Origin of the sequence: Nocardia testacea NBRC 100365, from assembly GCF_000308775.1 — a bacterium.
In the GTDB taxonomy this organism is placed as follows: Bacteria; Actinomycetota; Actinomycetes; order Mycobacteriales; family Mycobacteriaceae; genus Nocardia; species Nocardia testacea.
Genome location: NZ_BAGJ01000172.1, coordinates 1 through 57,671, shown reverse-complemented (window position 1 = coordinate 57,671; position 57,671 = coordinate 1). Strand labels below are relative to the sequence as shown.

The 57,671-nt window shown below is 68.3% G+C and carries 47 protein-coding genes, 1 tRNA gene and 3 pseudogenes (1 of these 51 running past the window's edge); 29 read left to right on the top strand and 22 right to left on the bottom strand.

Annotated elements, in window-relative coordinates:
- Positions 1 to 638, bottom strand: partial view of a class I SAM-dependent methyltransferase gene (locus ON38_RS24060; protein WP_039827210.1) — the 5' portion only. It extends 178 nt beyond the left edge of the window; the window shows 638 of its 816 coding nt (coding positions 1-638); it begins with the start codon at positions 636 to 638; its stop codon lies off the left edge, out of view.
- Positions 639 to 723: 85 nt separating this feature from the next.
- Between ON38_RS24060 and ON38_RS24055 the strand changes: the two genes are divergently transcribed.
- Positions 724 to 1,269: a GbsR/MarR family transcriptional regulator gene (locus ON38_RS24055; protein WP_157181872.1), complete on the top strand. Its 546-nt coding sequence runs from the start codon at positions 724 to 726 to the stop codon at positions 1,267 to 1,269.
- Positions 1,270 to 1,562: 293 nt separating this feature from the next.
- Positions 1,563 to 2,756: a hypothetical protein gene (locus ON38_RS24045; protein WP_157181871.1), complete on the top strand. Its 1,194-nt coding sequence runs from the start codon at positions 1,563 to 1,565 to the stop codon at positions 2,754 to 2,756.
- 120 nt (positions 2,757 to 2,876) lie between these two features.
- On the opposite strand, the gene ON38_RS24040 is transcribed toward ON38_RS24045, so the two are convergent.
- Positions 2,877 to 2,950 (bottom strand) — tRNA-Gly (locus tag ON38_RS24040).
- 99 nt (positions 2,951 to 3,049) lie between these two features.
- Positions 3,050 to 3,424, bottom strand: a complete 375-nt coding sequence (locus tag ON38_RS24035) for a VOC family protein (protein ID WP_039827207.1) — start codon at positions 3,422 to 3,424, stop codon at positions 3,050 to 3,052.
- A 135-nt stretch (positions 3,425 to 3,559) separates the two neighbouring features.
- On the opposite strand from ON38_RS24035, the gene dcd reads away from it, so the two are divergent.
- Positions 3,560 to 4,135, top strand: coding sequence for a dCTP deaminase (gene dcd / locus ON38_RS24030; protein ID WP_039827206.1), 576 nt, complete (start codon positions 3,560 to 3,562; stop codon positions 4,133 to 4,135).
- A 153-nt stretch (positions 4,136 to 4,288) separates the two neighbouring features.
- On the opposite strand, the gene ON38_RS24025 is transcribed toward dcd, so the two are convergent.
- Complete coding sequence (locus ON38_RS24025; RefSeq protein ID WP_039827205.1) at positions 4,289 to 4,858, bottom strand: TetR/AcrR family transcriptional regulator; 570 nt, start codon at positions 4,856 to 4,858, stop codon at positions 4,289 to 4,291.
- Between the two features lie 93 nt (positions 4,859 to 4,951).
- On the opposite strand from ON38_RS24025, the gene ON38_RS24020 reads away from it, so the two are divergent.
- Positions 4,952 to 5,452: a DUF2867 domain-containing protein gene (locus ON38_RS24020; protein WP_039827204.1), complete on the top strand. Its 501-nt coding sequence runs from the start codon at positions 4,952 to 4,954 to the stop codon at positions 5,450 to 5,452.
- 80 nt (positions 5,453 to 5,532) lie between these two features.
- Here the strand turns inward: ON38_RS24020 and ON38_RS24015 are convergent, their stop codons facing one another.
- The gene (locus tag ON38_RS24015; RefSeq protein ID WP_039827203.1) at positions 5,533 to 5,979 is read right to left on the bottom strand and encodes a hypothetical protein; all 447 of its coding nucleotides are present in this window, start codon (positions 5,977 to 5,979) and stop codon (positions 5,533 to 5,535) included.
- Positions 5,980 to 6,269: 290 nt separating this feature from the next.
- Between ON38_RS24015 and ON38_RS24010 the strand changes: the two genes are divergently transcribed.
- From ON38_RS24010 to ON38_RS24000, 3 genes and pseudogenes are all read left to right on the top strand, one after another.
- Entirely contained in the window at positions 6,270 to 7,592 is a 1,323-nt protein-coding gene (locus ON38_RS24010) for a helix-turn-helix domain-containing protein (protein WP_083873048.1), read from the top strand.
- Positions 7,593 to 7,757: 165 nt separating this feature from the next.
- On the top strand, positions 7,758 to 9,011 hold the full coding sequence (locus tag ON38_RS24005; protein ID WP_039827201.1) for a pyridoxal phosphate-dependent aminotransferase: 1,254 nt from the start codon (positions 7,758 to 7,760) through the stop codon (positions 9,009 to 9,011).
- Positions 9,012 to 9,333: 322 nt separating this feature from the next.
- Positions 9,334 to 10,605 (top strand): annotated as a pseudogene (locus ON38_RS24000) (YibE/F family protein); the annotation flags it as partial.
- Between the two features lie 399 nt (positions 10,606 to 11,004).
- On the opposite strand, the gene ON38_RS37105 reads toward ON38_RS24000, so the two are convergent.
- On the bottom strand, positions 11,005 to 12,699 hold the full coding sequence (locus ON38_RS37105) for a DUF7159 family protein (RefSeq protein WP_218000827.1): 1,695 nt from the start codon (positions 12,697 to 12,699) through the stop codon (positions 11,005 to 11,007).
- Positions 12,700 to 12,854: 155 nt separating this feature from the next.
- Positions 12,855 to 14,177, bottom strand: coding sequence for a UDP-glucose dehydrogenase family protein (locus ON38_RS23990; RefSeq protein WP_039827236.1), 1,323 nt, complete (start codon positions 14,175 to 14,177; stop codon positions 12,855 to 12,857).
- Between the two features lie 267 nt (positions 14,178 to 14,444).
- Between ON38_RS23990 and ON38_RS23985 the strand changes: the two genes are divergently transcribed.
- The 3 genes from ON38_RS23985 to ON38_RS23975 all read left to right on the top strand — a co-directional run bounded on the left by ON38_RS23985 (position 14,445) and on the right by ON38_RS23975 (position 17,754).
- Entirely contained in the window at positions 14,445 to 14,993 is a 549-nt protein-coding gene (locus ON38_RS23985) for a YdcF family protein (protein WP_039827200.1), read from the top strand.
- Between the two features lie 383 nt (positions 14,994 to 15,376).
- Positions 15,377 to 16,609 carry an acyl-CoA dehydrogenase family protein gene (locus ON38_RS23980; protein ID WP_039827199.1) on the top strand — a complete coding sequence of 411 codons (1,233 nt, stop codon included), beginning with the start codon at positions 15,377 to 15,379 and terminating at the stop codon, positions 16,607 to 16,609.
- A complete protein-coding gene (locus ON38_RS23975) occupies positions 16,609 to 17,754 on the top strand; it encodes an acyl-CoA dehydrogenase family protein (RefSeq protein ID WP_039827198.1) in 1,146 nt (381 codons plus the stop codon). The genes ON38_RS23980 and ON38_RS23975 overlap by 1 nt, the downstream gene beginning before the upstream one ends.
- 103 nt (positions 17,755 to 17,857) lie before the next feature.
- On the opposite strand, the gene ON38_RS23970 is transcribed toward ON38_RS23975, so the two are convergent.
- Complete coding sequence (locus ON38_RS23970) at positions 17,858 to 18,511, bottom strand: Uma2 family endonuclease (protein ID WP_039827197.1); 654 nt, start codon at positions 18,509 to 18,511, stop codon at positions 17,858 to 17,860.
- A 54-nt stretch (positions 18,512 to 18,565) separates the two neighbouring features.
- Entirely contained in the window at positions 18,566 to 19,342 is a 777-nt protein-coding gene (locus ON38_RS23965) for a phytanoyl-CoA dioxygenase family protein (protein ID WP_039827235.1), read from the bottom strand.
- 177 nt (positions 19,343 to 19,519) lie between these two features.
- On the opposite strand from ON38_RS23965, the gene ON38_RS23960 reads away from it, so the two are divergent.
- Positions 19,520 to 19,951 (top strand): PPOX class F420-dependent oxidoreductase, encoded by a 432-nt coding sequence (locus tag ON38_RS23960; RefSeq protein ID WP_039827196.1) that lies wholly within the window; start codon positions 19,520 to 19,522, stop codon positions 19,949 to 19,951.
- A 226-nt stretch (positions 19,952 to 20,177) separates the two neighbouring features.
- Here ON38_RS23960 and ON38_RS23955 read toward each other — a convergent pair whose 3' ends face one another.
- Positions 20,178 to 20,597, bottom strand: coding sequence for a MerR family transcriptional regulator (locus ON38_RS23955; protein WP_083873046.1), 420 nt, complete (start codon positions 20,595 to 20,597; stop codon positions 20,178 to 20,180).
- A 53-nt stretch (positions 20,598 to 20,650) separates the two neighbouring features.
- Here ON38_RS23955 and ON38_RS23950 point away from each other — a divergent pair, with 53 nt between their 5' ends.
- The gene (locus ON38_RS23950; RefSeq protein ID WP_039827195.1) at positions 20,651 to 21,499 is read left to right on the top strand and encodes an LLM class F420-dependent oxidoreductase; all 849 of its coding nucleotides are present in this window, start codon (positions 20,651 to 20,653) and stop codon (positions 21,497 to 21,499) included.
- Between the two features lie 286 nt (positions 21,500 to 21,785).
- Here the strand turns inward: ON38_RS23950 and ON38_RS23945 are convergent, their stop codons facing one another.
- Positions 21,786 to 25,163: a (Fe-S)-binding protein gene (locus tag ON38_RS23945; protein WP_039827194.1), complete on the bottom strand. Its 3,378-nt coding sequence runs from the start codon at positions 25,161 to 25,163 to the stop codon at positions 21,786 to 21,788.
- A 469-nt stretch (positions 25,164 to 25,632) separates the two neighbouring features.
- On the opposite strand from ON38_RS23945, the gene ON38_RS23940 reads away from it, so the two are divergent.
- Positions 25,633 to 26,394 (top strand): DUF8020 domain-containing protein, encoded by a 762-nt coding sequence (locus ON38_RS23940; RefSeq protein ID WP_245564172.1) that lies wholly within the window; start codon positions 25,633 to 25,635, stop codon positions 26,392 to 26,394.
- Between the two features lie 395 nt (positions 26,395 to 26,789).
- On the opposite strand, the gene ON38_RS23935 is transcribed toward ON38_RS23940, so the two are convergent.
- From ON38_RS23935 to ON38_RS23925, 3 genes are all read right to left on the bottom strand, one after another.
- A complete protein-coding gene (locus ON38_RS23935) occupies positions 26,790 to 28,055 on the bottom strand; it encodes a S1 family peptidase (RefSeq protein WP_039827193.1) in 1,266 nt (421 codons plus the stop codon).
- A gap of 69 nt (positions 28,056 to 28,124) precedes the next feature.
- Positions 28,125 to 29,480, bottom strand: a complete 1,356-nt coding sequence (locus tag ON38_RS23930) for a S1 family peptidase (protein ID WP_039827192.1) — start codon at positions 29,478 to 29,480, stop codon at positions 28,125 to 28,127.
- A 142-nt stretch (positions 29,481 to 29,622) separates the two neighbouring features.
- Positions 29,623 to 30,951, bottom strand: coding sequence for a hypothetical protein (locus ON38_RS23925; RefSeq protein ID WP_157181869.1), 1,329 nt, complete (start codon positions 30,949 to 30,951; stop codon positions 29,623 to 29,625).
- A 495-nt stretch (positions 30,952 to 31,446) separates the two neighbouring features.
- On the opposite strand from ON38_RS23925, the gene dnaK reads away from it, so the two are divergent.
- The 4 genes from dnaK (at position 31,447) to ON38_RS23905 (ending at position 35,830) form a co-directional block, all read left to right on the top strand.
- On the top strand, positions 31,447 to 33,297 hold the full coding sequence (gene dnaK / locus ON38_RS23920; protein WP_039827191.1) for a molecular chaperone DnaK: 1,851 nt from the start codon (positions 31,447 to 31,449) through the stop codon (positions 33,295 to 33,297).
- Positions 33,294 to 34,004: a nucleotide exchange factor GrpE gene (gene grpE, locus ON38_RS23915; protein ID WP_039827190.1), complete on the top strand. Its 711-nt coding sequence runs from the start codon at positions 33,294 to 33,296 to the stop codon at positions 34,002 to 34,004. Before dnaK ends, grpE begins: the two co-directional genes overlap by 4 nt.
- A 171-nt stretch (positions 34,005 to 34,175) precedes the next feature.
- Positions 34,176 to 35,345 (top strand): molecular chaperone DnaJ, encoded by a 1,170-nt coding sequence (gene dnaJ / locus ON38_RS23910; RefSeq protein ID WP_039827189.1) that lies wholly within the window; start codon positions 34,176 to 34,178, stop codon positions 35,343 to 35,345.
- 50 nt (positions 35,346 to 35,395) lie between these two features.
- Positions 35,396 to 35,830, top strand: a complete 435-nt coding sequence (locus ON38_RS23905; protein WP_039827231.1) for a heat shock protein transcriptional repressor HspR — start codon at positions 35,396 to 35,398, stop codon at positions 35,828 to 35,830.
- Between the two features lie 25 nt (positions 35,831 to 35,855).
- Here the strand turns inward: ON38_RS23905 and ON38_RS23900 are convergent, their stop codons facing one another.
- Both ON38_RS23900 and ON38_RS23895 read right to left on the bottom strand, forming a co-directional pair.
- A complete protein-coding gene (locus tag ON38_RS23900) occupies positions 35,856 to 36,638 on the bottom strand; it encodes an FAD-binding oxidoreductase (RefSeq protein ID WP_051165108.1) in 783 nt (260 codons plus the stop codon).
- A gap of 65 nt (positions 36,639 to 36,703) precedes the next feature.
- Positions 36,704 to 37,861, bottom strand: coding sequence for a globin domain-containing protein (locus ON38_RS23895; protein WP_039827188.1), 1,158 nt, complete (start codon positions 37,859 to 37,861; stop codon positions 36,704 to 36,706).
- A gap of 334 nt (positions 37,862 to 38,195) precedes the next feature.
- Here ON38_RS23895 and clpB point away from each other — a divergent pair, with 334 nt between their 5' ends.
- From clpB to ON38_RS23860, 7 genes are all read left to right on the top strand, one after another.
- Positions 38,196 to 40,787: an ATP-dependent chaperone ClpB gene (gene clpB / locus ON38_RS23890; protein WP_039827187.1), complete on the top strand. Its 2,592-nt coding sequence runs from the start codon at positions 38,196 to 38,198 to the stop codon at positions 40,785 to 40,787.
- Between the two features lie 266 nt (positions 40,788 to 41,053).
- A complete protein-coding gene (locus ON38_RS23885; protein WP_039827186.1) occupies positions 41,054 to 41,827 on the top strand; it encodes a DUF5666 domain-containing protein in 774 nt (257 codons plus the stop codon).
- A 74-nt stretch (positions 41,828 to 41,901) separates the two neighbouring features.
- Positions 41,902 to 42,912, top strand: a complete 1,011-nt coding sequence (locus ON38_RS23880; RefSeq protein ID WP_039827185.1) for a TtfA family protein — start codon at positions 41,902 to 41,904, stop codon at positions 42,910 to 42,912.
- 134 nt (positions 42,913 to 43,046) lie between these two features.
- Positions 43,047 to 43,595, top strand: coding sequence for an orotate phosphoribosyltransferase (gene pyrE, locus ON38_RS23875; protein ID WP_039827184.1), 549 nt, complete (start codon positions 43,047 to 43,049; stop codon positions 43,593 to 43,595).
- Between the two features lie 93 nt (positions 43,596 to 43,688).
- Positions 43,689 to 44,747: a beta-ketoacyl-ACP synthase 3 gene (locus tag ON38_RS23870; protein ID WP_039827183.1), complete on the top strand. Its 1,059-nt coding sequence runs from the start codon at positions 43,689 to 43,691 to the stop codon at positions 44,745 to 44,747.
- 1 nt (position 44,748) lies between these two features.
- Positions 44,749 to 45,483 carry a lysoplasmalogenase family protein gene (locus ON38_RS23865; protein WP_051165107.1) on the top strand — a complete coding sequence of 245 codons (735 nt, stop codon included), beginning with the start codon at positions 44,749 to 44,751 and terminating at the stop codon, positions 45,481 to 45,483.
- A gap of 23 nt (positions 45,484 to 45,506) precedes the next feature.
- The gene (locus ON38_RS23860; protein WP_039827182.1) at positions 45,507 to 45,818 is read left to right on the top strand and encodes a DNA translocase FtsK 4TM domain-containing protein; all 312 of its coding nucleotides are present in this window, start codon (positions 45,507 to 45,509) and stop codon (positions 45,816 to 45,818) included.
- 311 nt (positions 45,819 to 46,129) lie between these two features.
- On the opposite strand, the gene ON38_RS23855 is transcribed toward ON38_RS23860, so the two are convergent.
- Positions 46,130 to 46,909 carry a TrmH family RNA methyltransferase gene (locus ON38_RS23855; RefSeq protein ID WP_083873045.1) on the bottom strand — a complete coding sequence of 260 codons (780 nt, stop codon included), beginning with the start codon at positions 46,907 to 46,909 and terminating at the stop codon, positions 46,130 to 46,132.
- Between the two features lie 301 nt (positions 46,910 to 47,210).
- Here ON38_RS23855 and ON38_RS23850 point away from each other — a divergent pair.
- A pseudogene (locus tag ON38_RS23850) lies at positions 47,211 to 48,399 on the top strand (glycoside hydrolase family 76 protein).
- 102 nt (positions 48,400 to 48,501) lie between these two features.
- Here ON38_RS23850 and ON38_RS23845 read toward each other — a convergent pair.
- Positions 48,502 to 49,137, bottom strand: a pseudogene (locus tag ON38_RS23845) (DedA family protein); the annotation flags it as partial.
- Between the two features lie 30 nt (positions 49,138 to 49,167).
- Positions 49,168 to 49,908: a DedA family protein gene (locus tag ON38_RS23840; RefSeq protein ID WP_245564174.1), complete on the bottom strand. Its 741-nt coding sequence runs from the start codon at positions 49,906 to 49,908 to the stop codon at positions 49,168 to 49,170.
- Positions 49,909 to 50,118: 210 nt separating this feature from the next.
- Between ON38_RS23840 and fbaA the strand changes: the two genes are divergently transcribed.
- Positions 50,119 to 51,153: a class II fructose-bisphosphate aldolase gene (gene fbaA, locus ON38_RS23835; protein ID WP_039827225.1), complete on the top strand. Its 1,035-nt coding sequence runs from the start codon at positions 50,119 to 50,121 to the stop codon at positions 51,151 to 51,153.
- A 24-nt stretch (positions 51,154 to 51,177) separates the two neighbouring features.
- A complete protein-coding gene (locus tag ON38_RS23830; RefSeq protein WP_039827181.1) occupies positions 51,178 to 52,293 on the top strand; it encodes a BTAD domain-containing putative transcriptional regulator in 1,116 nt (371 codons plus the stop codon).
- A 4-nt stretch (positions 52,294 to 52,297) separates the two neighbouring features.
- Here ON38_RS23830 and ON38_RS23825 read toward each other — a convergent pair whose 3' ends face one another.
- A complete protein-coding gene (locus tag ON38_RS23825; protein ID WP_039827180.1) occupies positions 52,298 to 53,587 on the bottom strand; it encodes an adenylosuccinate synthase in 1,290 nt (429 codons plus the stop codon).
- A 199-nt stretch (positions 53,588 to 53,786) separates the two neighbouring features.
- Here ON38_RS23825 and ON38_RS23820 point away from each other — a divergent pair, with 199 nt between their 5' ends.
- Together ON38_RS23820 and ON38_RS23815 are read left to right on the top strand one after the other, a co-directional pair.
- Positions 53,787 to 54,446 carry a hypothetical protein gene (locus tag ON38_RS23820; RefSeq protein ID WP_039827179.1) on the top strand — a complete coding sequence of 220 codons (660 nt, stop codon included), beginning with the start codon at positions 53,787 to 53,789 and terminating at the stop codon, positions 54,444 to 54,446.
- Positions 54,447 to 54,663: 217 nt separating this feature from the next.
- Positions 54,664 to 55,443, top strand: coding sequence for a site-2 protease family protein (locus ON38_RS23815; protein WP_039827178.1), 780 nt, complete (start codon positions 54,664 to 54,666; stop codon positions 55,441 to 55,443).
- A gap of 317 nt (positions 55,444 to 55,760) precedes the next feature.
- Here ON38_RS23815 and ON38_RS23810 read toward each other — a convergent pair whose 3' ends face one another.
- Positions 55,761 to 56,876, bottom strand: a complete 1,116-nt coding sequence (locus ON38_RS23810) for an FUSC family protein (protein ID WP_036515570.1) — start codon at positions 56,874 to 56,876, stop codon at positions 55,761 to 55,763.
- 68 nt (positions 56,877 to 56,944) lie between these two features.
- On the bottom strand, positions 56,945 to 57,388 hold the full coding sequence (locus tag ON38_RS23805; RefSeq protein ID WP_039827177.1) for a DUF3151 domain-containing protein: 444 nt from the start codon (positions 57,386 to 57,388) through the stop codon (positions 56,945 to 56,947).
- Positions 57,389 to 57,671: the final 283 nt, after the last annotated feature.

The following is a 57,671-nucleotide window of genomic DNA, read 5'->3' as shown; positions in this document are numbered from 1 at the left end:
TCGAAGCCGCAGTGGAACCGGGTGTCGTATTTGCGCAGCGTCGGGTCCCACCGCGAGGTGCGCCACGCCAGAACCGACACCGTGTCGAGCTGGATCTGCCCGGTGGGGAAGGCATCGGCTACGTCGGTCAGCAGGCGCCGGACGTCGGTCTCGGTCAGGTAGGGCACCAGTCCCTCGGCGATCACCAGCACCGGCCGGCCGCGCGGTACGCGGTTCAGCCAGGTCGGGTCGGTGACGTCGGCTTCGATCAGGGCGTGGTGTTCGCGCGGCGGCAAGAATTGTTTGCGGACCTCGATCATGGCGGGATAGTCCAGGTCGTACCAGTCGACGGTGGCGGGCGGGTCGATCCGGTACACCCGGGCGTCGAGGCCGCAGCCCAGATGCAGTACCACCGCGTCGGGGTGGCCGGTGAGGAAGCTTCGCGCCCAGTCGTCGTGCGCCTTGGCGCGTACCACGGCGACGAGGCCCAGCTGGCTGGTGCCGAATCTGCGCTTGTCGTAGCCGGGGTCGAGGCGGCGCATGACCTGCTCGGCGTACTCGTCGCCGAGGATCGGGTCCGGCAGCCGGTTGTCCAGGGCCTTGGCCGCGAGAACAGGACGGGCGGTCTGCTGCACTCCGACGAATCCGCTGTCTTTCACGCTCGCCTATACTACTTATACTTCATGAATTTCGTGAAATATATAATGAGATGGCTACGGAACCCACGAAGAGGAGACTGCTCCAGTGACGCGAGCGGACGAGAGCGCTATCGCCGGCTTCCAGGAACGGTTCGCCCAGATCATGGTCGAATCCGGTATGCCGCGGATGGCCGCGCGCGTGTTCGCCGCACTGCTGGTCACCGACTCCGGCAAGCTGTCGGCCGCCGAACTCGGCGAGCGGTTGGGCGCCGGTGCGCCGGCCATCTCGGGGGCGGTCAAATATCTGGTGCAGGTGCGGCTGGTCGAACGTGGACGCGAGCCCGGTAGCCGGCGTGACTTCTGCCGGATCCACGAGCACACCTGGAGCCACTACATCAGCCAGTCCGACCCGGTCCTGGTCCAGGTCCAGACCGGCGCCGCCGAGGGCGCCGCCCTCCTGGGTCCTGGCTCCCCCGCCGGGCAGAGGCTCGACGAGACGCACCGGTTCTTCGCATTCCTGCGCGCGGAGATCGAACAGTCGATGGACAAGTGGCGGCGGCTGCAGGCCGCCGAACATCGGTCCGGCCGAATGTCCGAGAAGCCAGGCCGCCGCGTACATCCCGATCGGACGGCATCACCCGACGCATCGTGAAGAACCTCCTATCCGACAACGGCAACCGCAACGCTGCGAAGTATGGACCTCCGGTCTGCACCGAACTGCCGGACGCCGTGCTGCTCTGGGGCGCCGGGCATACGGCGGCGGCCGCGGGTGTCCGGCACGCGGAGTCTTACCGCCCCCCGAATTGGGGTCCTGCATATGGCAGCGGTGTCGAATAGCCTGCTTCGAGGGCATGTAACCGAAAGGACGCCGCAGAGGTTCGATCGATGTGGGCCAGAAAACTACTCAGCGAGAGCGCCCAGCGGATCGGTCGCAGTTTCGGAAAGTTGACCAGGGGATACGAATCCTTCTCCGATGACACAACCGGCAAACTTCGGTCAGGGCTCGAGAAGATCGAGACAAAGGATGTACAAGGCGGCGATCAGGCTGCTCGGTCGATAGGCGATACGACCGGATTCGATGGTGGGCCGACGAAACCCGGTACCCCGACGCTTGTCCGCCGGGTCTGCCCGTTACCTCCTGACGAACAAACTCTCGCGCGGGCCCGGCAGGACCTGGACCGCAAATTGCGCCGGCGGTTCGGGGATCGCGGCCCGACGGAATTCGAGCTGGAGGACTTACGGGACGAGCCCTGGTCGCGGCTCGAGCAGTACGCTCATATTCATCGGAATATGGAGCAGTTGGCGTCCTCGCTCGGTCGAAGCCTCGACGATCTGCAAACGCAGATGCGAAACGAGTTGCGAACCGCCCTCGAAGGCCAACCGGTGGTGATCCGAGTGCCGACCGAGCGGGACCTGATCTCCATACTCCGTGAGGGGCGCTACAAGCCGGTCTGGAACGACAGGTGGCGCGAACACGACGAAAGCCAGTGGTTCGGCCGGGAATTCGCAGCGGGCCGCTCGCCCATCTACGGTTCCGTCGCCGTCGGTGGCGTGCGCCCTGCCGGACCTCTTCTGAATGGTTCAGGACCGGATTTCCTGACCCGGGAGTACGGCCCTTACCAGCTCTATCTCACACCTGACGTTCGTGAACGCACCGCCTTCGTTGTCGGTGACTCGGGCGTGCACAAGCCATACGCGATTCCGTCCCCGCTCACCGACCCTCTCGAATGGTCCTATCACGCCCGACCCCAATCGGCCGACCCTGTGCTCAGTGGTGTCGGCCGCGACTACGACGGTCAGCCGTTCAGATCGAGGCAACATGTCGAAGCGCTCGTCCTCGGCGAGGTGACCAGGCCGAACTTCGATCTTGTGGCGCTACCCCAAGCACCCGGCCCGCAGCTGCGTGCCGCCTTGCAAGGCGCGGGCGTCGATTGGCGGGTGGTGACCAATGAGACCATCGCCCGGGAAGGCACCCCGCTCGAACGGGCCGCGGCGCTCCTACGGACCACCGAAGATCTGAAATGGGCACGAGAAGCAGCCGGCTCCGCCGTGTCCGCAGACTCCAGGAACGCCTATCTGGGTCTGGAACGGATACTCCGCGCAGACCACGACCGGTTGCTGGCAGCACACACGGCGTGAGCGCAGCAGGACGACGGTTACAGGGTTCCGACTACAGGGGTCGGAAGGAAATGGATCGTATCGCCGACGATGGCCGGCGGATCCACGACAGGCACAGCGAACACGCTCGGCGGAAATCGGTGGAGCCGGTGACGGGAATCGAACCCGCGCCATCTGCTTGGGAAGCAGAGATTCTGCCATTGAACTACACCGGCCTGCGCCCACGGGCGCGAAGGGCAGCTTAGCAGAGGCCGGGCTCGAGCTCTAAATTTCTCCGCTCTTGCTCCGGCCCGCTGCGTGCCGGGTGCCCCGGGTCAGCGTTCGGACCAGACGCCGAGCTGGTTGCCGCTCGGGTCGGTGAAGTGGAAACGGCGCCCGCCCGGGAAGTCGAAGGGGCCTTCGGTGACCGTGCCGCCGGCCGCTCCGACGCCGCGCAGGGTGGTGTCGAGGTCGTCGGAGTACAGCAGGACCAGGGGGCCGGGGCCGGTGCGGACCTCGTCGGTGGCGGCCAGCCCGCCCGCTTCACCGTCGGAGCCGTCGAAGCGGCGGATACCGGCGTAGGCGGGCCCGTAGTCGTTGAACTCCCAGCCGAAGGCCGACCGGTAGAAGGTTTTGGCGGCGTCGAGATCGGTGACGGCGAGTTCGACGTAATCGATGCCGTGATGGGTGTGCGCGCTCGTCTCGGACATGGGGATACCTCCTGATTCGCTGCGGCCGTGGACGGGCTCCGCCCGACGGGTGAAGTATGCCCGGGAGCGGTGACAGAAATCTGGACCGCGCGGACCGGGGGCTTCGCCTCGCGGGGCGGTCGCTACGCTCGTGGCGTGCTGCTTTCCGATCGTGACATCCGGGCGGAGTTCGCCGCCGGACGGCTCGGGCTCGAACCGTTCGAGGACAACCTGGTTCAGCCGTCCAGCATCGATGTGCGGCTGGACCGGATGTTCCGGGTCTTCAACAACACTCGCTATACCCATATCGACCCGGCCCAGCGCCAGGACGAGCTGACGAGCCTGGTGGAGCCCGCCGAGGGGGAGCCGTTCGTACTGCATCCGGGTGAGTTCGTGCTCGGGTCCACCCTGGAGGTGTGCACCCTGCCCGACGATCTTGCGGGGCGGCTCGAGGGCAAATCGAGTCTGGGCCGGCTGGGGCTGCTCACACATTCGACGGCCGGGTTCATCGACCCCGGGTTCAGCGGGCACATCACCCTGGAACTGTCGAATGTGGCGAATCTGCCGATCACCCTGTGGCCGGGTATGAAGATCGGGCAGCTGTGCCTGTTCCGGTTGACCAGTCCGGCCGAGAACCCGTACGGCAGCGCGGGCGCCGGATCGAAGTATCAGGGCCAGCGCGGACCGACCCCGTCGCGCGCGTACCTGAACTTCCCGACACCGAGCCGCTGAGCGTGATTCGGTTCCGTCCGTGAGGTCGGCGTTGCCGTGACCGAGTCCGGGGCGATCGGTGACGGTGTCACGGGGCCGTCCGATGCGGTGCCGGACACTCGGAACCGGGGATGTGGCCGAACAGCTCGCGCGGCCGGTCGCCGCGCCGATGCCCTACGGGTGGTCCGTGGCGCGGGGTCCGAGCACGAGGTCGGCGGTGCGGGCCAGTACCTGCGCGCGGTCGGTGCCGTCGAGCGGGTCGGCGGCCAGGAAGTGCATACCGATCCGGGCGCAGAAGGCGAGCAGGCTGCGGGCCTCGACTTCCACGGGGTCGGTGAAATAGGTGCCGATCATTTCGCGCAGCAATGCCATGCGCTGGTTGTCCACCCGGCGCAGGCGGGCCGCGACCTCGTCGTCGCGCCGGGCCCAGTCGCGTACTGCGAGGTCGATGGGCAGCAGTTCGGCGGAGAGGGTGAGTGCGCCGGCCCGCTCGATCTTGGCCCGGGCGTCGCCGCCTTCGCGGGTGACGTTTTCCAGGACATCGTCGATACTGCGCCGCTCCCAGGTGTCCAGCATCGCCTCGAGCAGGGCGTTGCGGTCGGCGAAGTACCCGTAGAAGCCGCCCTTGGTGACGCCGAGCGATTTCGCGAGCGCTTCGACGCGGACGGCGTCGGGGCCGCCGCGGGCCAGGGCGCGTAGCCCTTCGTCGATCCAGCCGGCACTGGTGGTCCGTACCGCGCCCATGTGTCTCCCTTCACCATCCGCGGTATATACGCCACCGTATATTCGCGCTACCGTTTATATACGCCAGCGTATAACAGGAAGTGGGTGTCGAAGATGACCGAGAATTCCGAGCTTCGCCCGACCGTCGAGCCGGTCGCCCGCCGGCAGCACGAGATCGGCGAATCGATCCGGGCGCACAGTGGTATGGCGGTTTACGACTACGCCGACAAGTTCACGATCGCCACGCCGCCCGGCGCGGCCGCGACGCCGGAAGAATGGGCGCGCACCGCGCTCGGCGAGGTGGCCGGTGCGCGGGGGCAGTTCGTCTGGCGGGTCGTGCTGGGCCTGCGGCTGCGGCGCCGATCGTCGGCGGGGCAGGTGGCCGGATGGCCGATCGTCGAACGCGGGGCCACCTGGCTCACCCTGGGAGCCCGGTCGTGGCTGATCAGCGGGCGTCTGGTGATCGAGCTCGCGGACGATACCGCTTCGGTGGCCACCTTCGTCCATTACGAACGCCGGCTGGGTGAACGGGTCTGGGCGGCCGTCTCGCCAGGGCATCGACGTTTCGCGCCGGTGCTGCTCACCGAAGCCGCCCGGATCCTGTCCGGCCGGTAGGAGAGCGGCCCCCGCGCGCCGTGGCGCCCGGGCGGGTTACGTCCGGCGGACCCGGCTGCCGGACGTAACCCCATCCCCGGTCATTCCGCGGCGCCGCCGGCCAGCAACGCGGCGTTGATCACCGAGGACAGTGGCGGCAGCAGGCCGTCGCGTTCCGGCGGTACCACCCAGTTGCAGCCCTCGCGGTTCCAGCGGCCCAGCCCGGTGGGCAGCATGACCGCGCTACCCACCCCCGGGATGTCGATATCGATGCGCTGCAACATCTCGACCACTTCCGGATCCGGCCGGCGGTCCGGGTAGGCCAGGAAGCTCCAGCGGATCTGACGGGCGAGCATGGGAACTCGGATCTCCCGTGAATCCAGCAGGTCGCGTACGGCTTTCGCGCGCTCGATCGGCAGGTGGACGACGCAGGCCCGGCTGGTGATCGGCAGCATGACGAAACCGCCGCGTTCGATGGCCGGTAACCCGAACGCGTGGCGATAATAAGCGGCCCAGTCGTCGACCGTTCTGAGCTTTTCCACGTTCACGGTGAACCCCTTGCCTCCTGCTGCCGAGCCTCCCTGGCGTGCCGAGCCACGGCCTGTGCCGGCCTCGCCGACCTGTCCTTCCAGGATCTCGTCCGCACCGGCGCGCCGGAAGCGCCTACACGCTCCCGTTCCACTGCCCTTGCGCTGCCATTGCCCGTAGTGGCGGGATTCCTTGTGGTTGCAGTCACATTCGGCTCGTACCCTGGAGAAGGCAATCGTTCGGAAAGGGTGACAACGTGGTCGGCCAGTGGTCTGGAAGGGAGGCCCGGGCGCTTCGCGAGGCCAAACGGATGAGTATCCGGGAGTTCGCGGCACATCTGGGTGTGCACGAACGACTGGTGTCCAAATGGGAGGCCGGGGGCGACCGGGTGCATCCGCGTCCGGTCAACCAGGCTGCCCTGGATACCTGTCTCGCCCGCTCCGACGATGTCGAACGGACCCGGTTCGCGGCGATGACCGTCCCCGGACCCGGTCCCGGTCCGCTCCCGGACGCCGGCCGGAACGCCGCGCCCGGCGGATATTCCAATGACGCCGAACTCCTGGCCCTCATCGATACCGGTGCGGCCCGCGGGGAAGGGCTGGCGGCGATTTCGGAGAGGGATCTGATCATGGCGGCAGCGCACGAGGCGAGCGAACACGCGGGCCGGGCCGAGAGTACGAATATCGGTCCGAGCACGCTGGACCAGCTCGACGCCGATGTCACGCGGATCGCGAACGACTACGTGCACACCCCGCCCATGCCGATGATGGTGGAGATGCTGCGAGTGCGGCGCCGGGTGTACCGGCTGCTGGAGGGCCACCAGCGGCCCGCGGATACCGGCCATCTATATCTGCTGGCGGGTTCGCTGTCGGGGCTGCTCGCCAATGCGAGTACCGATCTGGGCTACCTCGATGCCGCCGGGGAACAGATCCGGGCCGCGTGGGCGTACGCGGAACTCTGCGGCCACAACGGGTTACGGGCCTGGGCGCGGGGGATGCACGCGCTGATCGAATACTGGTCCGAGCGGCCGCACCGGGCGCTGCAACTGGCACAGCACGGCCAGGAGTACGCGGATTCGGCCACCGCCGCGGTGCGCCTGCACAATATCGAGGCACGGATCTGGTCCAAGATCGGCAGCGCCGCCGACACCGAGCGCTGTATCCGCGCCGCCGCCGACGCGAGCGCCGGCCCCGGGGCCGACAGCCTGCACGACGAGGTGGGCGGGGTCTTCGGTTTCTCCGACGCCAAGGCCAGCTATTACGCGGGCGCCACCTATATCCATCTCGGCCTGGCCGAACCCGCCCTGGCGGCCACCGAGCGCACGATCGAGCTCTATCGGACCGGCCCGGCGCGGCAGCGGTCATACGGCGCCGAATCCCTGGCACGCGTCGATTCGGCCGCCGCTCATCTGATCAACGGCAGCCTCGACGGCGCCGCGGCGGCACTGCTGCCGGTACTGGCGCTCGACGAGGACAAACGGATCGCCCAGTTGGAGGAACGCCTCACCGGCCTGCGGCGGCGGATCTGCGCGCCGGCCTTCCGCGGGGTCGCCGAGGCGCGGGCGCTCGACGAACGGATCGAGGAGTTCTGCGGGTCGACGGCATCGCGCAGCCTGCCCCCGGGTAGCGGGTAGCCGGCCTTCTCACGTCGGCGAGCGGGGTGTGCTCGCGCGGGCGCGGCGGCGGTGGGATTCCGACCGGTTTCCCGGCCCGGTGCAGGCCGGCGGCCCGGTGCGTGGGGTCGGTGCGGCGGTACCGGGCCGGGGCGGACCGGATATCCGCTTGCCCCTGGTGGCACCATGGATCGGGTGAGTACTGGCCATTCGCACCCCGCGCCCCGGATTCTGGAGCAGTCGAAGAAGCTGCAGAATGTCGTCTACGAGATCCGTGGACCGGTACACGCACACGCGGCACGGCTGGAATCCGAGGGTCACCGGATCCTGAAGCTCAATATCGGTAACCCCGCGCCCTTCGGCTTCGAGGCCCCCGATGTGATCATGCGGGATATGATCGCCGCCCTGCCGACCGCGCAGGGCTACTCCGAGTCCAAGGGCATACTGCCCGCTCGCCGGGCGATCGTGACCCGCTACGAGCTGGTCCCCGGTTTCCCGGAGCTCGACGTCGACGACGTCTACCTCGGCAACGGCGTCTCCGAGCTGATCACCATCACCATGCAGGCGCTGCTGGACAACGGGGACGAGGTGCTGATCCCGGCCCCCGACTATCCGCTGTGGACCGCGATGACCAGCCTGGCCGGCGGCACCCCGGTGCACTATCTGTGCGACGAGGCCAGCGGCTGGCAGCCCGATATCGCCGATATCGAATCGAAGATCACCGAACGCACCAAGGCGCTACTGGTGATCAATCCCAACAACCCGACCGGCGCCGTGTACTCGGCGGAGGTGCTACAGCAACTCGTCGACCTGGCGCGTAAGCACCGGCTGCTGCTGCTGGCGGACGAGATCTACGACAAGATCCTCTACGACGACGCCAAACACATCTCGCTCGCGACGCTGGCGCCCGATCTGCTGTGCCTCACCTTCAACGGCCTGTCCAAGGCCTACCGGGTGGCCGGTTACCGGTCCGGCTGGCTGGCCATCACCGGGCCCAAGGAGCACGCGGCCGGGTTCCTGGAGGGGGTGGATCTGCTCGCGTCGTCGCGGCTGTGCCCGAATGTGCCCGCCCAGCACGCCATTCAGGTCGCGCTCGGCGGCTATCAGAGCATCGAGGACTTGATCCTGCCGGGCGGACGGTTGCTGGAACAGCGTGATGTGGCCTGGGAGCGGTTGAACGCGATTCCCGGCGTGTCGTGCGTGAAACCCAAAGGCGCGCTGTATGCGTTCCCTAGGCTGGACCCCGAGGTACACGAGATCCACGACGACGAGAAGTTGGTTCAGGACCTGCTGCTACAGGAGAAGATCCTGATGGTGCAGGGGACCGGTTTCAACTGGCCGCACCATGATCATCTGCGGATCGTAACCCTGCCCTGGGCACGCGATCTGGCCGTTGCCATCGAGCGTTTCGGCAATTTCCTCGCGGGCTATCGACAGTAGCGGGGCGGGTTACTCCGGGTAAAAACCGACCTTCCATCCGGAATAAACCCAATTTTCCGAACCTACTGGCACAAAAGAGGATCCTGTGTGTACAGTGGTCCTCGGCACTTCAAGTGCCCGGCCAGGTTGTCTACCCCCCCTGGGCAACCTGGTCCTCGGGTTAGGCCGCCTACCCCCCTGGGCCGCCTGCCCGCGGGCGGCGGAGACATCCCCCTGCTCTCCGCCGCCCCTTCCCGAGGTCCTCGGAATCACAGCGAAATCGCAGCGTAAGCCGTATCTGCCGGTAACATGAGCCGTTTGCGAATCCTCTAGGCTGACCGGGGTGAGCGACCACCATCACCATCACGACCACTCCCGGCCGATCGCCATCGGCGCGACCGCGGCCCGCGTCGTGGTAGGTCTGCTGGTCGCCATCGGGATCGTCGTCGTCGTCGCCACCATCGCCCTGTGGCCCGACCGCCAGCAGGTCGAGATCCCGCTCCCCATGCAGAATGCCGACGGGACCGCGGTGGTCACCGAAGCCGGAAAGGTGATCCGGCAGGATATCGGCGCCTGCGGCAGTCCGTCCATCGGCCGGGTCTTCGACGGGGAACCCAAGCCGCCCACCATGCAGGTCTACGACTGCCAGCGCAGTCTGATCGCCATCGAATCGGGGCCGCACGAGGGCAAGCACACCCTGCTGGAAATCGCGCCGGGCCCCGGGCAACCCGATCTGGCCGCCGGTGACGACCTGCGGATCGTGCGGCAGACCGGGCCGGACGGTACGCCGCTGTACTCGTTCGACGATTACGCGCGGGGTATGCCACTGAGCCTGATCGTGCTGGCCTTCGTCGTGGTGATCGTGGTGGTCGCCCGCTGGCGCGGGGTCCGGGCGCTGCTGGGCCTGGTGTTCGCCTTCGCGGTGCTGGTGATCTTCCTGCTCCCCGCGCTGCTCGACGGTAAGCCCGCGATACCGGTCGCGCTGGTTGCCGGGTCACTGATCTTGTACGCGGTCCTGTACCTGGCGCACGGTGTGAATCTGCGCACGAGTTCCGCGCTGCTGGGCACCCTCACCTCCATGGTGGTGGCGGCGGTGCTGTCCTGGCTGACCATCGAGGCGACGACGCTGACCGGGCTGTCCGAGGAACAGAACACCAACGTCGCGACCTATATCGAGCATGTCAGCATTACCGGTCTGCTACTGGCCGGGTTCATCATCGGCTCGCTCGGTGTACTCAACGATGTGACCATCACCCAGGCGTCCGCGGCATTCGAACTGGCGGAACTGGACAAGAAGGCGAGCCGCCGCGAAGTGTTCGCCGCCGCCATGCGGGTGGGCCGCGACCATATCGCCAGTACCGTGTACACCCTGGTCCTGGCCTATGCCGGTGGGGCGTTGCCGCTGCTGCTGCTGTTCAGCGTCGCGGGCCGGCCGATCCGGGATGTGCTGGTGGGCGACGCGGTGGCCATCGAGATCGCGCGGTCGGCCGTCGGCGGTATTTGCCTGGCGCTGTCGGTACCCCTGACGACCGGCATCGCGGTCATGCTGGCCCGCCCCTTCGGCAATAAATCCGCCGGCCCGGCCGCCCCGGCCCGGCGGGCCCGCGCGGCCCGCCGCACGGATACCGGTACCCACCGGAAGGTCGCCCGCCCGGGTGGTTCCGAAGGCGGCGGGCAGCGGAAGCGGTCCGGCCGGGGTTATCAGCCGTGGCCGACGACCGGTGAACAGCCACGTGTACCGCGCGGCGGCGCCGGCGATCAGCGCTCCGGTCCGCGTACCGGCGAGACACCGGTCGGGCGGGGCGGTCAGTACGGGCCGCCCCGGTCGGCGCAGCGGTATCCCGGCCCGCCGGAACCGGGGGACCGGCAACCCGGGCCGGCCCGTCCGGACAACCAGTGGCCGCACAGCGGTGAGCAACGTGAGGTGCGCCGGCCGCGTCCGGGCCGGCCCCGCCCTGGCTACGGCGAAGGCTGACCTGCCGGCGCGCCCCGGCGGATAGGCGGGTTCGGCCGGTCAGCGGTTCGGTGGTGGCGGCGGGAACAGCGGGGGAATCGTCGGGACGACGATGGGCGGCAGACCCGGCACCTGGATCGTGTTCGGGCCGTTGGTGGTCGTGGGCGCCTCGGTCTCCCGGGGCGCGGCCACCGGAGGCGGCTCGGCCAGCGATTCGTGCTCGGGCGCGGTGGTCAGCGAGGCGCCCGCCAAACCGGGCCGTGCCGTGGGTGAGGTCGCCGAGGTCGCCGGCGGTGGGGTCGTCCCTTCGACGGTGGTCGATTCCTGGCGGAACATGTGCTGGCCGTAGCCGAGACCGATACCGATCGCGGCTACCACCACCAGTGCGCTCACGGCCACAGCGGCGGCGCCGAGTTCACGGCGCCGCCGCTGCGGGGGTTCGCGGAACGACCGCCGCGGCAGCAGTTTCTGCGGAATCCGCAGCGCGACGGTCGGCGGATCCTCCTCGGGCGTCAGCTGCGGCGCCGCGGATCCGACCGGGCGCGCCACCACCGTCTGCGGTGCCGCCGCGGCGCCGCTCGGGTACTTCTCGGAGCCGGGCCGTTCGGGGCCGGTAGCGGTATGCGCGACCGAGCCGGCCGGCAGGTCGACCGCGGTACCGGCGGGGGGACCGAAGATACCGGGTTGTGGTTGTGGCATCGGCGCATTCGGTCGCGAGACCGCCGGAGCGGCAACGGTCGCTTTCGTGGCCGCGTCGTCCGGTGCCACCGGGGGAGTGTCGAGTTCGGCCCCGAAAATGCCGACCTGCGCTGCCGGGTTGTCGGCCGGTCGCGCGGCGGCGGTCGCGAACGACGGTGCCGGACTGTTCGAGCGCGGCGCAACGCCGGCCGGTCGCGACTCCGGGGCCCGCCGCGCCAGTAGGGCCGCCCCGCGCGCTGTGGCCGCCTCCGGCTCCGGCGGCACCAGCACCGGCATCTCCATGATCTCCCGGAGCGTGCGGCTGACCAACGGGATACGGACGCCGCCGCCCACCGCGAGAACAGCCTGCACCGCACGGCCCGAACGGGCGATGATCTCGCGGGTGGTGTGGACCGAGGTCTCGACGGCCCGGCCGATCAGGGCGGTGAAATTCTCCTGGGTGAGCAGTACCGGTCCGTAATCGCTGGGCAGCGCTACCGCGGAAGTCCCCGAAAGCTTTTCCTTCGCCGAGCGGCACAGGGCATCCAGCCGGGCCAGACCGTCCGGGTCCGGTGGATGGGCGATCCGGCCGGAGTTGATCTGCTGTTCGCGGATGAGTGAGTCGAAATACTCGCCGCTGATATCGCCGGTGCGTTCGGCGTGCACTATCTGCCCGCCGGCGACCTCCACGACGGTGACCGACAGACCGGACGCACCCAGGTCGTAGACGCCGAGCGTGCTGACCCCGGCCAGTGCGCCGGAGGCGGTGGCGAATTCGAGGGTGGCCTCGATATCGGGCACGATGTCGTAATCGTCGAGCCCGTGCTCGGCCATCGCCACGTGCATGGCCTCGGCCTGCAGTTCGTCGCGGCAGGCCAGCACGGTCCGGGCTATCCCGGGGTCGGAGTTCAACGCGGCGGCCACCGAGAGCGCGGCCCGCTCGGCGCTGGGGGTTTCGGGCGGGACGACGAAGGTCCGCAGCTCGAACGACTGCGGGTCGGACGTCGCGGCGCCCGCCGGTGGGCGCGCCAAGCGGATCGCGCCGGTTCCCACCGACACTCCCAGTGCTGAACTCATCGGCAGCCCATCCGTACTTCCCGCTTCACGATCTGCGAGCGTCGCCCGGTCGATGGTGACGGCTCATCCCCCGAACCACTCTTGCGACACTACCGCCCGGTCCCGTCGCCGCGGGAGGCAGCAGCCACCGGCGTGAGCCGACCGGCCCCACGATGCTACGGGGTGCCCAGCCCCGCGTACACCCATCCGCCCGCGCGCCAGGCGGCCCGATCGAGACAATTGCGGCCGTCGATGATCGAGCGGGTGCGCACCACGGCGTCCAGATCCTGCGGCCGCAACCGCACGAATTCGTTCCATTCGGTGAGTACCAGCACCACATCGGCGCGGTCGCAGGCTTCCACCACCGAGGTGGCGTAGTTCAGTGTGGGGAATACGCGCCGGGAGTTCTCCAGGGCTTTCGGGTCGTAGACGGTGACGACCGCGCCGTGCAGCTGGATCATGCCGGCCACGTTGAGCGCGGGAGAGTCGCGCACATCGTCGGATTCGGGTTTGAAAGCCGCGCCGAGCACCGCCACGTTCGCCCCGAGCAGCGACCCGCCGCAGGCACGTGCCGCCATATCCACCATCTTGGTGCGGCGGCGCATATTGATGTTGTCGACCTCCCGCAGGAAGGCCAGCGCGTGGTCGGCGCCGAGTTCCCCGGCCCGGGCCATGAAAGCGCGAATATCCTTGGGCAGGCAGCCGCCGCCGAACCCGACCCCCGCGTTGAGGAAGCGGCGGCCGATGCGGGCGTCGTAACCGAGGGCGTCGGCCAGGACCGTGACATCTGCGCCGGTGGCCTCACACACCTCGGAGACCGCGTTGATGAAGGAGATCTTGGTCGCCAGGAACGCGTTGGCGGACACCTTGACCAGTTCCGCGGTGGCCGGATCGGTGAGCAGGAAGGGGACCTCGGCGGCCAGTAGCTCCGCGTACAGCTCTTCGACCACCTCACGCACCCAGGCCGACCGCTCCCGTTGTTCGTCCACGCCGAGCACCAGCCGGTCCGGCCGCAGGGTGTCCTCGACCGCGAAACCCTCGCGCAGGAATTCGGGATTCCACGCGACCTCCACCTCCACCGAGGTGAGAGCGCGGGCGCGGCGACCGAGTTCGGCGGCGGTGCCCACCGGCACGGTGGATTTGCCGATGATCACCGAGGGGCGGGTGATGAGCGGCGCGAGCGTATCCACGACCGCGTGCACATATTTCAGGTCGGCGGCGTACTCGCCCTTCTTCTGCGGGGTGCCGACCCCGAGGAAATGGACGTCGGCGTGGTCGGCCGCTTCGGCGTAGGAGGTGGTGAACCTGAGCCGGCCCGCGTCGAGATTGCGACGCAGGACCGCCTCGAGGCCGGGTTCGTAGAAGGGAGTGACACCGTCGGAGAGTTTCGCGACCTTGCCCGGGTCGATATCGACCCCGATCACATCGTGTCCGAGCTCGGCCATACACGCTGCGTGCGTGGCCCCCAGGTACCCGGTTCCGAAGACTGTGCATCGCATGATCGATTGGTAATCCCCGCCGGTGCACACACCAGAAAACCGAGGCGAGGTGGCGGGCAACAGCAGATGTACACCGGGCGACGCGGTCCATCGAGCACTGCTGACCAGGCCGTAGGCTCCGCCCGAGGCGGCGTGCGCCCCCGCGAGCGCGTTGTGCGCGTACTGCCCGTGCCGCCCGGCGGGTCCGGGCCGCGTGCCGTGTTCCCGAGTGGGCACACGCGGCCTGTGAATCTCTGTGGACCGACCGTGCCCGTTAGGATCGCGGCAGTGCGCCGCCGACTCGTCCTCGCCGCGGGGGTGGTCTCTGTCGTCGTGGTGGTGCTCGGCCTGTGGCCGGTCTATGTGAGCCCGCAGCGCGAGGATCCCGCGCCCGCCGATGCGATTCTGGTGCTCGGCGGGGCCCACGACGGACGGGAAGAACTGGGGCTCCGGCTGGCCCGCGCGGGATACGCGCCGCGAGTGCTGATCTCCAACCCGTACGAGGACAGTCCGCTGGTGAACCGGATCTGTCACGGCGGGTACAGCTTCGAGGTGGTGTGCTTCGATCCGTCGCCACGGACGACGCGGGGAGAGGGGCGTTATCTCGCCGACCGGGCGCGGGAGCACGGTTGGCAGCGGGTCATCGTGGTCACCTTCACCCCGCACATATCCCGAGCCAGATTCGTTCTCGGGAAGTGCTGGGATGGGCAGCTGCTGTTCGTGGACACCCGCCCGAGGCTGTCGGTCCCGCGCTGGGCCTACGACTATGTCTATCAATCGGTGGGTTATGCCAAGGCGATCTTCGAGGACTGTGATGTGCGGTCGGCCGGTCCATAGAGAGGCGACTTTCGAGCGCTTGCAGTGTCGTACTCCCCCCGCGGGTGTTCGAGGCGGAAGTCCGGGCGGATCTCGGGTCTGCTCCACCTGGCGGTCATATTCGCAGGGGAGGCCGGCAGCTCCGCCCCACGTCGCCGAGAGAGGGGGCGAAGGGACCCGGCTGCGGGTAATTCTCCGGACTCCTCCGTGTTTGTTCGATCCGGAACCGGGTCCGGCCCCGACGTTGGAAACCGGTCCTCCGGTGGTGCGGAACACGGGAACTGCGCAGATATGAGGGCAGATGCCGTCAGTTTGACGCGGGGCCGGTGACCTGGCTACATTCCCACTGGTGCCGGTAGTCGCCGGAGCCGCCGCGACGACGCATGAAGCCTTCGGGAGCGTGTATGGATTACGACTGGTCGGAGGCCGAGCGGGCCTTCCGAGACGAGGTACGAGCGTTCCTGGCCGAGAAGCTGACACCCGAGGTGAGTACCGCGGGCCGGCTGATGACCAGTGTCTACTCCGACCACGAGGCGAGCCTGGAATGGCAGCGCATCCTGCACGAGCGGGGATGGGCGGCGCCGCACTGGCCGGTCGAGTACGGCGGCTGCGACTGGTCGCTCACCCAGCACTACATCTTCAGCCGGGAACTCACGCTGGCCGGTGCCCCCGCGCTGTCACCGATGGGTATCCGGATGGTGGCCCCGGCCCTGATCGCGTTCGGCACCGACGAGCAGAAGAACTACTTCCTGCCCCGCATCCTCACCGGTGAGGTCTTCTTCTGCCAGGGTTACTCCGAGCCCGAAGCCGGATCCGACCTCGCCGCGCTGAATATGTCCGCGGTGTCCGACGGCGACGACTTCCTCGTCTCGGGCAGCAAGATCTGGACCACCCACGCCACCGAGGCGAATTGGATCTTCGCGCTGGTGCGCACCTCACGCGAGGGCAGGAAACAGCAGGGCATCACCTTCCTGCTGATGGATATGACCGCGCCGGGAATCGAGATCCGGCCGCTGGTGATGAGCTCGGGCGAGCAGGTCCAGAACCAGATCTTCTTCGACAATGTGCGGGTGCCCAAGAGCAATGTGCTCGGGCGCATCGACGACGGCTGGACCGTCGCCAAGTACCTGCTCGTCCACGAGCGCGGTGGCGGTGCCATGGCACCGGCGCTGCAGGCCATGGCCGAGAACATCGCCACCGCCGCGGCCGGGCAACCCGGCCGGGACGGCAACCCGCTCAGTGAGGACCCGCATTTCGCGGCACAACTGGCCGACGCCCGGATCCGCACCGAGGTGCTGGAAGTGCTGGAGTTCCGGACCCTGGCCGCCATGGCCCAGGGCAAGGATCTGGGCACCTCCTCGTCCATGCTGAAGATTCTGTCCACCGAGCTCAGCCAGCAGCTCACCGAACTCGCGCTCACCGCCGCCGGACCGCGCGGCCGGGTCTACCAGCCGCACGCCACCGCGCCCGGCGGGCCGATCGCCGAATACACCCCGCCCGCGGACGGTTACCTCAGCGGCGCCGATTGGCAGGCCGTCGCGCCGCTGCGCTATTTCAACGATCGCGCCGGCTCGATCTACGCGGGCAGTAACGAAATCCAGCGAAATATCCTCGCCAAGGCAGCATTGGGGCTCTGATGGACTTCACCTTCACCGACGAACAGCAGATGCTGCGCGACGCGGTCTCCGGTTTTCTCGCCGCCCGATACGACCTGGTGAAAAGCCGTACCGCGGTCAAATCCGGCCCCGGCTGGCAGCCCGAGATCTGGCGCGGGCTCGCCGAACTGGATGTCCTGGGCCTGACCCTGCCGGAGGAAACCGGCGGTTCGGGTGGCGGCCCGATCGAGAGCATGATCATCGCCGAGGAGTTGGGCCGCGCCCTGGTGGTGGAGCCCTATGTCGACACCGTGGTGGTCGGCGGCGGGCTGCTTCGGCGTTCGGGTGGCGAACGGGCCGGTGAGCTGCTGCGGGGCATTGCGGACGGTACCGTGCGGCTGGCCTTCGCCGCGCTCGAACCGCAGTCCGGCGAAGTGCGCCACGATGTGGCGACGACCGCACGCCGCGACGGCGACGACTGGGTGATCGACGGGTCGAAGATCGTGGTCACCGGCGTGCCCGTCGCGACGCATCTGATCATCTCCGCGCGCACTGCCGGCGAGCGTCGTGATCAGGACGGGATCTCGCTGTTCCTGGTCGACTTCGACCCCGCCGGCCCGCCGGCCGGTGTCGAGGCGCACCAGTACCGCACCATCGACGACCGCGCCGCCGCCGACCTCACCTTCAGCGAGTTCCGGGTGCCCGCGAACGCCTTGCTGGGCGAGGAGGGTCAGGCGTGGCCCGTCATCGACGCCACCATCGACGAGGCGATCGCCGCGGTCGCCTCCGAAGCCGTCGGACTGATGCGCAAGGTGCTCGACGATACCGTCGAATACACCCGGCAGCGGCAACAGTTCGGGGTTCCGATCAGCAGTTTCCAGGCGCTACAGCACCGGATGGTCGATATGCTGATCGAACTCGAGCAGAGCATCGCCGCCGCCTATCTGGCCGCCTACGCGGTGGAAGCCGAACCCGCCGAAAGAGCTCGCGCGGTCTCGGCCGCCAAGGTGACCATCGGCCGGGCGACCCGTTTCATCGGCCAGAATTCGGTCCAGCTGCACGGTGCGATGGGTATGACCGAGGAATTGGCCATCGGTCACTACTTCAAGCGGCTCACCGCCATCGAATACGAATTCGGCTCCAGCTCCGATCATCTCGCGCGCTATATCGCGGCGACGAAACCCTGATCGGACCGCACCGCGCTCACCGGTGCGCCCGGGCGCGGTGCGGAAGGTCCGGTCGCGTGGTGGTTCGTCCAGAGGGGGATCACCGCGCGACCGGGGACCGGAATCAGTACTCGAGTTCCGTCCACGGGATTGTTATGGGGAAGGGGAATTCGATGCGTATGCCGTCCGGGTCCCCTGGACTCCATTCGCCGGCGAGGAGATAGTTGGCCGACCGGAGCGGGCGCACGCCGCCGGGCAGCCGCCCGGGCCCGGTCTCCAGCCCGTAGGCGCGAACCGTCGCTATCGCGCTTACTTCGCGGGCCAAGGTGACCTCCCAGTACCAAGGGATGCCTGCGCTCGCGTACCGGCCTTTCTTCGCCTCCATGTCGGTTTGAGTATTCGATGGTGACAGAACCTCGCCGACCAACAGGGTGGTATTGGCCCGGATATCCTCGAATGGCGTCTTCGGGCACCGGCACACCAGGAAGTCCGGGGTCAGAAAATCGGACTTACCATGACTGCCCAGAAAGACGTTGGTCTCGGATTCGACTCGCCAGCAATGTTGCGGGTCTGCTGCCATGGTCTTCCGAGCACAGCTTTCGAGAGCATTCGTCAGGCGGCGGCTGAAAGCTTGGTGTTCCATGGGCCCCCGGCGTAGCCAGACCACGCGCCCGTCCCACAGCTCGATCTGCTCGGCGATCTCTTCCGGTAGTTGCTCGAGCTCCTCCCAGGTCATGTACTCGGGAAGCTCGGGCCGTTCGGTGTGCGGCAGGGACATGGCACCATCGTATGCCTGGTCAGCCTCGTATTCGCCGCATCGATCCGGACCGGCTCAGCCGATCGCCGCCCGTATCGCCGTCTCGACCGCCGAGAACGGCCCGGGCCCGGTGATCCGCAGCGGTTGCGCAGGGTTCAGGTTCGGCTGGGCCAGGAATCGAGGGTGGGCGCCGCGGTTCGGCTGGCCCGCGTGGACCAGGAACGGGTGGCAGAGGTAGACGTCGCCGGCGCTGCCGATGGCATGCGCGGTCGGGAGATGGGCGGTGGCCGGGTCGGCCCGGGCGGCGAGTTCGCGGGCATCGAGACCGCCTTCGCCTTCCGGCTCGAGTATCCGGGCGACCTCGCGGTGCGACCCCACGCGCAGCCGGGTCGGTGCTTCCTGCTCGCCGGTATCGGAGAACAGGAACAGCATCAGCAGCGCCCGATCCTTCGAATGGATATTGATCCGCCAGCTCAGATAATCGGTGGGCGACGAATCGGGGCCGGGGAAACTGGCGTCTACATGCCAGCCGTCGAGGACCGCTGTCTCCTGGCCCGGGAAGCGGATCACGAAACCGCCGAGGCTGCGGCGCGGCACCCAGCGTCCGGGGCCGACGAGCGCGTCGTAGGCCGCGCGCAGCCGCGGGGTGGCTGCGGCGGACACGAAGGGCTCGCTCACATAATCCGGCCGGAAGGCTGCCGGAACGGGCCAGCTGCCGGGGTCCTCGGGGGAGGCATCCAGGTCCTGCCAGATGATGTCGCGGCACTCTTCGGCGAGTTCGCGGGGGAACGCGCCGGGGATATGGACATAGCCGTTTTCGATGAACGAGGCCACCTGTACGTCGTCGAGCACGGGTTCATTGCAATCGGTGCCGACGTCGCGCGCCAGCGATTTTCCGCGCGGAGGCGGATATGCCCGGTACGACAGCGCTCGCGCCATCTCGTCCGTCGAACACCCCGGCCGATCTGTCCTGCCTCCTGTTCTCGCGGTTTCGGAATACCATTCCGCCCACCCGACTTGGACCCGGATATGACGAGTACGCAGTTCGATCCGCGCACCCTGCTCAGCGAGAGCCGGCTCGGCGTCCTGGCCACCATCAAATCCAACGGTCTGCCGCAGCTGTCCCCGGTAACCCCCTACTACGACCGTGCGGCCGAGGTCATCTATGTCTCGATGACCGAGGGCCGGGCCAAAACCGTGAACCTGCGCCGTGATCCGCGGGCCGCGCTGGAGGTCACCCGGGCCGACGGCTGGGCCTGGGCGACCGCGGAGGGCACGGTCACCCTCACCGGCCCGGGTACCGACCCGCACGGACCGGAGGTGGAAGCGCTGGTCGACTACTACCGCAAGGCGGCGGGCGAACATCCGGACTGGGAGGAGTACCGGACGGTCATGGTCTCCGACCGCCGGGTCCTCATGGAACTCGCGGTGGAGAACGTGTACGGCGCGGCCCTGCGCTGAGCCGCACCTTTCCGCGGCTTCGCACGGCGCTCGTACCGCTCGTGTATCGGTCGGTGCGCGTGGGCGAGTGGCGGTCGGCGCCGCGTGCTGTTCCCGTCTGATCGCCGAGGCCCGCCGGTCGGCGTCGGTCCCGAACCGAAGGCGTGCGACCACTGATTCTGTACCCGGACGGCGTTCGCCCGCGACGCGACGACGGACGGCGCCTGCGGAGTCCACAATGACGGAATCAACGGCCGGGAGTCGACTCCTCGACGGTGGCGGCGCCCGCGGGTGCCCGGGCGTCCCGGCCGGACAACGGCACACCCGAGTCGAGCAGGATCGAGGCGAGCAGCTCGCGGGAGCGGGCCAGATCCGACGCCAGCGCGTCCATTCGGTCGATCTCGGTCCGCAGGACCGCGACGACTTCCGCGCACGGCTCGATCCTTCCGACCGCGTCGCGGGTGCACGGCAATACCCGGCGGATCACCTCGGTGGTGAGTCCCGCTGACAGCAGAGCCCGGATACGGAGCACGGTGTCGACCGCGGAATCGTCGAAGCTGCGGTAGCCGTTGCCGCGCCGCACCGCTGTCAGCAGGCCTTGTCGTTCGTAATACCGCAGGGCTCGCGTGCTGCTGCCGGTGCGTTGTGCCAGCTCGCCGATCCGCATAACGCTCACCTCGACTTGACATTGACGCTGATGTCAATGTTTACCGTAGCCGCATGCAGATCGGAATCTTCACCGGCGTGACCGACGAAAGTATCGGCCCGGCCGACCTCGCCCGGGCTGTCGAGGACCGTGGCTTCGAATCGCTGTTCGTGGCCGAGCACACGCATATCCCGGTCACCGTCGACACGCCGTATCCCGCCGGAGGGGATATCCCGCGGGACTACTACCGGAATTTCGATCCGTTCATCTCGCTGGCCTTCGCCGCCGCTTCGACACAGCGGCTGCGGATCGGCACCGCTGTCGCCCTGCTCGTCCAGCGTGATCCGATCATCACGGCCAAAGAGGTGGCGAGCCTGGACGCGGCGTCGGGCGGGCGGTTCGAACTGGGCGTGGGCGCCGGGTGGCTGCGGGAGGAGATGCGCAATCACGGGACCGATCCGCGCAGCCGGCTCGCCCTGCAGCGCGAACGGCTGCTCGCCATGACGGATATCTGGACCCGGGAGGAAGCCGAATTCCACGGTGAGTACGTCGACTTCGATCCGCTGTATTCCTGGCCGAAACCGGTGCAGCGGCCGCGTCCGCCCGTCTGGCTGGGCGGCTGGGGGCCGTCCACGCACGAGCGGATTCTCGATCATGCCGACGGCTGGCTGGCTCCGGTGGGCCTTCCCTTCGCCGAACTGGAACGGGGGGTTCACGAACTGCGGGTGCTCGCCGAGAGCCGCGGCCGGGCCCCGGTTCCGGTGATCGCCACGGTCTTCGAACCCGGTCGCGACGAGCTGGAACGTCTGGCGGAACTGGGCATTCACCGGACATTGCTCGGTATCGTCCCGGTGCTGGCACACGATGCGGCGCTGCGTCGATTGGACCACTTCGCCGACGTGGTGGGCGAGTTGCGCAGCTGAAGCCTGAGGGGGCCCACCGGAGGACGTAACTTCTCCTCCATCGCTCATGGCGATACCGTGAGCGGCCGGCCGGAGCGCAGCGAAGCCGTACGTCGAGCCGCCGGACGTCACCCGGGTGACGTCCGGCGAACGGGCCCCCAGCGCCCGGCTTTCCGGCGCCGGCCGGGGCATACGCACGGCACCACCCGGCTCCGTCGCCCGCATCCCCGGCGAGGGGCGGGGCCTGCGAACGCGAGCAGGGCCCGGCGGAACTCCGCCGGGCCCTGCTGTGTGTTTCCTGCTTCGGTCAGCCCTTACGGCCCGGTGCCTTGGCTCCGGACTTGAAGCCGAGCGCACCCGGCTTGGCCTGCGGCGGGGTCGCCCCCGAACCGTTGCCTCCGCTGCCGTTACCGGCCGCTCCGCCGGTCTCGGTCGCGGCTTCGCCCGTGCTCTCCGGTGCCGCTTCGGCTGCGGTTTCCGAGGACGAATCCGCACTGGCCTCCGCGCCCGTTCCCGCGGTGACCTCGGCAGCCGGATCGGCGGTGGCCGTCGGTGCCGATTCCCGGGGGGACTCGTCCGGAGCAGGCCCGGATGCCGCGGTGGCCTCCGACTCCGGTGCGGGTGCCGGCGCCTTCGCGCCGGGCGCCTTGGCACCCGGACGCTTGAATCCGGACTTCATCGCCAGGCCCTTGGCCGGTTTCGACGGCTTGCTCTCGGCGGGAGCCGCCGCGGTGGCCGGTTCGGCGTTCGCCGCCTCCGATTCCGCGGCCGGGGCCTCTGTCGAAGCCGTCTCGGCCTTCGGTGCCGTCGCCGGGGCCTTCGCGCCGGGTGCTTTGGCGCCGGGGCGTTTGAATCCGGACTTCATGGCCAGGCCCTTGGCCGCGACCGTGGGTTTGGTTTCGGTCGGTGCCGAGCTCGCAGTGGATTCCGCGGGCGCCTCGGTCGCCGGTTCGGCGGCCGGGGCGGAGGCCTCGGCGGGTGCCTTCGCGCCCGGCGCTTTCGCACCGGGTGCCTGGGCCGCGCCCTTCATGGCCAGGCCCTTGCCGCCGGGTGCCTTGGCAGCGCCCTTCATCCCCAGGCCCTTCACCGGAGGCGCGGCGGGAGTCTCGGTGGTCTCCGACTCCGCCGGAGCGGATTCGGCCTTGGCGCCGGGTGCTTTGGCCGCGCCCTTCATGGCCAGGCCCTTGCCGCCGGGCGCCTTCGCGGCGCCTTTCATCCCGAGGCCCTTCGCGGCCGGTGCCGCTTTCTCCTCGGCCTCGGCCGCGGGGGCGGCCGCTGTGGCACCAGGGGCCTTGGCGGCCCCCTTCATGCCGAGACCCTTACCGGGTGCCTTGGCCGGGCCCTTCATGGCGAGGCCGCCACCCTTGGGTGCCGCCTTCTCGGCCGCGGGCGCGGCCTCGGCTTCGGCGGCCACCGGCGCGGGTTCGGGTTCCGGCTCGGGTTCGGCCTTGGGCTCCTGAACCACCGTGAGATTGGCGGTCAGCTGGTCCGGCTGCTGCCGCTCGATCGACTCGAGCATCAGCTGCGCGACGTCCACGACCTCTACGCCCTCGCCCTGGCCGGACTCCTGGCGGGCGGTCACGCCGTCGGTGAGCATCACCCGGCAGAACGGGCAGCCGGTGGCGATCTTGGCCGGGGAGGTGGTGAGCGCCTCGTCCACGCGGTCGATATTGATCCGCTTACCCAGCTGCTCTTCCATCCACATACGGGCGCCGCCGGCACCACAGCACATGGACCGTTCGCCGTGCCGGGGCATTTCCACCAGGGTGGATCCGGAGGCGGCCATCAGTTCACGCGGGGCGTTGTAGACCTTGTTGTGGCGGCCGAGGTAGCAGGGGTCGTGATAGGTGACATTCTGCGAGACCGGGGCCACCGGGACCAGCTGCTTACCACGCACCAGCCGGTTCAGCAGCTGGGTGTGGTGCACGACCTCATAGGTGCCGCCCACCTGCGGGTATTCGTTGTTGAGCGCATTGAAGCAGTGCGCGCAGGTGACGACGATCTTCTTCTTTTTCTGCTCGACGCCCTCGAACACCGAGTTCAGCAGCTCGATGTTCTGCATCGCCAGCTGCTGGAACAGGAACTCGTTACCCGCGCGCCGGGCCGAATCGCCGGTGCAGGTCTCCTCCTGGCCGAGGACCATGAATTTCACTCCGGCGGTCGCCAGCAGTTCGGCGACGGCCTTGGTGGTCTTCTTGGCGCGGTCCTCGTAGGCGCCGGCGCAGCCGACCCAGAACAGGTACTCGTAGCCGTCGAAGCTGTCGGCGTCCTGGCCGAAGACCGGGATATCGAAGTCCAGCTCGTTGATCCAGTTGAGCCGGTCCTTGGCGTTCTGGCCCCAGGGGTTGCCCTTGTTCTCGAGATTCTTGAACAGGCCCGCGAGTTCGGACGGGAAATCCGATTCTATGAGCACCTGGTAGCGACGCATATCGATGATGTGATCGACGTGTTCGATATCGACCGGGCACTGCTCCACGCAGGCGCCGCAGGTGGTGCAGCTCCACAGCACCTCCGGGTCGATGATCCCGTTCACCTCGTGGTCGCCGACGAGCGGGCGCTCGGCCTCGGCGCGTGCGGCTTCGGAGACCCGGGCCAGCTTCTTCTCGTCCGGGTTGCCCTCGCCGTCGACCAGACCGACCTCGTCGCCGCCCATATCCTTGCTGCCACCGGCCAGCAGATACGGGGCCTTGGTCCGGCCGTGGTCGCGCAGCGACATGATGAGCAGTTTGGGGGACAACGGCTTACCGGTGTTCCACGCCGGGCACTGCGACTGGCAGCGGCCGCATTCGGTGCAGGTGGTGAAGTCCAGCCAGCCCTTCCACGAGAAATCCTCGATCCGTCCGGCGCCGAGAGTGTCGGTGTCTGGGTCGACGTTCTCCATGTCCAATGCACGGCCTTTGGACATCATCGGCTTCGCCGCGCCGAGAGCGACATCACCGTCGTCCTCACGCTTGAAATAGATGTTGAAGAAGGCCGAGAACCGGTGCCAGGCCACGCCCCAGGTGATGTTGCGGCCGACGAAGTAGAGGAAGGCCATACCGGACATCAGCTTGATGAAGGCGAAGATCGACACCAGGGTCGGGCTCGCCGGCAGCAGCTTGGCCACCTGCATGGTGAAGAAGTCGGTGCCGGCGTGCGCGTGCCCGTAGGTGGCGAGCTTGCCCGCCTTCACGAAGATCATGCCCAGGCCTTCGAGCAGGACGATGGCCTCGATCACATAGGCGGGGCCGAACGCGGAGCCGCTGAAGCGGGAGAGCCGCTCCGGTACCCGCGGATGGTTCAGCTGGCGGATGACGATCAGCGTCACGATGCCGACGACGGTTCCGATGCCGAGGATCTCGTCCCACAGGTGATAGATCGCGGTGTTGCCGATCAGCGGCCAGTGGAAGGCCGGATCGAAGGTCTGACCGTAGGCCTCGAACCAGAGGATCGCGCCACCCAGGAAGCCGATCATCACCAGCCAGTGCGCCCAGCCCACCGTCCGGAATTTGTTCATCCGGGTATGCGCCAGAAACTCCACCAGCATCTGCTTGAAACGCGGGAAGAACGGTCGCCAGCGGTCCGGGGCGGGCTGGCCCAGCATGATGGCGCGGACGATATCCCGGACGCCGCCGAAGAACGACGCCCAACACAGCAGGCTGAGCGCCGCTCCCAGGGTGCCCAGCGTCACTGTCAGGGCATTCATGTCGCGACCTTTCTTTCGAAGCAACACGAGGTATGGGGAACTGAGCAGTACCCCGTCCGGCTCGTATCGTAACCGCCAGTAAGTTACCCGCCAGTAACTAACGGTGTCCACTGTACGATCCGCGTCGGGCCCCCGGCGTGTCTGCCTGGGCTTATCCGCATGAATCGCAGCGTGATCAATATCACTCTTTTCGGTTTACTGTCCAAAGTGCATAAGGGCTGATTAACACCGTAAAGGGCCAGCTGCCGCGAGTGGTGATAAGGCCAGGCTTACCCGTGGGATTCTTACGCTTGGGAAACGAATCTCGCCTTTTGACAGTGCATTCGACTACGCTCAGCCCGATCTATCAGGAAGCGTGACATCTCATAACGCTCGGGGAGGAATCAGGGTTCGATCACATCGACCCCCTCGCGTTGAGATGGGACGCCCCACACCCGATTGGAAATGGATGACACTCCCGAGATCCACCGTGATCGCCGCACTGGTCACCGGCTCGCTCGCTATGGGATTCGGCACAGCGCAGGCCGACCCGGCAGCCGAGGCCGCGAAGACCATCAACTACGCGGTGCAGTTGAAAGACAAGACCGTGGTGGCGACCATCAACGGCGGAACGTTCGCGGTCGTCGAGAAGGAACTCTCGCCTGAGGAGCTGGGCGCCACCGCGCCGGACCCCAGCGCCCCCGCCGGGGAGCCCATCGCGGCCGAGGCCGAGAAGACCAAGGTCATCGAGATCAAGGACGGCAACAACAACCTGGTTGCCTCGCTGCCGCTGGAATTCACCGCCGGAGGCACCGAGATTCCGGTCGTCTCGGAGATCAAACAGGACGGCGCCGTCCTCGAGATCACGCCCGAACAGCCGGCGGTTCAGGACCCCGCGCGGAGCAAAGAGGTTGTGCATCCGGTCGCGAAGCCGATTGCCTCGGTCGCGGAAAACCAGATGGCGATCAATGAGTTCTCCAGCAACTTCGGGCTTGCCACCGCTATCGGCGGCTTCATCGGTACCGCGGTCGGCTTCGTCGTGGGTTGTATCGTGATCCCCGCGATCGGGTGCCTGCCGGGCGCCGGGCTCGGCGGCATCATCGGCACCATCGCGGTGGGCGGCCCGACCCTGGTCGCCGCCGGTGTCGAACTCTTCAACACCATTCAGGCTCCGGCCGGCACAAGCAAATGGGCCAACGACGGCAAGCCCGTCACCGAAGAGCCCGCTCCTGCTCCCGCTCCCGCCCCGTAACCTCTCTCAACGGGCACAACCGAAAGGGCCGACAGCGTCACGCTGTCGGCCCTTTTCGTTTGCCGCGTGGATATGTGTAGCCCGAAGGCCCACTGCCGCCGACGCGGCAACGAGAGCCGCGGACGGGGTGCGTCCGTCCGGTCCGGCCGGCGTTGCGCTGGGTCGGGCTACCGCGTGTTCTTGCCTGGCCGGAAGTTCGGGAGGGACGCATGCCGTGGAGGGCCGGGATGGCGTCGAGCGGCAGCTCGGAAGGTCAGGCCCCGGGCAGGCGAGAGGGCCGGCAGCGTGACGCTGCCGGCCCTCTCGTTGCTCGATGCTCGGTGCGAGTCGCACCCGGAGGTGCGGCGCCGATCCTGCTCACCGCGTTCCACCGGGAGCGGAGAGCAGGACGACCTCTAGCTCGTGCGGATGCGCAGGCCCGGGTTGTCGGAGAGCACCACGCTCACCGGCTGCGCGAACAGCTGCGGGGCGTTACCGGTGAGCACACCCAGGATGTTGGGGATCTCGCAGATCGGGTAGTCGGCCACCGAGGAGGCGCTGGAGATACCCAGGGCCTGGCGCCCGGTGACGATCGGGCCGCCGCTATCGCCGGGGAGGGCGCAGATATTGGCGGAGAAGCTCTGGGTGAGCTGCCGGTCGCCGACCTGCACGGTCTGGTCCACCGCGTTCACCACACCGCAGCTGAAGCCGGTCCGCGAACCCGACTTGCAGACCGGCGCGCCGACCACCGGGGTGGCGACGCCGTCGATCGCGATCGGTGCGGCACCGGGCACCTTCACCTGGTTGTTCTGGAAGCGGCCCGCGGCCCCGTCCGCGATGCTCATGATCGAGTAGTCCTGGGCGCCGAGTACCGATTTCTGGTAGGTGGCGATCTGCGGGCCCACCTTGTTGCCACCGAGGGATTCGTGCACGGTGGCGGCGCCGATATCGTCGAGGTTCGGGTTGCAGTGCCCGGCGGTGATATTGACGGTGTTACCCGCCGGGCCGGTGCCGTTGAAGCCGAAGGAACAGCGCAGCGAGCTGTCCCCCGCGATGGCGGCGAAACCGTCGCCGCCGCCCACCGCGGTGGTGGCCGCCTCGGCGATCGCGGACGCCTGGGGCAGCGTTTCCGCCGCGACCGGCGGAGCCATGACGATGACCCGGGCCGGATCGATGAAGTTCGGCATGGGCAGGCCGACCTTGTCGACCCGCACCGCGATGCTGTTGTTGACGGTATCGATCACGACACCGCGCACCAGTGCGGACACCGCTTCGGGCTGACCGTCGAGCCAGCGTTCGAAGGCGCTCTTCTCGCCGCGCAGCGTCGTTTCGCTCTTGGCGACATTGCGGACCACGAATCCACTCGATTCGGCCGCACCGCGCGCCTCGTCGGCACCCGGGCCGTTGGCCAGGGCCACCACTCCGCGGCCCTGCTCGTCGAGCCAGGCGCCACCGAACACCTGGGGGAACTGACGCTGGGCCGTGGTGGCGAACGCCGCCACCTGCTGCGCGGTATCGGCGCGCGCCAGGTACTCCTCGGGGGAGATGTGCAGATCCCGGTTCAGTGCCGCGACGAGGTCGGCGGGGAGGCCGATACCCGGGTCGGGGGCAGCCGAGGAGACCGCTGCGATCGGGCCGAACAGCAGGGCGGCCGCCGAGGCGGCGACCGCGGCACGTTGCATGCGTTTTCTGGTCGGCGCCGACCTTCGTTTACCTATGCGTGGCATGAGCATGGAGAGACTATATCGGGCTCAGCCGGCATTCGGCCTGGTTCGTACCGCGATGCCGCTGCCGACGCCGCCACCGGCGGCCGCATCCACGTGCGCGAGTATGCCGCGGATGGGAATGCCCAGCGTAGCGGTGCCGCCGTACTGTGCGAGGGCGATATTGGCCTTCTCGCAATCGGGCGCGTCGGCGGCATTGGAGCCGCTGGTGATTCCCAGCGCCAGGGTGCCGCTGACGATGGCGCCGCCGCTGTCACCGCCCAGGGTGCAGGCCGAGCTGGCGAAGCCCCGGATGATCTTCGCGTCGCCCTCGGTGGTGAACAGCTGGGTCTCGACCCGGTCGGCGACGACGAAACCGCAGGTGAAGGTCGAGGACTGTCCGGATTTGCACACCGGAGCGCCGACCACCGGGTCTGCGGTGCCGGTGATGGTCAGGGTGGTGCCGTTGGCGCCGCGCACCGACGGCTGGTCCATCCCCGCGCCGACCGCGCGCTCGTTCAGCTGGATCACCGAATAGTCCAGCGTGCTGGGGCCGCCCAGTTCCGACTGGACGAAGGTGCCCAGCTCCGGGCTCGCCGGGATATTCCGGACATTCGGTCCGTATACGGCGGCCCGTTCGTCGCCTTTGTCGATATTCGGATTGCAGTGTCCGGCACTGATATTCAGCGCGTTACCGGCCGAATCGACACTGTTGAAGCCGAACGAGCAGACATCGACGCTCTTGAGTTCCGCGTCGTCGAGTGGGCCGGGGGCGCTGATATAGGTGTCCCCGCCCATCGGCCGGTGCTCCACCGGGCCGCCGCCGTCCGGGGAAAGGACGACCTTGATGTTGGCGATCAGGGTCGGCAGGTTGATCATATGCGCCAGTGGCGTATTCGCGACGTTGACGACCAGTTGGCTGTTGAGGAAGTCGATGGCGATGGAATTGATCAGCTGCGAGATATCCCGGGGCTGCGCGGCGACCCATTGATTCATCTGCGTGAGCGAGGTTTCCAGCGCGGCCGCCGAGACCGGGGCCAGGCGCGTGGAATATCCGTCGTCGCTGGCCACCTTGGCGGCGTCCGGCGAGGTCACGGCGACAGTGGGCTTACCCTCCGGGGTCATCCACGCGCCGGCGAAGACGTCCGGCCGTTCGGCGCGGAATTCGGCCGCGTAGGTCTGCAACTGCTGGGCGCGCGCGGCGCGGTCCAGATATTCGGTCGGGGTCATATTCAGATCGCGGGACAGCGCTTGGACCAGTTCGGCCGGCAGGTCCTCGGCTTTGAGTTGTTCCGGTTCCGGCGCGGCGATCGCCGCGGTCGCGCCGAACAGGGGAGCCAGGAGAACGGTCGAGCCGATAACGGCAGCTTTGACCGCGGCGTGACGCGCCACCGACTTGCGCATGAAGTCCCTTCGTCGGCACTGGGTGCCAGATAATCCGTGGCCGGATCGAATCCGTTGGCGCACAGGTTTGCTCGAGCTTCGACCGGGTTGCCGGGGTGGCCGGAATAACACCGGTCAGCGGATCACTCTAAGGCACAAATCGCTATCTGGCCTCTTCTTGGCGACCTTCCTTGGATCCGGTGTCGGGAAGGTCCATTTCCGGGTCCTCGGTGCGGAACGGAACTGGGAACGGGAAGATCCTCGGCCGGGTCCGGGTGGTCGTCGTTTCGGTCTCGGTGGTCGGCTCGATGAGGGTCGGACCGCTGGGTTCGGTGGTGGTCGCCGAGGGGGCCGTGGTGGGCGCCGGAGTCGTCTCGGTGACGGTGACCGGCGGCGGAGGAGGTAGCGGTTCCTCGGTGAAGGTCGGTTCCGGCTCGTAGGTCGGCTCGGGTGTGTAGGACGGGATCTCGGGGGCCGGGGCGACCGGCTGCGGCAGTACCGGCGGCGGCGGAGGCGTCTCGGTCACCGAGGTGGTGGCCGGTTCACCCGGCTCCGCCGCACCCGGTCGCAGAATCGCGGTGACACCGAGGGCGCCGATCAACAGGCCACCGAACGCCGCCGCCGCCACCAGCGCGGCCGTCCGCCGAGGGCTGTGATCACGATTGCCGCCGGTCGCCGTCACTCCGGCCGCGGATTTCTTCCCCTTGGTGGCGGTGGAAACCGCTGCCGCGGTGCCGGTCGCGGGCCGGGGAGCGGCCGCGGGGCCGGTGGCCGGACGCGGTCCGGTGGCGGGGGCCAGTCCGGCGGCTATGGCCGCCAGACTCGGGCCGCCGTAGGTGGCTTCGGGATCCAGGGCGGGAACGAGCGCGGAGTACGCCTTGGCCGGGGTGTCGCCATCGCGCAGTTTCGGCATGACGACGGTGTCCAGGGCGGAGTTCTGGGCGGTGGATGGATCGGGCGGCGTGGCGCCGGCCGGGGTCTCCAGGACGACCGCCAGCGCCGCCCGGCCCGCGCTCTCGGCGAAGTATCGGCTCGTGTCCGCGGGGGTGAGATGGGCGGGACCCGCCGGTAGTTCGTCCTCACCGACGAGGGCCACCGATTTCAGGCCCAGGTAGTCGAGTGCGCCGCGCAGGGCCAGCACCTGCCCGGGCGTCCATCCGGCGGGATGGGCGGCATAGAACTCGGCGGGGCCGTTGAGATGTTCGGCGGTGAGGTTGATCAGGCAGAACAGCGCGGTGGCGAGCAGGTCCTCACCGCGGTAGGCCTCGCCGTCGTCCACGACGACGCCCGCCGGATCGCCCACGGCCGCCACGAAGCCGGTGATCGTATGGGTGTGCCCGGGTGGGGCGACGGCGCCGCCGAGGACCGCGTCCCCGTCCTCGGACATGTGCAGCACCGGATCACGGAGGATGAAGTGCGGGTCTCCGTCGTCGTCGACGACCGCCGCGGTGCACGCGTACTCGGCGATGTGCAGGCCCACCCCAGTGGCCATTCTCGGATCCTCGCTTCGACTTCCTCATCCAGAAACAACGGTACGGTTCACCCGCACGTCGCCGTACCGTGACGCGGGGCGCCGCGGTCACCATGGGCGGAGCTTCGACAATAGCGCCGGCGAGCGGGTTGTGGGGATCGGGGAGCGACCCGCGGCCCGGGTGCCGGCGCGATACAGCTGGGTCACGATGTCGCGTCGACCCGGTCGCCGCGGCCGGGCGCGGGAAGAATGGGGCGGGGCCCGGTACGAGGGGGCGGGAATACATCGCCGGCGCCGGGGGTTGAGCTGATCGACAATGTTGAGTGACACTGGCTCAAGTTTGACTTGACGGCCTCTCGGAGGAGGGGCAGGATTGAGCCGACCACGCTCAGTATTGCTGGGACCGTGCTCTATGTTCTGCCTGGGGCTGGTCCACGCGGCGGGTCCGACCGGGCCCGCAGCGTCATGGGCACCTGCCCGGACAGACACAAGCAGTCGAAAATGAGGAGGAAACAAATGGCTCGTGCGGTCGGAATCGACCTCGGGACCACGAACTCGGTCGTCGCCGTTCTCGAAGGTGGTGAGCCGGTCGTCGTCGCCAACTCCGAGGGTTCGCGCACTACACCCTCTGTCGTCGCGTTCGCGAAGAACGGTGAAGTACTGGTCGGTCAGCCGGCCAAGAACCAGGCCGTGACCAACGTCGACCGCACGATCCGCTCGGTGAAACGCCATATCGGCACCGACTGGACCGTGGAGATCGACGGTAAGAAGTACACCTCGCAGGAGATCAGCGCGCGCACGCTGATGAAACTGAAGCGCGACGCCGAGGCCTACCTGGGTGAGGAGATCACCGACGCGGTGATCACCGTCCCCGCCTACTTCGAGGACGCGCAGCGTCAGGCCACCAAGGAAGCCGGTCAGATCGCCGGTCTCAATGTGCTGCGCATCGTCAACGAGCCCACGGCTGCGGCCCTGGCCTACGGCCTGGACAAGGGCGACAAGGAACAGACCATCCTGGTCTTCGACCTCGGTGGCGGTACCTTCGACGTCTCGCTGCTGGAAATCGGCGAGGGTGTCGTCGAGGTCCGCGCGACCTCCGGTGACAACCACCTCGGTGGTGACGACTGGGACGAGCGGGTCGTGAAGTGGCTGGTCGACAAGTTCAAGTCCAGCTCGGGCATCGATCTGACCAAGGACAAGATGGCCATGCAGCGGCTGCGTGAGGCCGCCGAGAAGGCCAAGATCGAACTGAGCTCCTCGCAGAGCACCTCGATCAATCTGCCCTACATCACCGTCGACGCGGACAAGAACCCGCTGTTCCTCGACGAGCAGCTGACCCGCGCCGAGTTCCAGAAGATCACCTCGGACCTGCTCGACCGCACCCGCGCGCCGTTCCAGTCCGTGGTCAAGGACGCCGGCATCAAGGTCTCCGATATCGACCACGTCGTGCTCGTCGGTGGCTCCACCCGCATGCCCGCGGTCTCCGAACTGGTCAAGGAACTGACCGGTGGCAAGGAGCCCAACAAGGGCGTGAACCCGGACGAGGTCGTCGCCGTCGGCGCCGCCCTGCAGGCCGGTGTGCTCAAGGGCGAGGTCAAGGACGTCCTGCTGCTCGATGTGACCCCGCTGTCGCTGGGTATCGAGACCAAGGGCGGCGTGATGACCAACCTCATCGAGCGCAACACCACCATCCCGACCAAGCGTTCGGAAACCTTCACCACGGCCAACGACAACCAGCCGTCGGTGCAGATCCAGGTGTTCCAGGGTGAGCGCGAGATCGCCGCGCACAACAAGCTGCTCGGCTCCTTCGAGCTGACCGGTATTCCGCCGGCTCCGCGCGGGGTGCCGCAGATCGAGGTCACCTTCGATATCGACGCCAACGGCATCGTGCACGTGACCGCGAAGGACAAGGGCACCGGTAAAGAGAACACGATCAAGATCCAGGACGGCTCCGGTCTGTCCAAGGAAGAGATCGACCGGATGGTCAAGGACGCCGAGGCGCACGCCGCCGAGGACAAGGCGCGCCGGGAGGAAGCGGAGACCCGCAACCAGGCCGAATCGCTGGTACACCAGACCGAGAAGTTCATCAAGGACAACGAGGACAAGGTTCCGGCGGATGTGAAGTCCAAGGTCGAGGCGGCGATCGCGGAGGCCAACGAAGCGCTCAAGGGCACCGACACCGCCGCGGTGAAGGCCGCGGTGGAGAAGCTGGCCACCGAATCGCAGGCGCTGGGTCAGGCGATCTACGAGGCGCAGGCCTCCGAGAGCGCGGCCTCCGGTAACGGCGCCGCGGGTGCGGACGCCGGCGACGACCAGGTGGTCGACGCCGAGGTCGTGGACGAGCCGGTCGACACGGAGAAGAAGTGACGAATTCGGGAAACAAAGGAAATTCCGAGGAGCCGGTCAGCTTCGTCGACAAGCGCAAGATCGATCCGGAGACCGGTGAGGTCCGCGAACAGGCCGGGGCGGCCAACGGCGCCGCCCCGGCCGGGGCCGAGGGGGGCGTAGCCCCCCAAGCGCCCCAGGCCGGCCTCGAAGGTGACGGTGTCGACGCGGCGCCCGCCGAGGCCCCGGCATCGGACGAACTCGCCGAGCGGACCGCCGATCTGCAGCGGCTCACGGCCGAGTACACCAACTACCGGCGCCGGGTCGAACGCGATCGCAAGACCGCGATCGATTCCGCCAAGGCCGCCGTGGTCACCGAACTGCTCGGTGTCCTCGACGACCTGGACCGCGCCAAGGCGCACGGCGACCTGGAGTCCGGCCCGCTGCGCTCGGTGGCCGACAAGCTGATCGAGGCCCTGCGCAAACAGGGGCTCGAGGAGTTCGGGTCCGAGGGCGAGCCCTTCGATCCGAACCTGCACGAGGCCGTGCAGCACGAGGGTTCCGGGCACGATCCGGTGATCGGCGTGGTGATGCGCAAGGGGTATCGCTTCGGGGAGCGGGTGCTGCGGCACGCGCTGGTCGGCGTCACCGACGGTGTCGGCGATCTCGGAGCGGACCAGGGTGCCGCGGATACCGCGGAACCCGCTCGGGCGGAGGCATCGGATGCTGATGCCGGCTCGGACAAGTAACGACTCCGCGGCGAAAGCCACGGACCGGGTGGCGCGGCGTGCGCACGGAGCGATCCGTGCGCACCGCGCCCCCGGTACGCCGCGCGCGACGGGCCCGGAGGCGGTAGGAAAGTACGACCACGCGGGGCCCCGGACGGTCCGCGGAACAGTATCGAGAGGAGGAGATGCCCGGTGAGCCAGCGGGAGTGGATCGAGAAGGACTTCTACAAGGAGCTGGGTGTCTCCGCCGACGCCTCCACCGAGGAGATCAAGAAGGCCTACCGCAAACTGGCCCGTGATCTGCATCCGGACGCCAATCCCGGCGATGCCAAGGCCGAGGAGCGGTTCAAGGCGGTCAGCGAGGCGCACACCGTCCTGTCGGATCCCGCCAAACGCGCGGAGTACGACGAGACCCGGCGGCTGTTCTCCGGCGGCGGGTACGGGCGGGGCGGCGGTTTCACCCCGGGTGCCGGTGGCGGGTTCTCCCAGAGCTTCGATCTGGGCGATATCTTCGGCCAGGCCGCCGGTGGCGCCGACGGGGGGCTCGGTGACCTGTTCGGCGGCCTGTTCAACCGGGGCGGCGGTGCCACACGCGGCGGCGGCCGGCCCCGCCGGGGCGCCGATGTGGAGGCCGAGACGACCCTCGGGTTCCGGGAGGCGGCCAGGGGCGTCACGGTGCCGCTGCACCTGACCAGCCCGTCACCCTGCACCACCTGTCATGGCAGCGGGGCCAAACCGGGCACCAGCCCGCGGGTGTGCCCGATCTGCAACGGCAGCGGTGTGGTGAGCCGCAATCAGGGCGCGTTCGGTTTCAGCGAACCGTGCGACGAGTGCCGCGGCACCGGGTCGATCATCGATGACCCGTGCGTGGACTGCCACGGCAGCGGTATCCAGAACCGCACCCGCTCCATCAACGTCCGCATTCCTCCGGGTATCGCGGACGGACAACGGATCCGGCTCGCCGGACAGGGCGAGGCGGGCCTGCGGGGCGCGCCCTCGGGCGACCTGTTCGTCACGGTCCACGTCGGCCAGGACAAGGTCTTCGGCCGGGCCGGCGACGACCTGACCCTGGCCCTACCGGTCAGCTACAGTGAATTGGTGCTCGGTACGACCGTATCGGTGCCCACTCTGGAGGGCCGGGTCGGCGTGAAGGTGCCGCCGGGTACCGCGGACGGGCGCATCCTGCGGGTGCGTGGCCGCGGAGTGCCCAAACGTGGTGGTGGAGCCGGTGATCTGCTGGTCACCGTGAAGGTCGCCGTGCCGCCGAAGCTGGACGACGATGCCGTAGCGGCGCTGCGCGCGCTGCAGGAGGCGGAGAAGGCCAGCGGCTTCGATCCGAGAGCGGGATGGGCAGGTGCGTGATGGATTCGAAACGGGCATCGGAGGGCTCGGCTCGCTCGGCGGCCCGAGCGATGGGCCCGGAGGCGGCCGCGCAGCGTGACGAGGTAGGGCCCCGGGAGGGGCGTCAATCGGCCACCGAATATTTCGTGATCTCGGTGGCCGCCCAGCTGGCCGGAATGCATGCGCAGACCCTGCGCACCTACGACCGGCTGGGTCTGGTGACACCGCAGCGCACGTCGGGTGGCGGCCGGCGCTATTCGGAACGGGACGTGGAACTGCTGCGCGAAGTGCAGCGGCTTTCCCAGGACGAAGGCGTCAATCTCGCCGGCATCAAACGGATCATCGAACTCACCAATCAGGTGACCGAACTCCAACAGCGGGTGATCGAACTGTCCGCGCAGCTGGAACGGGAACGGGCCCGGCCGGATTACCGGCCGGAACTGATTCCGCCGCAGCGCAATACCGCGCTGGTGGTGTGGCAGCCGCGGAACCGGCGGCAGCGTTGACGGCGGCGCCTCCGGCGCCGCCGGGTCAGGCTCCTTCGAACTGGATACGTTCGGCCGGGGTGCCCGCGTCGAGCAGGCGTTCCACGGTGGACCTGGTCATCGCGGGCGATCCGCAGACCAGCACCTGGTGCCGGTCGAACGAACCGTAGGAGCCGACCACTTCGGCGAGGGTGCCCTGGAGCAGGTCGTCCTCGTCGAAACCTATGTCCACCCGGTGACTTTCGTGCCACCTGTCCGGCCAGGACGGATCCTCCAGCCGTTCCACCACCGGCACCACGGTGAGCCAGGGCAGGTCGGCGGCGAGCAGGACGAGCATATCGGCGGCGTACAGGTCGCGTGGAGCGGAGCCGCCGAAGAACAGGTAGGTGGTGGGCGGGTCCGGGTGCCGGGCCAGTTCCAGGATCTGGGCGCGCAACGGGGCCAGGCCGGTGCCGCCCGCGATCATCACCACCTCGTCGCCGTCGGGATCGACGGTGAACAGGCCCTCGGGCGCGGACAGCTTCCACCGGTCCCCGACCGCGGTATCGGCGACGATACCGCCGCTGCACCAGCCGCCCGGCACGGTTTTCACATGGAATTCGAGCTTGCCGTCCAGCGAGGGCGGCAGCGCGGGGGAGAACCGGCGGCGCATACCCGGGAACTGCGGGACCTCGACCTGCACCGACTGCCCGGCATGGAACGGTACGTATTCGCCGATCAACCGGACGACCGCCATATCGTGGCGCAACCGGTGATGTTCGACGACATCGGCCAGCCAGTACGACCGCTGGGACGAATGGGCGGGGGACGCGCTCGGATCGTTCGTCATACCTCACTCCGCTGACAGGCCGGACCGGACGCCGATGCGCCCGGTGGTCGATGTGCCGATACCGATCAGACCGGATCGGTACTGATGATCTCTTCCGGGGTGCCGACCGCGAGCAGCGCCCGCCGGGTGTCGGCGATCATCTTCGCCGAACCGGCGATCTGGATCTGCCGATCCTCCCATGCGCCGAAACTGGCCACCACGGCGCCGAGGTTGCCGACCAGGCGCCGGTGCATTCCGTAGGGCGCGTCCTCGGTGGGATGCGGATACCACCACGGGTTGGTCTTGTGCTCGCAGACCGGGACGATGGTGAGCCACGGGTTGCTCTGCGAGAGCTGCCACATGTTCTCCACGTCGTACAGGTCGCAGGGGTAGACCCCGCCGATGAAGAAGTGCACGCGGGGGTTGATCCCGCGCCGGCCCATCTCGATCAGCTGGGCGCGCAGCGGTGCGACACCGGTGCCCGACCCGATCATCAGCACATCGCGGCCGCTGTCCTGGTCGACCTGCAGGCCGCCGAGTGGTCCGCCGATGAGCCAGCGGTCGCCGACCTTGGTCTCGTTGACGATGGAGGGGCTCACCCACCCGCCGCGGACCTTGCGGACGTGGAATTCGATCTCGCCGTAGGGGTTCGACGGGATGGCGGGCGAGAGGTAACGCCACATCCGGGGCCGTTGCGGGACGGAAACCGGGACGTACTGGCCGGCGAGGTAGGGAATCGGGTCGTCGGACTGCAGGCGCACGATGGCGAGATCTTCGAGGACGTGCCGGTGGCCGACGACGGTGGCCTCCCAATAGGGCGGCGAATCGTCGGAATTGGCTCCGATGGCCATGGCGGCGGAGATGAGCAGGCAGACATCGCGCCAGCCCTCGGCGAGTTCCCGGGTCCAGTAGGGGCCGTTGTAGGTCTGGAAGGCGGCGTAGAGGGCGGGGCCGGCCTGGTCGTAGTGCGCGGCCTCGACACCGTACTTGCGGTGATCGCGAGCCAGTTGCTCGAGGAACTTCTGGGCGCGATCCCAGTCCTCGAGATGATCGAGCATGTACTGGACCGCGGTGACGATTCTCTTCGCCTGCATATCCATGGCGGGCGGGAACAGCTCCCGCAGCCGCGGGTTCTCCGCGAACAGGTGACCGTAAAACGCGCTGACCAACCGCTCGGGACCACTCGGCGCATCGATCACCGACTGGAAATTGGCGCGGACCAGCGCTGCCGAACGCGCATCCACGGCGTGGAGCTTCCTTTCCCTGGATTCCGACCCGGAGGGACGTAGCCGTTACCGGCGGTCCTTCACCCGACCAGTATCCCCGAAAAAAGAGATGATGGTGGGTGTGAAATACGGTTACCGGGTTTGGCCGATCTTGTTCGCGGGTAAGGACGCGTCGTTATGAGCCGTGACCCAGCACTTTTCTGGCTACCCGGTGGGCGGCGACAGTCGCAGAAAATTTTAAAGTTGAGCGGAACAGACTCAACCTTTCGAACGTTGAAGCGGGCAGGACGGCACGAGGCACCGGGATCGGTGCGGATGCCGGATGAGATATCGACTAGCAGGAAGGTGCTTCGTGGACTCGTTCAATCCCACCACCAAGACCCAGGCCGCGCTGACCGCCGCGCTGCAGGCGGCCTCGTCCGCCGGTAACCCGGAGATCCGGCCGGCCCATCTGCTGGTGGCGCTGCTGGACCAGACCGACGGTATCGCCGCGCCCCTGCTGAAAGCGGTGGGCACCGACCCCGCGACAGTGCGGCGCGAGGCCCAGGACATCGTCGACCGGCTCCCGCGCGCCACCGGCGCCACCACGACTCCGCAACTGGGCCGCGAAGCGCTCGCCGCGATCACCGCGGCCCAGCATCTGGCCACCGAACTCGGCGACGAGTACGTCTCCACCGAGCATGTGATGGTCGGCCTGGCCTCCGGCGACTCCGATGTGACAATGCTGCTCGACAAATACGGCGCCACCGCCTCGGCACTGCGCGAGGCATTCACCACCGTGCGTGGCAACACCCGGGTGAGTAGCCCGGATCCGGAAGGCAGCTACCAGGCGCTGGAGAAGTACTCCACCGATCTCACCGACGCCGCGCGCGCCGGAAAGCTGGACCCGGTGATCGGTCGCGATACCGAGATCCGCCGGGTGGTGCAGGTGCTGTCCCGGCGCACCAAGAACAACCCGGTACTCATCGGCGAGCCGGGCGTCGGCAAAACCGCGATAGTGGAGGGCCTGGCCCAGCGCATCGTCGCCGGTGACGTCCCGGAATCGTTGCGCGGCAAGACCGTCATCTCCCTCGATCTGGGTGCGATGGTCGCGGGCGCGAAGTACCGCGGCGAATTCGAGGAGCGGCTCAAGGCCGTCCTCGAGGAGATCAAATCCAGTGCCGGGCAGATCATCACCTTCATCGACGAACTGCACACCATCGTCGGTGCCGGCGCGACCGGTGAATCCGCGATGGACGCCGGAAACATGATCAAGCCGATGCTGGCCCGCGGCGAGCTGCGGCTCGTCGGCGCGACCACCCTCGACGAGTACCGGCAGCACATCGAGAAGGACGCCGCGCTCGAGCGCCGCTTCCAGCAGGTGATGGTCGGCGAACCCTCGGTGGAGGACACCGTCGGCATCCTGCGCGGCATCAAGGAACGCTACGAGGTGCACCACGGGGTGCGGATCACCGACTCCGCCCTGGTGTCGGCGGCCGCGCTGTCGGACCGCTACATCACCTCCCGCTTCCTGCCCGACAAGGCCATCGACCTGGTGGACGAGGCGGCGTCGCGGCTGCGGATGGAGATCGATTCCCGCCCGGTGGAGATCGACGAGGTCGAACGCGCGGTGCGACGGCTCGAGATCGAAGAGGTGGCGCTGACGAAGGAGACCGACGAGGCGTCCAAGCAGCGACTGGAGCGGTTGCGCGCCGAACTCGCCGACGATCGCGAGAAACTCAACCAGCTCACCACCCGCTGGCAGAACGAGAAAACCGCCATCGACCAGGTCCGCGTGCTCAAAGAGCAGCTCGAGAACCTGCGCGGCGAATCCGAGCGCGCCGAACGCGACGGCGACCTGGGTAAAGCCGCCGAACTGCGATACGGCCGGATCCCGACGCTGGAGAAGGAACTCGCCGAAGCCGAGAAGACCTCCGGTGCGGCGGCCGACGGTGAGGTCATGCTCAAGGAAGAGGTCGGGCCCGACGATATCGCCGAGGTGATCTCGGCGTGGACCGGTATCCCGGTGGGCCGCCTGCTCGAGGGCGAGACCGAGAAGCTGCTCCGGATGGAAGCCGAACTCGGCCGGCGCGTGGTCGGGCAGCACGACGCGGTGCGCGCGGTGTCCGACGCGGTGCGGCGGGCGCGGGCCGGTGTCGCCGACCCGAACCGGCCGACCGGATCGTTCCTCTTCGTCGGCCCCACCGGTGTCGGTAAGACCGAGCTGGCCAAGGCGCTGGCGGACTTCCTGTTCGACGACGAACGCGCGATGGTCCGCATCGATATGAGCGAGTACAGCGAGAAGCACGCGGTCGCCCGCCTGGTCGGCGCCCCACCCGGATACGTCGGCTACGACCAGGGCGGCCAGCTCACCGAAGCGGTGCGCCGGCGGCCGTACACGGTGGTGCTGTTCGACGAGATCGAGAAGGCGCATCCGGATGTCTTCGACATCCTGCTCGCCGTACTCGACGAGGGCCGCCTCACCGATGGGCAGGGCCGGACGGTGGACTTCCGCAACACCATCCTGATCCTGACCTCCAACCTGGGCGCCGGAGCCGACGCGGAATTCGTGATGAACGCGGTGCGAGCCGCCTTCAAACCGGAGTTCCTGAACCGGCTCGACGATGTGGTCATGTTCCAGGCCCTCGACGAGGACCAGCTCGCCCATGTCGTGGACATCCAGCTCGATCAGTTGCAGCGGCGGCTCGCACAACGGCGGCTGACCCTCGAGGTGAGCGATTCGGCCAGGTTCTGGCTGGCGGTGCGTGGATACGACCCGGTCTACGGCGCACGCCCGCTGCGGCGCCTCATCCAGCAGTCGATCGGCGACACCCTGGCCAAGGAACTGCTGGCCGGGAAGGTCACCGACGGCGACACGGTCGAGGTGGGCGTGAGCCCGGACGGTGACGGCCTCGTGGTCGGGCCGCGCGATCGCGACCCCGCCGCGGTCAGCGCCGGTTCCTGACCCGGCCCCTCGCACCGCGCGTGTGGCACCGGCCTCGCCGCCGGTGCCACACGCGCCGTCTCCGGACGACTGCGTTCGCCGGGGACTCGGTGTTTGTGGTCGGCGTGGGTGGGTGTTGTGAGCGGATGGTGGGCATGTCGACGCGCATGGCCGAAGCGGAGGCGGAGGTACGCCGAGGTGGGCGTGGGTGGGTGTTGTGAGCGGATGGTGGGCATGTCGACGCGCATGGCCGGAGCGGAGGCGGAGGTACGCCTAGTCTGGGTGGTATGACCAACCCGAACGATCCCTGGGCGAGGCGGCCGGACGACGATCCGACCCAGCACCTGGGTCAGCCGGGGGAATCGGCCACCGAGAAGCTGTCCACGGGTTACGGCCCGGCGGGTTACGGGGAGTCGACCACGGCCTATCCGGGCAACGATCCCTACGGCGGCTGGGGGGCGGGCCCCAACCCGACCCGGGAGATGCCGCTCTATCCGGAGCCTTATCAGAATCAGTGGGGTGGGTATGGTCCGCCGGGCCAGGTGCCGCCGGGGCAGCTGCCGCCCGAACCGCCGCGGCGACCGAAGAAGACCGGTATGTGGGTCGGTATCGCGGTCGCGGTCATCGTGCTGATCGGGCTCGCCGGTATCGCCGCCGGGGCGCTCTTCGGTGGCGATTCCGGCACCACGGCGAGCGACACCACGACCACCGCCCGGCCGACGCCTCGTGGACTACCGGCCGATCCGGGCGATTCGGGTCCCGCGCTCCCCAGCCTGCCCGGACTACCGGATATGCCCGATACCGGTGATGCCGAATCGGGCGGTACCACCATGGGCACCATCAGCACCAATTCCGGCGGTACGCTCACCATCAGTACACTCACCGGCGCCGAGGTCACGGTGCACACCAGCCCGTCCACTCAGGTGATATCGCTGGCCGGGGCCACCGTCGACGCGCTGCCGACCGGTGACCTGGTGATCGTGCAGGGTCAGAAGAGTCCGGACGGATCCATTCAGGCCGATGTCATCATCAGCACCGCCCTCGAAGGGGGCGGGCGATGAGAAAACCGCGGCGCGCAGTGTGGGTGCCCGGCAATACGCCGGGCGGGTCGATAGGCTAGGCGACGATGACGGCAATGTGGTTCGGGCTGGCGGCAATCACCCTCACGGGTGCGATAGTGCTGCTCTACTTCGACCGGCGCCAGCGGCAGCGGACCGGTCACGCGCGCCAGGTGTGGGCGAAAGCCCAGGGATACACCTATGTGTCGGTGGAACCGGCGCTCGCTTCGACGTGGCGGCGCGGTGCGCTGGCCAAGCTCGGGTATCTGACCGCGGTGGACGTGGTGACAGGTATCCGTAAAGGCGAGAAATTCGTCCTGCTGGATCTCGAGGATTCCGCGACCCTGGTCGCGGTCCGCCGGCAGATCGGCTCGGATATCGATGTCGATATGCGGTTGAAGACGATGAATCCGCCCAAGGACGCCGATCTCGAACTGCTCGGCGCCATCGGCGACCGCGTCGTTTTCGCGACCAACCCCGAGATCGCGCGGCATGCGGTCGATCAGCGGATGGTCGCGTTCATCGAATCGCTGGCCGATACCGTGCAGATGCTGTGGAGCGAGGGCAACTGGACTCTCGGCATGCTTCCGGTCGGGACCGCGGCCAAGGACTGGGAGACCGGTATCGACGCCGTCCTGCGGCTGTCGGGTCTGCTGCACGTGCTGCCGCCGGTCACCGAACCCCGGTCCGACGATCCCGAAGGCGGGGCTCCGCACCCGCGCGCCAGGATCCGTTCGGCGGAATACGACGACCGCGACGAGGACTTCGACGATTTCGCCGACGACCGCGAAGACGGTCGGTACGGGCGGCCGGCGCCCAATGTCCGGTACCGCCAGGACGACCCGGAGGATCTCGGCGAGCCGGGCCGGCGCGACTCCGATACCGGCGACGCTCCGCCGCGGCGGCCGAGTCTGGCCGTGGTGCCCGACGCGCGGCCGGCGAACCGGCCCGCGCGTTCGGAATCCGATCGCGATTCCGGCGCGCGGGAGCGCCGTGAACCCGCCCCCGGCGACGATCAGGATCCGCCTCGGCCCGGGGGCCCGTTCCATCCGGGGTTCCGCCCCTACCAGGGTCCGGTCCCGCAGTAGATTTCCCCGATACGCACTCCGCGCGACCTGCGACAACTCCGCGCGGAGCGCCCCCGTATCCTGCTTCGCAGGGCGCCGCAGCGGGCGCCGGGACAATACTGCCGTGACTCGCCTACGTGGGCGGAAGGACACCGATGATCGACCAGACAACGACCGACCGGGACGTTTTGGCCGGACTGGTGCGCGATTTAGCCGTCGTGCACGGCAAGGTGACGCTGTCCTCCGGTAAGGAGGCCGACTATTACGTCGACCTGCGCCGGGCGACCCTGCACCACCGGGCCGGTCCGTTGATCGGCAAACTGCTGCGCGACCTCGTCGCCGACTGGGACTTCGACGCCGTCGGCGGTCTCACCATGGGCGCCGACCCGGTCGCGCTCGCGGTGATGCACGCCCCGGGCCGGCCGATCGATGCGTTCGTGGTGCGCAAGGCGGCGAAAACGCACGGGATGCAACGACAGATCGAGGGCCCCGATGTGGTGGGCAGACGGGTTCTGGTGGTCGAGGACACGACGACCACCGGTAATTCTCCACTGACCGCGGTGCGCGCCCTGCGCGACGCGGGCGCGACAGTGGTCGGGGTGGCCACCGTGGTGGACCGCGAGACCGGCGCCGACCGGGTCATCGCCGACGAAGGTCTCGAGTACCGCTCCATCCTGAGCCTCGGGGATCTGGAGCTCGGCTGAACATCGCTGCCGAACACGGCGGCTGTTCACCGGTCCGTCCCGCTCGGTTAGCCTGAGAATCCGTCAGTACTGCAAGTGAAGGGTCGTGGAGTCGTGGTGAGCATTGCCGGCAAGAAGGGGCACGACAACGTTGCAATGCTCGGCATCGGTGCCTACCGGCCGACGCGCGTGGTCAGCAATGACGAGGTGTGCGAGGTCCTGGATTCCTCCGATGAGTGGATCTTCGAGCGCAGCGGTATCCGTAACCGCCGCTGGATCAGCGGCGACGAGTCGCTGCGATCCATCTCGGTGGCCGCGGGTCGGCGTGCGCTGCGCAACAGTGGTGTGGACCCCTCACAGATCGGCGCGCTCATCCTGGCCACCTCCAGTTGGCCGATGCTCACTCCGCACGGTGCCCCGATCGTCGCCAGCGACCTGGGGATGAACGGCATCGCCGCCTTCGACCTGACTTCCGGATGCGGTGGTTTCGGGTACGGGCTCGGCGTCGCCAGCGATATGATCCGCGCCGGTTCGGCCGAATACGTGCTGCTCATCGGGGCCGAGACCATGACCATCGGCATCGACCCGACCGACCGCGGTACGGCCTTCATCTTCGGCGACGGTGCCGGTGCGGTGGTGATCGGCCCGAGCGAGGAGAACGGGATCTCCCCGACGGTCTGGGGCAGCGACGGCGAGAACGCCGAAGCGATCAAACAGGACGTCAACTTCATCGACTACATGCAGCGGGCCCAGGACCTGCAGGGCACCGATCCCAAGGTGGAGCCGGTGGGTCGGATGGCACTGCGGATGGAGGGGCCGCGGGTATTCCGGTGGGCCGCCGTCACGCTGCCGCGGGCGCTGTCCACCGCGCTCGATGTGGCGGGAGTCTCCAAGGACGATATCGAGGTCTTCATCCCGCACCAGGCCAATGCCCGGATCAACGAGCTGATGAAGAAGAACCTGGGCCTGGCCGACGAGATCCCCATGGCGGGCGATATCGAGAACACCGGCAATACGTCCGCGGCCTCGATTCCGCTGGCCATGGAGGAGATGCTGGCCACGGGTAAGGCCAAGGGCGGTCAGCTGGCGTTGCTGCTCGGTTTCGGCGCGGGGCTCAGCTACGCGGGTCAGGTCGTCATCCTGCCGCCGGCGCCCGCCGAATCGAGCCTCTGATATGCGCCCGCTGCGGGCCGGGTACCTCGCCGCCACCGCGGTGACCGTGGCCGGGGCGCTCACCGGTCGTCAGCGGTGGCAGTGGGCGGCCAAACCGCTGATGATGCCGCTGCTCGCGGCCGATATCGCCACCAGCGGAGCCGATATCGTGCCCGCCGACCGGACCCTGCTGCTGAGTTCCCTGGGCGCCGCAACCGTCGGGGACGTACTGCTCATCGAACCCGACGACGATCGCCGGCTCATCGCCGGCGCGTCCTCGTTCGCCGTGATGCAGACCGGATATGCCGCGCTTTGGTGGCGCTACGGTGCGCGCCCGTCGCCCGCTGTCGCGGTGCCGAGGCTGCTGGCCTGGGCCGGTGCCGCCGCAATGCTGCGCGCGAAGGCGCCCGCCCTCGCCGCGCCGCTGAGCGCGTACGGCGTCACGCTGGGCACCGCGGCGGTACTCGCCTCCGACCCGGCCCTGACCGAGGACGCGAACACCGTTGCGGGGCTTAACATTCCGGGCGCCGATCCGCGCAGCCGGCTCGGGGTGGGTGCGCTGCTGTTCACGGTCTCGGACGGCCTCATCGTGTTGCGGCGGCTCTTCGCGCGCGGGGACCGGGCGCGGCGGGTGCTCGAAGCGGTGATCCTGGCGACCTACGGTGCCGCGCAGTTCCTGCTCACCGATCCGGCCGCGCACGCCCGCACACCGCTCGGCGCCGCTGCGCCCGAACAGATTTCCGCTGGTAGCGCCTAGCCTCTGCCCGATACGATCCACGCATGAGCTACCCGCCGCCCGCGTACGGCTATCCGGCGTACGGCCCGCCGCCGCCCGAGCATCCGCAGGCGACCACCGTACTGATCCTGGGCATCGTCGGAATGATGTTCTGCCAGGTCTGCGCCCCGTTCGCCTGGGTACTGGGCCGCCGGGCCCTCAACGAGATCGACGCCTCCGGCGGCACAGTCGGCGGCCGCAGCAATGTGATGGTGGGCTACGTCCTGGGCATCATCGGATCCGTGCTGCTGATCCTGGGCGTACTCGCGGTCATCGCCTACATCGTCTTCATGATCGTGCTGATCAACTCCGCCTGACCGCGCCGATCGTGCCGCAGGGTCGGCGGGACCACGCCGGTTCTTCGACCCCGCCGGTGGAGCCGCTGTGCTCCTTCGCGACCGCACCGGGGCGGGGCCCGACGCTGAATGCCATCGGCCTGTCCAGGTATACGAGGCGCGCACGCGGCCAGGGACTTCGACCGGTCCGAGGGGTTGACTTCACTGTAAGGGCGCGATATCCGGGTCGGCGGAGGGTGTGCCGTCCTGTACTTGGACCGGCCTGGGTGGGTTCACGTCACTGTAAGTGCTCAACGGCCCCACTCTATGGACGGCCAACTGCACATCACATTTCACCAGGCGGCCGTGAGGTCCGCGTGCTGGCGGACCCAGGTGTGCATGGCGATACCCGCCGCCACTCCCGCGTTGATACTGCGGGTGGAACCGAACTGGGCGATGGACACCGTGAGTACCGCCGCGTCCCGGGCGCTTTCGGTGACTCCCGGCCCTTCCTGGCCGAACAGCAGCAGGCAGCGCCGCGGCAGCCGGACGGTTTCCAGCGGTACCGAACCCGGGACATTGTCCACCGCGACCACGCTCAGGTCCTCGGAGCGGGCGAATTCGAGCAGGGCCTCGATATCGGGGTGGTGGGTGATGTGCTGGTAGCGGTCGGTGACCATGGCGCCGCGCCGGTTCCAGCGGCGGCGGCCGACTATATGCACCGCGCCGGCCGCGAAGGCATTGGCGGTGCGCACGACCGTGCCGATGTTCGCGTCGTGTCCGAAGTTCTCGATGGCGACATGGAAGGGGTGTCGGCGGCGGTCGATATCGGCCACGATCGCTTCCCGGGTCCAGTAGCGGTACGCGTCGACGACATTGCGGCGGTCGCCTTCGGCGAGCAGGACCGGGTCGAGCCGGTCGTCGTCCGGCGGTGGCCCGTCGTGCTCGGCGGCCCACGGCCCGACCCCGTTCGGGTTCTCACCCCATTCGGTCGGACCGGGTTCGGGGTCCGGATCCGGGTCGCCGGATTCCTGTCGCGCTGCCGGCTCCGGGTCCGGGGTACGCGCTGTGGCGGCTTCGGATGTCCGGAGCCGGGCGGGGCTCGGATCTGCCCCTAGCGCTGGGTTGGTCACGGCATGATCGTAGTGGGGGGCGAGCGGGGTCGTCCGGCTCGGTCCGGCCCGCCCGAAACGTATTGTGCGGCCGCGGCTTCTGGCGAACAGCCGTTCACTCGCCGCGGCGGCGCACTCGGGAGCCCGCGCGACACGCCCGGGCGTAAACCCCACTTTACGGTATGCGGGTTCCCGTTCCGGGCTTTGTCCGGCAGCAATTCCACGAGGTACGGACCGGATCGGGACGGAGTCGAACGGTTGCGCGTCGAGTCGATAACAATTGAGCGGCGGAAAAGCCGATTCGCCTGGCAATATGGGTTTCATGACCCCGCCCAGCGACGATCTCGACGTTCCCCGGCGCTCGGCCGGGCAACAGCGCAGGCCGCTGGGGGACCCCGCGACACGCTGGTCCGAGCGGGCCGACCGGGCCGAGGCCGCGATCCTGTCGCGGCACCTGCGGCCGGTGTGGTTGCTCCCGGGCACTGCGCTCGGCGTGGTGGGCTGGCCGTCCGTCCGGCGCGAGCGATTCTTCCTCACCTGGCACTACTGGTGGCAGGCCCATCTCATCGATTGCGCGGTCGACGCCGCCAACCGGGCGCCGACCATCGAACGCCGTAAACGGGTCGCCACCCTGGTCCGGTCGCATCGGCTTCGCAATATCTCCGGCTGGACCAACCGCTACTACGACGATATGGCCTGGCTGGCCCTCGCCCTGGAACGCGCGGCCCGGATCCACGACAACGAGGAGGCCGTCGGCGCGCTCGGACCGCTGGAGCAGAAGCTGTACGCCGCGTGGAACCCGGCGGTGGGGGGCGGCATCCCCCTGGCGGTGGGCGGATTTCTACAACGCTCCGGCCAACGGTCCCGCCGGTATCGCGCTGGCCCGGCTCGGCCGCCACCAGCGGGCAGCGGAAATAGCGGGCTGGATCGACGAGACGTTGCGCGATCCGGAGACGGGCCTGATCTTCGACGGTATCCATCTCCCGGCCCGTGAACTGGAACGCCCGATCTATACGTACTGTCAGGGTGTCGTACTCGGCCTGGAAACCGAGCTCGCGGTCCACACCGGCGAGCACACCCATCTCGACCGGGTGCACCGCCTGCTGGACGCCGTGGAGGATCATCTGACCGTCGAGTGCGTGGTGCGCGGCGGTACCGGCGGTGACGGCGGCCTGTTCAACGGCATCCTCGTCCGCTATCTCGCCCAGGTCGCGCTGATGCTGCCCGGCAACGAACACGAGCAACTCGCCGACCGGCGCATAGCCGCGCGCATTGTGAAGGAGTCGGCGGCCGCGGCCTGGGAGAACCGGCTCGATCTCGAGGGCGAACCGCTCTTCGGCCCCGACTGGTCGGTCTCCGCGCAATTGCCCAGCGGTAGCGGCGGCGCCGGAGGGCTCACCTCCAACGGCGCGGTCAGTTCCTCCCGGGTTCCCGAACGGGACCTATCGGTACAGCTGTCGGGATGGATGCTCATGGAAGCCGCCCATATGGTCACCGCGGCCGGCCTGTAGTTCCCGCCGGTCGTAACCGTGGCCGGGGTGGTGGGCCGCCCGGCCCGCCCGCCCCAGATCGGGTAGCGGCATGGTGTCGGCCTCGGCGGCCGCGGAATCGATATCGATATCGAAGTCCTCGGCCGGCTGAGCCATCTCCTGCCGGTACTGCCTGATTCCGATGACGGTGCCCACGATCAGGCATACCACCAGCGAACCGATCACAATGGGCATGAGCCAGGAGATGCGCTGGATGAAACCGCCGGCGTAGTACCCCATGAGCAGCAGGACCGGGGCCCAGATTATGGCGCCGATGGTGCTGGCCACGGTGTAGCGGCGATGGTCCATTCCGGCGGCCCCGGCCACCATCGGGCACAGGGTGCGCACCCAGGGAATCCAGCGGGCGATCAGCACCGCCACGAATCCGTGCCGGTGCAGCAACTCGGCGACCCGGGCCAGGTTGCGGGTATTGATATAGCGCCCGTTCTTGCGGGCGACGAGCCGGTGGCCGGTTCGCCGCCCGACCATATAGCCCACCTGGTTGCCGGCTATGGCGGCGACCATCGCACCCACCGCGAGCAGCCACACCTGGGTTTCGCCGGTGGCGTGCGAGGCCATCACGATTCCCGCGGTGAGCAGCATCGAATCGCCGGGCAGGAACAGTCCGAGAATGAACGCGCATTCCAGGAAGACGAAGGTCAGGACCACAGTCCAGACGAGCGCCGGACCGGCGGAGATCAGGGGTTCGAAGCTGCCCATCGCATGGGGCACGGACTGGGCGCTCACCACTTACCGAACAGGAGAATCGTTCGCGCCGACCGGTCCGGCGTGGTGCACCACCGGCAGGGGCATGGTGCTGTCGACCTGACCGGGCAGATCCATGGCCGGAAGCTCCGCGGTCGAGGTCAGTGCGCCGTTCGTGGCTGCTTTGTCCGCTTTGCGGCCGAGCAGCTTCTTGGCCACCGCGCTGATGCCCGGCAGGATCGAGATGAACACGATGAGGAGGAAGATCGCCTCGACGTGATCGCGAATGAAGGCGACATTGCCGAGGAAATAGCCGAGCACGGTCACCCCGCCGCCCCAGGCGATGGCGCCGACGATATCGAAGGCGACATAGCGCCGGTAGCTCATCTTGGAGACACCGGCCAGTACCGGCATGAAGGTCCGGACGATCGGGACGAATCGGGCCAGGATGATCGTTTTGGGGCCGTGCTTCTCGAAGAATTCGTGTGTTTCGGTGACATAGCTCTTCTTGAAGAAGCGCGTGTCCTCTTTGTTGAACAGCGCGGGACCGATGGCCCGGCCGATCCAGTATCCGCATTGATCACCGGCGAAAGCGATGAAGACGACGGCCGGGACCAGCACCCAGATCGATACCGGCGGATTCGGCTGGGCGGCCAGCAGACCACCGGTGAACAGCAACGAGTCACCGGGGAGCAGGGGGAACAGCAGTCCGGTTTCGATGAAGACGATCACCATGATGGCCGGTAGCACGGCATTCTTCAGCCAGGTCTCGGTCAACAGGTGCATCGGGTCGAGCAGTTCGGTCAGAGCCAGATTGCTCGTCACCGCGTCGGTAGCTGCCAGCGCAATCACCCGGCCCACAGTACCGGTTACATCGACCGCTGTAGGGTGCGGCGGCGCAAACAATCCCCTTATACCGGAGGAAACCTGCCTGCCTTAGGGTATGTGCAGAAACAGACAATCCCACGTCTGCCGCACAACACGGAGGTCTTCACAGTGCCGATCGCGACTCCGGAGGTCTACGCCGAGATGCTCGGTCAGGCCAAGGCGAACTCTTTTGCCTTCCCGGCCATCAACTGCACATCATCGGAGACGATCAACGCGGCGATCAAGGGTTTCGCCGAGGCGGGTAGTGACGGGATCATCCAGTTCTCCACCGGTGGCGCGGAATTCGGTTCCGGCCAGGGGGTGAAGGATATGGTCACCGGGGCGGTGGCGCTGGCCGAATTCGCCCATGTGGTGGCCGCGAAGTACGACATCACCATCGCGCTGCACACCGACCACTGCCCCAAGGACAAGCTGGACGGATTCGTCCGGCCGCTGCTGGCCATCTCGCAGGAGCGGGTGGACGCCGGGCAGAATCCGCTGTTCCAGTCGCATATGTGGGACGGTTCGGCCGTGCCGATCGACGAGAACCTCTCCATCGCGCAGGAGCTGCTGTCCGCCGCGGCCGCCGCGAAGATCATTCTCGAGGTCGAGATCGGTGTCGTCGGCGGTGAGGAGGACGGCGTCGAGGCCGAGATCAACGAGAAGCTCTACACCTCGCCCGCCGACTTCGAGAAGACCATCGACGCGCTCGGCGCGGGCGAAAAGGGCAAATACCTGCTCGCCGCCACCTTCGGCAATGTGCACGGTGTGTACAAGCCGGGCAATGTGGTGCTCAAGCCCGAGGTGCTGGCCGAGGGACAGCGGGTGGCCGCGGCCAAGCTGGGCCTGGCCAATGACGCCCAGCCGTTCGATTTCGTGTTCCACGGCGGTTCCGGGTCGCTGAAGTCGGAGATCGATGATTCGCTGCGCTACGGCGTGGTGAAGATGAACGTCGACACCGACACCCAGTACGCGTTCACCCGGCCGGTCGCGGCCCATATGTTCAGCAACTACGACGGTGTGCTGAAGATCGACGGCGAGGTCGGCAACAAGAAGGCCTACGATCCGCGCAGCTACCTGAAGAAGGCCGAGCTGTCGATGGCCGAGCGGGTGGTGCAGGCGTGCAACGACCTGCGGTCCGCCGGGCGTTCCATCAGTGCCTGATTCCTTCGCACCGCCCGTAGCCAGATGACAGTCGATCTCCGCGTGCTGGGGCCCGTGCGCCTACTGGTGGGCGGTGAGCCGGTGCCGGTCGGCGGGCCCAAGCCTCGGGCACTGCTGGCCGCACTCGCGGTGAACCGGCGCCGGGCCGTCTCCTCGGCCACCCTGGCCGATATGGTCTGGAACGAGGAGCCGCCGGATGCCTACGCGGCCAGTCTGCAGGTGTTCGTTTCGAATATCCGCAAGGCGCTGCGCAATTCCGGCGTCGACCCGGCGGCTGTCCTGCGCACGGAGTCCTCGGGCTATCGGCTCGAGATCACCGACGAGGCCTGCGACCTGGGCCGGTTCGAAGCCGCCCGGGACGCGGGCACCCGGGCGTCGGGGGTCGGCGATCACGCCTCGGCGTCCCGGCTGTTCGCCACCGCCCTGCGTGAGTGGAACGGCCGGGCGCTGTCGGATCTGGCCGGGCTCGGTTTCGCCGACAGTTTCGCCACCGCCATGGAGGAGGAACGGCTGCTGGCGGTATCGGCGCGATTCGACGCGGAAATCGCGTGCGGCCGGGCCGCCGCCGTGATCGGCGAACTGGTCGCGCTCACCAGCGAGCACCCGCTGCGGGAACCGCTGTGGGCCCAGCTCATCACCGCGCTCTATCTGTCCGAACGCCATGCCGACGCGCTGGAGGCATGCCGGCGGGTGCGGGCGGTACTGGCCGAGGAACTCGGTATCGACCCCGGGCCCGCGCTGGTGGAACTGGAACGGCGGGTGCTGCGCCAGGAGCCGCTGAGCACCGTCGAGCTGAAGAGCGTCGAGCGGATGGCCGCGGCCATGACCGATACGGTCACCGAGGTGCCGCGCACCGTGCGCAGCGGTCAGCTGCGGTTACCGGACGGGCGGACGGTAGTGGTGGCCCACGGCGGCTTCCGGATCGGACGGATGACCGACAACGATCTGATCCTCGACGATCCGAAGGCCAGCCGGTACCACGCCCAGATCAAATTGGGCCGGGCCGGGCTGCTGATCGAAGACCTCGACTCGGCCAACGGGGTCTTCGTCAACGAGCAGCCGATAGATTCCACGCTGCTGGCCGACGGCGACGCGATCCGGATCGGCAATACCGTGCTGGCCTTCCAGGCCGTGCGCTGAGGCCTCAGCCCAGGACGTCGTGGCGCACGATGGTCTGCTCGCGGCCCGGTCCGACCCCGATGCAGGAGATCCGGGCGCCCGAGAGCTCCTCCAGCCGCAGCACATAGGCCTGGGCATTGGCGGGCAGTTCCTCGAAGGTCCGCGCCCCCGAGATGTCCTCCCACCAGCCGGGCATCTCCTCGAAGATCGGTTTGGCGTGATGGAAACCGGTCTGGGTGGTCGGCATCTGCTCGACCCGTTCGCCGTCCACCTCGTAGGCCACGCAGATCGGCACCCGGTCCAGGCTCGACAGCACGTCGAGTTTGGTGAGGAAGTAGTCGGTGATGCCGTTGACCCGGGTCGCGTAGCGGGCGATGACCGCGTCGAACCAGCCGCAGCGGCGCGCCCGGCCGGTGGTGACGCCGACCTCCCCGCCCGTCTTGGCCAGGTAGGCGCCCGATTCGTCGAACAGTTCGGTCGGGAAAGGACCGGAACCGACGCGGGTGGTGTAGCACTTCAGGATGCCCAGCACCGTGTCGATCTGGTTGGGCCCGATCCCCGCGCCCACCGCGGCGCCGCCGGCGGTCGGGTTCGACGAGGTGACGTAGGGATAGGTGCCGTGGTCCACATCCAGCAGGGTGCCCTGCGAGCCCTCGAGGAGCACGGTCTCGCCGCGTTCGATGGCCAGGTTCAGTTCCAGCCGGGTATCGCTGATGCGGTGCGCGAACCGCTCGGCCTGGCCGAGTACCTCCTCGACCACCTGCTGCGGGTCCAGCGCGCGCCGGTTGTAGATCTTGACCAGGACCTGGTTCTTGAACTCGAGCGCCGCCTCCACCTTCTGGGTGAGGATCTTCTCGTCCAGTACATCGGCGACCCGGACCCCGACCCGCGCCACTTTGTCCTGGTAGCAGGGACCGATACCGCGGCCCGTGGTGCCGATCTTGTTGTTGCCGAGGAACCGTTCGGTGACCTTATCGATGGCCACGTGGTACGGCATGATCAGATGCGCGTCGGCGGAGAGCAGTAGACCCGAGGTGTCGACACCACGATCCTCCAGCCCGGCGAGTTCGTCGAGCAACACACCGGGGTCCACGACCACGCCGTTGCCGATGACGTTCTTGACGCCGGGCGTCAGGATGCCGGACGGAATGAGGTGCAACGCGAAGTTGTCGCCGTTGGGCAGCACCACGGTATGGCCGGCATTGTTACCGCCCTGGTACCGCACCACCCACTGCACGCGGCCCCCGAGTAGATCGGTGGCTTTGCCCTTGCCCTCGTCACCCCACTGGGCGCCGATGAGGACGATTGCCGGCATGGTCGTGTCTCCTACGGTTCGACGCGCAACACTCGAGTGCTGCAGCTACCTGCCGTAATGCGGAGGAAGCCGGGAGCACAGTCTAGCCGAGACCGCGCGGGCGCCGGGGAACGGTCGCCGGGGCCGGGCCGTTGCGCGGGTCGCCACCGGGCACCCTTTACACTCATGGGTGACCGGTCCGAGGGAGGGTGTTGGGCGTTTGAGTACCCAGGTTCTCCGCTGTGCCGACGCACCGGTACCCATCGCCCTCGCGGCGCTACCCACTGCGCAGACCGGGGCAATACCGGACACCGGGCTGATAGACGAGCTCCTGCCGGTGCTGGCGGCCGACAGCCTGCCGCGTTTGATCGTGCTGGGCGGCGACGCGGCGCTGGCCGCTGTGCTCACCCATCTGATGCGCACCGAGCGTTTGCACGTGGAAGTCGGCTACGTCCCCTTGGAGCGGACCTATGCCGCCCAGGCCTATGACCTCGATACCGGTAACGCCGCGGCGAAACGGGCGCTCGAGGGTTCGGCCTCCGAGACTCCGCTGGTACGCGACGACACCGGCACCGTCCTGGTGGGCCGCGCCAAGATCACCGGCCCGGACGGCGGCCAGCTGACCGGTGAGGCCTATGTCGACGACACCCGCCTGTTCTCCGGCACGATCCGGGCCATGTTCGTCACCCCCACGCTGGAGCTGCCGGGAGTCCGGGCCAGTTACCCGCGCCGCTTCCGGCGCCGTCGCTGGACCCCCGGGCGCGCCGCGCAACTCGGCACACCGGGCGCGGTGATCAATCGCGACGGTATCCAGAGCGACCGGGTGGTGCCGCGGTCGACGTTCTACCGGCATCACGAACCGTGGCTGCTGGTCCGCTGATGCGATACCCCCGCTCGCGCGCCGGCCTCCGCCGTTCGGGGGCTACCCGGTTCGGGCCGACTGTGCTCAGGGGGCGGGGATGGCGCCTCCGCCGGCGCGCCGGCCTCCGAAGTGCGGTGGTCGCTCGGTCGGGCCGGTTCGAGCCTGCTGCGACGGAGTGGCAACGACGCACGCGTCGTCGGCGGGTCGGGTTCGGAGTACCTGAGGGTGGGCGGCCGTGACCCGCGGCGTCCCGGCCCTGCGGCGCGGTGCGATACGTCCTAGCCCGGTGTTCCTGCTGGTCGTGGCCCTAGCGGTGGTCGGCGGCGTGCTCGCCTGGGACGCGGACCTGGATTCCGTCCGGGCAAAGGCCGGGGTTTTCGTGCTGGTGGTGTTCGGCTGGGTGGTGAGCCTGTGCCTGCACGAGTTCGCCCACGCGTATATCGCCTGGCGGGCCGGGGACCGCGAGGTGGAACTGCGTGGCTACCTGACCCTGAACCCGCTCAAATACAGTCATCCGCTGCTGTCGATCGTGCTGCCGATGGTGTTCATCGCGCTCGGCGGTATCGGGCTGCCCGGCGGGGCCGTGTACGTGCACACCCATCAGGTCCCGCCCCGTACCCAGCGGCTGATCAGTGTGGCGGGCCCGGCCGTCAACGCGGTGTGCGCGGTGGTGCTGCTGCTGGTCGTGCGATTCTTCGGCAGCGCGCAGGAACACCCGGCGTTCTGGTTCGGGCTCAGCTTCCTGGCCTTCCTGCAGGTGACCGCGACACTGCTGAACCTGCTGCCGATACCGGGCCTGGACGGCTACGGCGTGGTGGAGCCGTCGCTGAGCTACCAGACGCGGCGCGGGTTGGAGCAGTTCAAACCCTTCGGCATGCTCATCCTGTTCGCCCTGCTGTTCACCCCGGCGATCAATCAGGTCTTCTTCGACGCCGTGTACGCGCTCTACGACCTGTCCGGGGTATCGGAGCAGTGGTCGCGCTACGGCGGATATCTGACGAGGTTCTGGGCGTAGCCGATCCGAGAGGGCCCGCCCGGCGCGGCGCCGGCCGGACGGGCCCGGATTCCCCGCCCGGGCCGGCGTCCGGGTATCCGAAACATTCGGCGCTGACGCGCCGTCCGTCGGCGACGCGGCGCACGGGAGGGGTCCGACCGAACCGGCTGTGGGCCGGTGCGGTCACGTTTCACATTAGTGGAGACCGGCCGCCGCGGCACAGGTAGTCGACTACTCGAATAGCGGTCGTGACCGGGCGACCAGGCCCCCGCGACCCGCGATCACGGCTCCGGGAGGTTCCGGCAACCAGGCAGCGAACGATAGCGCGTGTCCGGTAACTAACCGACCGTGTCCGCAGGCCGATTCGTCGGTGTCACATAGGGATTGGGTACGGTGGGCGGGAGCAGCGCCAAGGCGGAAACGCGCTGCACCCCGCAGACCTGCAGCAGGTCTACCAGCGTGGACCGGATCTGGGCGAAGACCACATGTGCCGACAGCCCGGCCCCCGCAACCAGTTCCGGGCGTGCCTGTTTGGCCACCGAACGCAGCACGCGGGCGGCCTCCGCGCGGTCGGGTTGTTCACCCGGATCGGTGAGTATCATCCGCCGGACCACCTCGACCGCGGCGGCCAGCTGCTCCACTTCCTCGATCAGGCCCGGATTGAGGATCTCGTCGTCACGCACCAGGGTCAGTGAGCGGCGCAGCAGCACCCGGGTGTTGCGGACCGCGTTGTCCAGCGGATCGGCGGCGGCCCGCAGGCGTTCCAACCGGCCGCGCGAATTCCAGTACAGCGGAGATATGCGGCTCACCTCGCGGCCGCCCTCGAGCGATTTACGCAACGAATCGAGCTGCGCCTGGGTGGCCCGCACTGCGGTGAGCGCGGTGTGCACCTTGCCGGGGTCCTGTTCGAGCAGGCCGTGGGCGCCGTCGGTGAGCGATTTCGCCATCACGCCCAGAATCGCGGCCGCCTGCTCCCGGGCCCGGCGCACCGGATGCAACGGCAGTGCGGCGACGACCACCACCCCGACCAGCCCCCCGATCAGCGCGTCCACCATGCGCGAGAGGCCGGCCCCGGTGTCCGGCGGCATCAGGGTGGCCACCAGCACGGCCGAACCCGAGGCCTGGATACCGATGATGGCCCCGCCGTCGAGGAACACCGCCAGGGCCATGGCCACCGCCACCACCAGGGCGATCTGCCACACCCCGGTGCCAACCCGGGAGATGAACAGATCGCCGACGCCGATACCGACGGCGACCCCGACCACCAGTTCCAGCGAGCGGCGCAGCCGTGCGCCGAAGGCGGTGCCGATGGACACCACCGCGGCGGTCGGCGCGAAGAAGGGCAGCGCGTGGCCGACCACGTCCTTGGCCAGGAACCAGGCCAGCGCCGCCGCCAGCGAGCACTGCAGAATCGGGATCGCCGAGAGGCGGAGCCGCTTCCAGGACCGCCGCATCCGGTCGGTACCCCTGGCCCGGGCTCGGCCCATCGGGGACTTCGGGTCGATCAATGCTCCGGGTTCGTTCAGCCCAGACCCAGTTCCCCGGCCGCCCGCGGATCGCAATCCTCGAGCAGGTCCAGGCAGCGGGCGTATTCGTCGGATTCCCCGATGGCCTTGGCCGCCCGGGCCAGTGCCGCGACACTGCGCAGGAAGCCACGGTTCGGTTCGTGCTCCCACGGGACCGGGCCGAAGCCCTTCCAGCCGTTGCGGCGCAGCAGGTCCAGCCCACGGTGGTAGCCGGTCCGGGCGAACGCGTAGGCGGCGACCACATCGTGGTTGACCGGCTCCGCGGCCTCGTCCGCGCGCTTCAACGCGGCTTCGGCCAGGGTCGCCCAGGCGATCGACGCGGCGGGATTGTCGGCCGCGACGCGCACCGGATCGGTGCCGGCGTCGAGCGCGTCCTCCGCGTCGTGTAGTTCAGGAAGGAGTACCGGTTGCGGGCCGAGCAGATCACCGAACGAGGTCATGGGCTTCATTGTGCACGGGTATCGGGAATGCTCGATAGGCTGGCCATCTACGTCACATTCTGTTAGCCAGCAACGAGGGGTATAGGTGTCGCACCCGACCGACGACAAGGAACCGATCCGCTCCGAATCCGACTCCGGCGGCGACTCCCGCGCGGGTTCTACCGCCGGGGAGAAGCCGCGGACGTCCGAAACCGGATCGCAGCCGTCGCGGGCAACGGATGCGGCGAGCGGTGGGGACCCGACCGGACAAGCGGGGGCGACCGGCGAAGCGGAACCCGGCGAG

What these genes read in the sequence shown, in the direction of transcription:
- ON38_RS24035 (WP_039827207.1), bottom strand. Translation starts at nt 3,424, where the DNA reads ATGTCCGAGACGAGCGCGCACACCCATCACGGCATCGATTACGTCGAA.
- ON38_RS24025 (WP_039827205.1), bottom strand. Translation starts at nt 4,858, where the DNA reads ATGGGCGCGGTACGGACCACCAGTGCCGGCTGGATCGACGAAGGGCTA.
- ON38_RS24020 (WP_039827204.1), top strand. Translation starts at nt 4,952, where the DNA reads ATGACCGAGAATTCCGAGCTTCGCCCGACCGTCGAGCCGGTCGCCCGC.
- ON38_RS24010 (WP_083873048.1), top strand. Translation starts at nt 6,270, where the DNA reads ATGAGTATCCGGGAGTTCGCGGCACATCTGGGTGTGCACGAACGACTG.
- ON38_RS24005 (WP_039827201.1), top strand. Translation starts at nt 7,758, where the DNA reads ATGGATCGGGTGAGTACTGGCCATTCGCACCCCGCGCCCCGGATTCTG.
- ON38_RS37105 (WP_218000827.1), bottom strand. Translation starts at nt 12,699, where the DNA reads ATGAGTTCAGCACTGGGAGTGTCGGTGGGAACCGGCGCGATCCGCTTG.
- ON38_RS23990 (WP_039827236.1), bottom strand. Translation starts at nt 14,177, where the DNA reads ATGCGATGCACAGTCTTCGGAACCGGGTACCTGGGGGCCACGCACGCA.
- ON38_RS23980 (WP_039827199.1), top strand. Translation starts at nt 15,377, where the DNA reads ATGGATTACGACTGGTCGGAGGCCGAGCGGGCCTTCCGAGACGAGGTA.
- ON38_RS23975 (WP_039827198.1), top strand. Translation starts at nt 16,609, where the DNA reads ATGGACTTCACCTTCACCGACGAACAGCAGATGCTGCGCGACGCGGTC.
- ON38_RS23970 (WP_039827197.1), bottom strand. Translation starts at nt 18,511, where the DNA reads ATGTCCCTGCCGCACACCGAACGGCCCGAGCTTCCCGAGTACATGACC.
- ON38_RS23960 (WP_039827196.1), top strand. Translation starts at nt 19,520, where the DNA reads ATGACGAGTACGCAGTTCGATCCGCGCACCCTGCTCAGCGAGAGCCGG.
- ON38_RS23955 (WP_083873046.1), bottom strand. Translation starts at nt 20,597, where the DNA reads ATGCGGATCGGCGAGCTGGCACAACGCACCGGCAGCAGCACGCGAGCC.
- ON38_RS23950 (WP_039827195.1), top strand. Translation starts at nt 20,651, where the DNA reads ATGCAGATCGGAATCTTCACCGGCGTGACCGACGAAAGTATCGGCCCG.
- ON38_RS23945 (WP_039827194.1), bottom strand. Translation starts at nt 25,163, where the DNA reads ATGAATGCCCTGACAGTGACGCTGGGCACCCTGGGAGCGGCGCTCAGC.
- ON38_RS23935 (WP_039827193.1), bottom strand. Translation starts at nt 28,055, where the DNA reads ATGCAACGTGCCGCGGTCGCCGCCTCGGCGGCCGCCCTGCTGTTCGGC.
- ON38_RS23930 (WP_039827192.1), bottom strand. Translation starts at nt 29,480, where the DNA reads ATGCGCAAGTCGGTGGCGCGTCACGCCGCGGTCAAAGCTGCCGTTATC.
- ON38_RS23925 (WP_157181869.1), bottom strand. Translation starts at nt 30,951, where the DNA reads ATGGCCACTGGGGTGGGCCTGCACATCGCCGAGTACGCGTGCACCGCG.
- dnaK (WP_039827191.1), top strand. Translation starts at nt 31,447, where the DNA reads ATGGCTCGTGCGGTCGGAATCGACCTCGGGACCACGAACTCGGTCGTC.
- ON38_RS23905 (WP_039827231.1), top strand. Translation starts at nt 35,396, where the DNA reads ATGGGCCCGGAGGCGGCCGCGCAGCGTGACGAGGTAGGGCCCCGGGAG.
- ON38_RS23900 (WP_051165108.1), bottom strand. Translation starts at nt 36,638, where the DNA reads ATGACGAACGATCCGAGCGCGTCCCCCGCCCATTCGTCCCAGCGGTCG.
- ON38_RS23885 (WP_039827186.1), top strand. Translation starts at nt 41,054, where the DNA reads ATGACCAACCCGAACGATCCCTGGGCGAGGCGGCCGGACGACGATCCG.
- ON38_RS23880 (WP_039827185.1), top strand. Translation starts at nt 41,902, where the DNA reads ATGTGGTTCGGGCTGGCGGCAATCACCCTCACGGGTGCGATAGTGCTG.
- pyrE (WP_039827184.1), top strand. Translation starts at nt 43,047, where the DNA reads ATGATCGACCAGACAACGACCGACCGGGACGTTTTGGCCGGACTGGTG.
- ON38_RS23865 (WP_051165107.1), top strand. Translation starts at nt 44,749, where the DNA reads ATGCGCCCGCTGCGGGCCGGGTACCTCGCCGCCACCGCGGTGACCGTG.
- ON38_RS23860 (WP_039827182.1), top strand. Translation starts at nt 45,507, where the DNA reads ATGAGCTACCCGCCGCCCGCGTACGGCTATCCGGCGTACGGCCCGCCG.
- ON38_RS23840 (WP_245564174.1), bottom strand. Translation starts at nt 49,908, where the DNA reads ATGCACCTGTTGACCGAGACCTGGCTGAAGAATGCCGTGCTACCGGCC.
- ON38_RS23830 (WP_039827181.1), top strand. Translation starts at nt 51,178, where the DNA reads ATGACAGTCGATCTCCGCGTGCTGGGGCCCGTGCGCCTACTGGTGGGC.
- ON38_RS23825 (WP_039827180.1), bottom strand. Translation starts at nt 53,587, where the DNA reads ATGCCGGCAATCGTCCTCATCGGCGCCCAGTGGGGTGACGAGGGCAAG.
- ON38_RS23810 (WP_036515570.1), bottom strand. Translation starts at nt 56,876, where the DNA reads ATGCGGCGGTCCTGGAAGCGGCTCCGCCTCTCGGCGATCCCGATTCTG.
- ON38_RS23805 (WP_039827177.1), bottom strand. Translation starts at nt 57,388, where the DNA reads ATGACCTCGTTCGGTGATCTGCTCGGCCCGCAACCGGTACTCCTTCCT.